The 57,671-nt window shown below is 62.2% G+C and carries 53 protein-coding genes and 2 tRNA genes (1 of these 55 running past the window's edge); 22 read left to right on the top strand and 33 right to left on the bottom strand.

Features of this window, described 5'->3' with window-relative positions; all coding sequences use genetic code 11:
• Positions 1-6: 6 nt before the first annotated feature.
• A complete protein-coding gene (thiE, locus tag IEW81_RS08645) occupies positions 7-648 on the bottom strand; it encodes a thiamine phosphate synthase (RefSeq protein WP_097059522.1) in 642 nt (213 codons plus the stop codon).
• 70 nt (positions 649-718) lie between these two features.
• Between thiE and thiO the strand changes: the two genes are divergently transcribed.
• The 4 genes from thiO to moeB are packed head-to-tail and all read left to right on the top strand — an operon-like array spanning position 719 to position 4,165.
• Positions 719-1,954: a glycine oxidase ThiO gene (gene thiO, locus IEW81_RS08640; protein ID WP_097059521.1), complete on the top strand. Its 1,236-nt coding sequence runs from the start codon at positions 719-721 to the stop codon at positions 1,952-1,954.
• Positions 1,951-2,208 (top strand): sulfur carrier protein ThiS, encoded by a 258-nt coding sequence (thiS, locus tag IEW81_RS08635; RefSeq protein ID WP_229671314.1) that lies wholly within the window; start codon positions 1,951-1,953, stop codon positions 2,206-2,208. Before thiO ends, thiS begins: the two co-directional genes overlap by 4 nt.
• Positions 2,209-2,210: 2 nt before the next feature.
• Positions 2,211-3,002, top strand: coding sequence for a thiazole synthase (locus tag IEW81_RS08630; protein WP_282432083.1), 792 nt, complete (start codon positions 2,211-2,213; stop codon positions 3,000-3,002).
• On the top strand, positions 3,002-4,165 hold the full coding sequence (gene moeB / locus IEW81_RS08625; RefSeq protein WP_097059818.1) for a molybdopterin-synthase adenylyltransferase MoeB: 1,164 nt from the start codon (positions 3,002-3,004) through the stop codon (positions 4,163-4,165). Before IEW81_RS08630 ends, moeB begins: the two co-directional genes overlap by 1 nt.
• A 704-nt stretch (positions 4,166-4,869) precedes the next feature.
• Here moeB and IEW81_RS08620 read toward each other — a convergent pair.
• The 6 genes from IEW81_RS08620 to IEW81_RS08595 form a co-directional block, all read right to left on the bottom strand.
• Positions 4,870-6,402 (bottom strand): glycoside hydrolase family 5 protein, encoded by a 1,533-nt coding sequence (locus IEW81_RS08620; RefSeq protein WP_218839953.1) that lies wholly within the window; start codon positions 6,400-6,402, stop codon positions 4,870-4,872.
• Between the two features lie 5 nt (positions 6,403-6,407).
• A complete protein-coding gene (locus tag IEW81_RS08615; RefSeq protein WP_097059518.1) occupies positions 6,408-7,247 on the bottom strand; it encodes a carbohydrate ABC transporter permease in 840 nt (279 codons plus the stop codon).
• Positions 7,237-8,115: a carbohydrate ABC transporter permease gene (locus IEW81_RS08610; protein ID WP_097059517.1), complete on the bottom strand. Its 879-nt coding sequence runs from the start codon at positions 8,113-8,115 to the stop codon at positions 7,237-7,239. Before IEW81_RS08610 ends, IEW81_RS08615 begins: the two co-directional genes overlap by 11 nt.
• A gap of 101 nt (positions 8,116-8,216) precedes the next feature.
• Entirely contained in the window at positions 8,217-9,458 is a 1,242-nt protein-coding gene (locus IEW81_RS08605) for an extracellular solute-binding protein (protein ID WP_097059516.1), read from the bottom strand.
• Positions 9,459-9,504: 46 nt separating this feature from the next.
• Positions 9,505-10,914, bottom strand: coding sequence for a GH1 family beta-glucosidase (locus tag IEW81_RS08600; protein ID WP_097059515.1), 1,410 nt, complete (start codon positions 10,912-10,914; stop codon positions 9,505-9,507).
• On the bottom strand, positions 10,911-12,134 hold the full coding sequence (locus IEW81_RS08595; protein WP_097059514.1) for an ROK family transcriptional regulator: 1,224 nt from the start codon (positions 12,132-12,134) through the stop codon (positions 10,911-10,913). The genes IEW81_RS08600 and IEW81_RS08595 overlap by 4 nt, the downstream gene beginning before the upstream one ends.
• Positions 12,135-12,797: 663 nt before the next feature.
• Here IEW81_RS08595 and IEW81_RS08590 point away from each other — a divergent pair.
• The 3 genes from IEW81_RS08590 to IEW81_RS08580 all read left to right on the top strand — a co-directional run bounded on the left by IEW81_RS08590 (position 12,798) and on the right by IEW81_RS08580 (position 15,463).
• Positions 12,798-13,148 carry a hypothetical protein gene (locus tag IEW81_RS08590; protein WP_179691743.1) on the top strand — a complete coding sequence of 117 codons (351 nt, stop codon included), beginning with the start codon at positions 12,798-12,800 and terminating at the stop codon, positions 13,146-13,148.
• Between the two features lie 1,021 nt (positions 13,149-14,169).
• Entirely contained in the window at positions 14,170-14,781 is a 612-nt protein-coding gene (locus IEW81_RS08585) for a hypothetical protein (protein WP_097059512.1), read from the top strand.
• On the top strand, positions 14,774-15,463 hold the full coding sequence (locus IEW81_RS08580) for a hypothetical protein (RefSeq protein WP_097059511.1): 690 nt from the start codon (positions 14,774-14,776) through the stop codon (positions 15,461-15,463). The genes IEW81_RS08585 and IEW81_RS08580 overlap by 8 nt, the downstream gene beginning before the upstream one ends.
• 512 nt (positions 15,464-15,975) lie before the next feature.
• On the opposite strand, the gene IEW81_RS08575 is transcribed toward IEW81_RS08580, so the two are convergent.
• On the bottom strand, positions 15,976-16,875 hold the full coding sequence (locus IEW81_RS08575; RefSeq protein WP_097059510.1) for a homocysteine S-methyltransferase family protein: 900 nt from the start codon (positions 16,873-16,875) through the stop codon (positions 15,976-15,978).
• A 246-nt stretch (positions 16,876-17,121) separates the two neighbouring features.
• Between IEW81_RS08575 and IEW81_RS08570 the strand changes: the two genes are divergently transcribed.
• Positions 17,122-17,382, top strand: coding sequence for a Txe/YoeB family addiction module toxin (locus tag IEW81_RS08570; protein WP_102017054.1), 261 nt, complete (start codon positions 17,122-17,124; stop codon positions 17,380-17,382).
• Between the two features lie 372 nt (positions 17,383-17,754).
• Here the strand turns inward: IEW81_RS08570 and IEW81_RS08565 are convergent, their stop codons facing one another.
• The 5 genes from IEW81_RS08565 to IEW81_RS08545 form a co-directional block, all read right to left on the bottom strand.
• Entirely contained in the window at positions 17,755-19,167 is a 1,413-nt protein-coding gene (locus IEW81_RS08565; protein ID WP_097059508.1) for an FAD-binding oxidoreductase, read from the bottom strand.
• A 400-nt stretch (positions 19,168-19,567) separates the two neighbouring features.
• The gene (locus tag IEW81_RS08560) at positions 19,568-20,065 is read right to left on the bottom strand and encodes a mycothiol transferase (protein WP_097059507.1); all 498 of its coding nucleotides are present in this window, start codon (positions 20,063-20,065) and stop codon (positions 19,568-19,570) included.
• A gap of 777 nt (positions 20,066-20,842) precedes the next feature.
• Complete coding sequence (locus IEW81_RS08555; RefSeq protein WP_229671313.1) at positions 20,843-22,951, bottom strand: ATP-dependent DNA helicase; 2,109 nt, start codon at positions 22,949-22,951, stop codon at positions 20,843-20,845.
• Between the two features lie 593 nt (positions 22,952-23,544).
• The gene (locus tag IEW81_RS08550; protein WP_097059505.1) at positions 23,545-25,500 is read right to left on the bottom strand and encodes an AAA family ATPase; all 1,956 of its coding nucleotides are present in this window, start codon (positions 25,498-25,500) and stop codon (positions 23,545-23,547) included.
• Positions 25,497-25,892 carry a hypothetical protein gene (locus tag IEW81_RS08545; protein ID WP_097059504.1) on the bottom strand — a complete coding sequence of 132 codons (396 nt, stop codon included), beginning with the start codon at positions 25,890-25,892 and terminating at the stop codon, positions 25,497-25,499. Before IEW81_RS08545 ends, IEW81_RS08550 begins: the two co-directional genes overlap by 4 nt.
• A 412-nt stretch (positions 25,893-26,304) precedes the next feature.
• Here IEW81_RS08545 and IEW81_RS08540 point away from each other — a divergent pair, with 412 nt between their 5' ends.
• Positions 26,305-27,519, top strand: a complete 1,215-nt coding sequence (locus IEW81_RS08540) for a hypothetical protein (RefSeq protein WP_097059503.1) — start codon at positions 26,305-26,307, stop codon at positions 27,517-27,519.
• 141 nt (positions 27,520-27,660) lie between these two features.
• Here IEW81_RS08540 and IEW81_RS14645 read toward each other — a convergent pair whose 3' ends face one another.
• The 4 genes from IEW81_RS14645 to IEW81_RS08525 form a co-directional block, all read right to left on the bottom strand.
• Positions 27,661-27,795, bottom strand: coding sequence for a hypothetical protein (locus tag IEW81_RS14645; RefSeq protein WP_268236646.1), 135 nt, complete (start codon positions 27,793-27,795; stop codon positions 27,661-27,663).
• A 349-nt stretch (positions 27,796-28,144) separates the two neighbouring features.
• Positions 28,145-29,383: a hypothetical protein gene (locus tag IEW81_RS08535; RefSeq protein ID WP_229671312.1), complete on the bottom strand. Its 1,239-nt coding sequence runs from the start codon at positions 29,381-29,383 to the stop codon at positions 28,145-28,147.
• Between the two features lie 97 nt (positions 29,384-29,480).
• Positions 29,481-30,611: a hypothetical protein gene (locus tag IEW81_RS08530; protein ID WP_097059502.1), complete on the bottom strand. Its 1,131-nt coding sequence runs from the start codon at positions 30,609-30,611 to the stop codon at positions 29,481-29,483.
• Positions 30,612-30,613: 2 nt separating this feature from the next.
• The gene (locus IEW81_RS08525) at positions 30,614-33,412 is read right to left on the bottom strand and encodes a class I SAM-dependent DNA methyltransferase (protein WP_229671311.1); all 2,799 of its coding nucleotides are present in this window, start codon (positions 33,410-33,412) and stop codon (positions 30,614-30,616) included.
• Between the two features lie 353 nt (positions 33,413-33,765).
• On the opposite strand from IEW81_RS08525, the gene IEW81_RS08520 reads away from it, so the two are divergent.
• The gene (locus tag IEW81_RS08520; RefSeq protein ID WP_097059500.1) at positions 33,766-34,893 is read left to right on the top strand and encodes a site-specific integrase; all 1,128 of its coding nucleotides are present in this window, start codon (positions 33,766-33,768) and stop codon (positions 34,891-34,893) included.
• Positions 34,894-34,941: 48 nt separating this feature from the next.
• Here the strand turns inward: IEW81_RS08520 and IEW81_RS08515 are convergent.
• From IEW81_RS08515 to IEW81_RS08495, 5 genes are all read right to left on the bottom strand, one after another.
• Positions 34,942-35,013, bottom strand: a tRNA-Arg gene (locus IEW81_RS08515).
• Between the two features lie 13 nt (positions 35,014-35,026).
• Positions 35,027-36,157 (bottom strand): CHAP domain-containing protein, encoded by a 1,131-nt coding sequence (locus tag IEW81_RS08510; protein ID WP_218839952.1) that lies wholly within the window; start codon positions 36,155-36,157, stop codon positions 35,027-35,029.
• A 98-nt stretch (positions 36,158-36,255) separates the two neighbouring features.
• Positions 36,256-37,101: a CHAP domain-containing protein gene (locus tag IEW81_RS08505; RefSeq protein ID WP_097059499.1), complete on the bottom strand. Its 846-nt coding sequence runs from the start codon at positions 37,099-37,101 to the stop codon at positions 36,256-36,258.
• Between the two features lie 99 nt (positions 37,102-37,200).
• Positions 37,201-37,698: an HNH endonuclease gene (locus IEW81_RS08500; protein ID WP_097059815.1), complete on the bottom strand. Its 498-nt coding sequence runs from the start codon at positions 37,696-37,698 to the stop codon at positions 37,201-37,203.
• A 299-nt stretch (positions 37,699-37,997) separates the two neighbouring features.
• Positions 37,998-38,690, bottom strand: a complete 693-nt coding sequence (locus IEW81_RS08495; protein WP_097059498.1) for an iron-dependent transcriptional repressor DtxR — start codon at positions 38,688-38,690, stop codon at positions 37,998-38,000.
• 40 nt (positions 38,691-38,730) lie between these two features.
• On the opposite strand from IEW81_RS08495, the gene serC reads away from it, so the two are divergent.
• Entirely contained in the window at positions 38,731-39,840 is a 1,110-nt protein-coding gene (serC, locus tag IEW81_RS08490; RefSeq protein WP_097059497.1) for a phosphoserine transaminase, read from the top strand.
• 147 nt (positions 39,841-39,987) lie between these two features.
• On the opposite strand, the gene IEW81_RS08485 is transcribed toward serC, so the two are convergent.
• Together IEW81_RS08485 and IEW81_RS08480 are read right to left on the bottom strand one after the other, a co-directional pair.
• On the bottom strand, positions 39,988-40,554 hold the full coding sequence (locus IEW81_RS08485; RefSeq protein ID WP_097059496.1) for a DUF3027 domain-containing protein: 567 nt from the start codon (positions 40,552-40,554) through the stop codon (positions 39,988-39,990).
• Positions 40,547-40,930, bottom strand: a complete 384-nt coding sequence (locus IEW81_RS08480; RefSeq protein WP_097059495.1) for a cold-shock protein — start codon at positions 40,928-40,930, stop codon at positions 40,547-40,549. Before IEW81_RS08480 ends, IEW81_RS08485 begins: the two co-directional genes overlap by 8 nt.
• Before the next feature lie 67 nt (positions 40,931-40,997).
• Here IEW81_RS08480 and IEW81_RS08475 point away from each other — a divergent pair, with 67 nt between their 5' ends.
• From IEW81_RS08475 to IEW81_RS08465, 3 genes are read left to right on the top strand one after another with little or no spacing between them, the layout of a single operon-like run.
• The gene (locus tag IEW81_RS08475) at positions 40,998-41,264 is read left to right on the top strand and encodes a hypothetical protein (RefSeq protein WP_097059494.1); all 267 of its coding nucleotides are present in this window, start codon (positions 40,998-41,000) and stop codon (positions 41,262-41,264) included.
• Positions 41,251-43,101 (top strand): helicase-associated domain-containing protein, encoded by a 1,851-nt coding sequence (locus IEW81_RS08470; RefSeq protein ID WP_097059493.1) that lies wholly within the window; start codon positions 41,251-41,253, stop codon positions 43,099-43,101. The genes IEW81_RS08475 and IEW81_RS08470 overlap by 14 nt, the downstream gene beginning before the upstream one ends.
• Before the next feature lie 46 nt (positions 43,102-43,147).
• Positions 43,148-44,803: a DNA repair helicase XPB gene (locus IEW81_RS08465; protein WP_097059492.1), complete on the top strand. Its 1,656-nt coding sequence runs from the start codon at positions 43,148-43,150 to the stop codon at positions 44,801-44,803.
• Between the two features lie 4 nt (positions 44,804-44,807).
• Here the strand turns inward: IEW81_RS08465 and IEW81_RS08460 are convergent, their stop codons facing one another.
• Positions 44,808-45,536: a pyrimidine reductase family protein gene (locus IEW81_RS08460; protein WP_097059491.1), complete on the bottom strand. Its 729-nt coding sequence runs from the start codon at positions 45,534-45,536 to the stop codon at positions 44,808-44,810.
• On the bottom strand, positions 45,533-46,429 hold the full coding sequence (folP, locus tag IEW81_RS08455; RefSeq protein WP_097059490.1) for a dihydropteroate synthase: 897 nt from the start codon (positions 46,427-46,429) through the stop codon (positions 45,533-45,535). Before folP ends, IEW81_RS08460 begins: the two co-directional genes overlap by 4 nt.
• Before the next feature lie 121 nt (positions 46,430-46,550).
• Between folP and IEW81_RS08450 the strand changes: the two genes are divergently transcribed.
• From IEW81_RS08450 to IEW81_RS08440, 3 genes are read left to right on the top strand one after another with little or no spacing between them, the layout of a single operon-like run.
• Complete coding sequence (locus IEW81_RS08450; protein WP_097059489.1) at positions 46,551-47,243, top strand: response regulator transcription factor; 693 nt, start codon at positions 46,551-46,553, stop codon at positions 47,241-47,243.
• Positions 47,244-47,273: 30 nt separating this feature from the next.
• The gene (locus tag IEW81_RS08445) at positions 47,274-48,959 is read left to right on the top strand and encodes a sensor histidine kinase (RefSeq protein ID WP_097059488.1); all 1,686 of its coding nucleotides are present in this window, start codon (positions 47,274-47,276) and stop codon (positions 48,957-48,959) included.
• Positions 48,960-48,994: 35 nt separating this feature from the next.
• Positions 48,995-49,285: a WXG100 family type VII secretion target gene (locus IEW81_RS08440; RefSeq protein ID WP_097059487.1), complete on the top strand. Its 291-nt coding sequence runs from the start codon at positions 48,995-48,997 to the stop codon at positions 49,283-49,285.
• A gap of 66 nt (positions 49,286-49,351) precedes the next feature.
• On the opposite strand, the gene groL is transcribed toward IEW81_RS08440, so the two are convergent.
• The 4 genes from groL to IEW81_RS08420 all read right to left on the bottom strand — a co-directional run bounded on the left by groL (position 49,352) and on the right by IEW81_RS08420 (position 52,922).
• Entirely contained in the window at positions 49,352-50,980 is a 1,629-nt protein-coding gene (groL, locus tag IEW81_RS08435) for a chaperonin GroEL (protein WP_097059486.1), read from the bottom strand.
• Positions 50,981-51,460: 480 nt separating this feature from the next.
• Positions 51,461-52,048 carry a LytR C-terminal domain-containing protein gene (locus IEW81_RS08430; protein WP_097059485.1) on the bottom strand — a complete coding sequence of 196 codons (588 nt, stop codon included), beginning with the start codon at positions 52,046-52,048 and terminating at the stop codon, positions 51,461-51,463.
• A 3-nt stretch (positions 52,049-52,051) separates the two neighbouring features.
• Complete coding sequence (locus IEW81_RS08425; RefSeq protein WP_097059484.1) at positions 52,052-52,378, bottom strand: DUF3263 domain-containing protein; 327 nt, start codon at positions 52,376-52,378, stop codon at positions 52,052-52,054.
• A gap of 76 nt (positions 52,379-52,454) precedes the next feature.
• Positions 52,455-52,922, bottom strand: a complete 468-nt coding sequence (locus tag IEW81_RS08420; protein ID WP_097059483.1) for a GNAT family N-acetyltransferase — start codon at positions 52,920-52,922, stop codon at positions 52,455-52,457.
• A 54-nt stretch (positions 52,923-52,976) separates the two neighbouring features.
• Here IEW81_RS08420 and msrB point away from each other — a divergent pair, with 54 nt between their 5' ends.
• The gene (gene msrB / locus IEW81_RS08415) at positions 52,977-53,372 is read left to right on the top strand and encodes a peptide-methionine (R)-S-oxide reductase MsrB (RefSeq protein ID WP_097059482.1); all 396 of its coding nucleotides are present in this window, start codon (positions 52,977-52,979) and stop codon (positions 53,370-53,372) included.
• On the top strand, positions 53,373-53,891 hold the full coding sequence (locus tag IEW81_RS08410) for a nitroreductase family protein (RefSeq protein ID WP_373285386.1): 519 nt from the start codon (positions 53,373-53,375) through the stop codon (positions 53,889-53,891).
• Here IEW81_RS08410 and IEW81_RS08405 read toward each other — a convergent pair.
• Positions 53,860-54,843 (bottom strand): DMT family transporter, encoded by a 984-nt coding sequence (locus tag IEW81_RS08405; protein WP_229671310.1) that lies wholly within the window; start codon positions 54,841-54,843, stop codon positions 53,860-53,862. The genes IEW81_RS08410 and IEW81_RS08405 overlap by 32 nt on opposite strands.
• Before the next feature lie 51 nt (positions 54,844-54,894).
• Between IEW81_RS08405 and IEW81_RS08400 the strand changes: the two genes are divergently transcribed.
• Positions 54,895-54,971: transfer RNA gene (locus IEW81_RS08400), tRNA-Thr, on the top strand.
• Positions 54,972-55,088: 117 nt separating this feature from the next.
• Here the strand turns inward: IEW81_RS08400 and IEW81_RS08395 are convergent.
• Both IEW81_RS08395 and IEW81_RS08390 read right to left on the bottom strand, forming a co-directional pair.
• Positions 55,089-55,547, bottom strand: a complete 459-nt coding sequence (locus IEW81_RS08395) for a nitroreductase/quinone reductase family protein (protein WP_097059480.1) — start codon at positions 55,545-55,547, stop codon at positions 55,089-55,091.
• A 150-nt stretch (positions 55,548-55,697) separates the two neighbouring features.
• On the bottom strand, positions 55,698-56,699 hold the full coding sequence (locus tag IEW81_RS08390) for a diacylglycerol/lipid kinase family protein (protein ID WP_097059479.1): 1,002 nt from the start codon (positions 56,697-56,699) through the stop codon (positions 55,698-55,700).
• Between the two features lie 294 nt (positions 56,700-56,993).
• Here IEW81_RS08390 and IEW81_RS08385 point away from each other — a divergent pair, with 294 nt between their 5' ends.
• Together IEW81_RS08385 and IEW81_RS08380 are read left to right on the top strand one after the other, a co-directional pair.
• On the top strand, positions 56,994-57,668 hold the full coding sequence (locus tag IEW81_RS08385) for a class I SAM-dependent methyltransferase (protein WP_229671309.1): 675 nt from the start codon (positions 56,994-56,996) through the stop codon (positions 57,666-57,668).
• A protein-coding gene (locus IEW81_RS08380) for a hypothetical protein (protein ID WP_218839951.1) crosses the window boundary here: on the top strand, positions 57,665-57,671 show its beginning. It continues 1,316 nt past the right edge of the window; the window shows 7 of its 1,323 coding nt (coding positions 1-7); its start codon is at positions 57,665-57,667; its stop codon lies off the right edge, out of view. The genes IEW81_RS08385 and IEW81_RS08380 overlap by 4 nt, the downstream gene beginning before the upstream one ends.

Here is a 57,671-nt window from a genome sequence, read left to right as displayed (position 1 = left end):
GCGCACCTAGTGGGGCGGCAGGCAGGCGAGCAGCCGCTGGGCGGCATCGGTCGGGTCATCCGCGTCGGTTATCGCTCGAACGACGACAACGCGGCTGGCTCCGGCCTCGACCACCTGCTCGATGGTCCCCTGGTCGACACCCCCGATAGCGAACCACGGCCGGAGGATTCCGCTCGCGCTGGTGTGCTCGGCCGCGTAACGCACAAGCTCGATTCCCACCGCCGCACGCCCCGGCTTGGTTGGCGTAGCCCAGACCGGCCCGACGCAAAAGTAGTCAAGCCCATCGACTACCGCTGCGGCATCGATCTGCTCCCTCGAGTGAGTGGAAAGACCGATCCGCGGTGTGTCGCCGACAACCCGTCGAGCGGCCGGCAGCGGCAGGTCTTTTTGACCGAGGTGCAGGACCGGAGTCGCCGCCAGCAGGGCGATGTCGGCCCGATCGTTCACGGCCCAGAGCCGACCATGGCGCTCCGCGACCGCTCGAAGAATCTCGAGAAGTTCCAGCTCCTCAGCGGCTTCGATGGTCTTGTCTCGCAGTTGGATGATGTCTACTCCGCCCGCGAACGCCGCTTCGAGAAATTGCGCGAAGTCGCCGCTTTTTTTTCTGGCATCGGTGCACAGGTAGAGCCGGGCAGTCATGTGGTCCATTCAGCCAACTCTAAAGGCCATTCCCGCATGCGTGAAGCACCAGCAACAGCACACCTCGTGAGGCCGGATCATGGCTGACCGCGCGGTGGATGTTGCGGTGATCGGCGGCGGGATCGTCGGGCTTGGAATCGCCTGGGCCGTCGCCCAGTCGGGCCGAAGCGTCGCTGTGATCGACCCCATGCCCGCCGCCGGGGCAACGTATGCCGCAGCCGGAATGCTTGCCCCGGTAAGCGAACTGCACTACCAGGAAGAGCACCTGCTCGAGCTGATGCTCGCCTCCGCCTCGCTCTACCCCGCGTTCGTGCAATCCCTGGGAACGGATGTCGATGCGACCGGCTACCAAACGACCAGGACCCTGAGCGTCGGTGCGGATGCTGCCGACCGGCAGTCGCTTGCCGACCTGCGCGAGGTGCAATTGGCCAATGGGCTTTCGGTACAGCCGCTGACTATTCGCGAGGCGCGCGCACTCGAACCGCTCCTCAGCCCGCAGCTGTCCAGTGCGTTCCTCATTGAGCGCGATCATCAGGTCGACCCCCGAAAACTGGCCGAACGGCTGCAGTCTGCAATCGCCGCGAGCGCTCGCGATCACGGATGGTCTGAGGACCATTCCGTCAGGCACAACGCGGTCGGATTGCTGCATGAGCACCGAGGGGATTCGTCCTCTCGCGTCACGGGAGTGACACTCGAGGATGGCTCCGCGGTGATGGCGGGTGAGGTGGTCGTGGCCAATGGGATTGCGGCCGCATCGCTTGACGGCTTGCCGGCCACGCTGTCCCTCCCGCTCCGCCCGGTTTACGGCGACATTTTGCGCCTGCGCGTTCCCGAGCATCTTCGGCCGCTCCTCACCGCCACCGTCCGTGGCCTCGTCCGCGGCGTGCCGGTCTACCTCGTTCCCCGCTCCGACGGAACTGTGGTGATCGGGGCCACTCAACGTGAAGACGGTTCTGCCGAGGTATCGGCTGGCGGCGTGTACCAACTGCTGCGCGACGCCCAGGCGCTGGTGCCGGCGGTCGCCGAGCTTGAACTCCTGGAGGTGACCGCCCGTGCCCGACCGGGCACGCCGGACAACGCACCACTGCTCGGACGGGTTGCCCGTGCCACCGGCGAGAACTCCCCCGACATCGCCGGGCTCATCATCGCCACCGGATTCTTCCGCCACGGCGTGCTGCTCACCCCGATAGCCGCGCAATACTGTCTCCGCATGATCGAGGGAATCACCGATGATCGGTGGATTCGTTTTCGCCCGGACCGCTTTTCCACCCCATCCCCAGAATTTTCACCCATAGACGAAGGAGTTCACTCGTGACCGAAGAATTGCTACTCCCCGACATCACGGTAAACGGTGCCGAACGCTCCCTGGCATCGGGGGCGTCGGTTGCCGACCTTGTTTCGGAGATGACCGGACGATCGATCGCCTCCGATGGCAACGCGACGGACGGCACACGGCTCGGCGTTGCGGTCGCATGCAACGCGGCAGTGGTGCCGAGAAGCCGGTGGTCGTCCACCCTGATCGCGCCGGGTGATGACATCGAAATTGTCACCGCAGTGCAGGGAGGTTAGCTGTGAACACCGTTCCGACCGCGGGCGACGATCAACTGGTGATCGACGGCATTCCACTAACCTCCCGCCTCATCATGGGCACGGGAGGTGCTCCCAGTCTCGACGGTCTCGGGGCGGCGTTACTGGCATCCGGAACCGAGCTCACCACCGTCGCCATGCGGCGCCACAGCGCGAATAACACCGGATCCCTGTTCGGCCTGCTGCTCACGCACAAAATCCGCGTGTTGCCCAATACCGCCGGCTGCTTTACCGCGCGTGAGGCCGTGATGACCGCAGAACTGGCGAGGGAGGCTCTCGAGACCGACTGGGTCAAGCTCGAGGTCATCGCTGACGAGCAGACGCTCCTGCCCGATGCGGTCGAACTTGTGGATGCGACGGAGCAGCTCGTCGCCCGCGGCTTCAAGGTGTTTGCGTACACCAATGACGACCCGGTGCTCGCCCTTCGGCTTGAGCATCTCGGTGCGGTCGCCGTCATGCCCCTTGGCTCACCGATCGGCACCGGGCTCGGCATCCTCAATCCACACAACATCGAACTCATCGTTGCGCGCGCGGGCGTGCCGGTCGTACTCGACGCGGGGATCGGTACGGCGTCAGACGCCGCATTGGCGATGGAACTCGGCTGCGATGCCGTGCTGTTGGCTACCGCGGTGACCAGGGCGCAGGATCCGATTCGCATGGCAGAGGCGTTCAAACACGCCGTCATCGCCGGCCGACTCGCGTCCCAGGCCGGCCGCATTCCTAAACGGGAACACGCCCTTGCATCCTCCGATATGGCCGGGCGGCCCGACCTGTGATCGCGTTGGCGCCCCTCGTCGAAGCCGGGACAGAGCTGACTACCGCGGAACTGGAACGGTACTCCCGGCACGTCATCATTCCCGAGATCGGCATCATCGGCCAGCGGAGGCTGAAGAATGCCCGGGTGCTCGTGGTGGGTGCCGGCGGTCTCGGTGCCCCGGTGCTGCTCTATCTTGCCGCTGCCGGGGTTGGCACGCTTGGCATCATCGATGACGACATCGTGGATCTCAGTAACCTCCAACGCCAGGTCATCCACGGCGTCGCCGATGTCGGCGTTTCGAAGCTGGAATCGGCGCGCGCCGCCGTGACGGCGCTGAACCCGCTGGTGTCGATACGCCTTCATCCCGTGCGACTCGACTCGACGAACGCACTCGCCCTGTTCGCGGACTACGACCTGATCGTCGACGGCTCTGACAACTTCGCGACCCGCTACCTGGTCAGCGACGCGGCAGCACTCCTCGCCAAACCCTGCGTCTGGGGATCGATCTATCGCTTCGACGGGCAGGTCAGCGTCTTCTGGGCGAAGCACGGCCCCACCTACCGCGACCTGTATCCCGAGGCACCTCCCGCCGGTTCCTCGCCGTCGTGCGGAGAAGGCGGTGTATTCGGGATGCTGTGCGGCGTGATCGGCTCAATGATGGTGGCCGAGTCGGTGAAGCTCATCACTGGCGTCGGACGCACCCTCCTTGGCCGGGTGGCGCTCTTCAATGCGCTGGAAGGTTCCTGGCGGGAGATCGGGCTCACACCGGACCGCGCTGCAGCAACCATCACCGAACTCGTCGATTACGACCTCTTCTGCGGCACATCAGCGCGATCGGAGGTGGCAGAAGAGGGGATCTCCGTTCGCGAACTCGCGGCCATGCTCGACGAGCGGGAACGGGGAACGCGCGACTTCGATCTCATCGATGTGCGAGAACCGGGAGAGTACGAGATTGTGCATATCCGCGGCGCCCGCCTCGTCCCGCAGGGCAGCATCCTGACAGGGGTGGCGTTGCCAACCCTGTCTCGAGACCGGGACATCGTGCTGCACTGCAAAGCGGGACCCCGGTCTGCCGACGTGCTCGCCGAGTTGCGCCGATTGGGCTATTCCCGGGTCAAGCAGCTGGAGGGCGGAGTTCTCGCATGGGTGCAGGAGATCGACCCCTCGCTTCCGGTGTACTAGGTACTTCGGAGGCGCTCGTGCCCGATATTCACCCTTTGAACACGCGGCATCGACTCAACATCCTCGGAAACTCAATGATTATTGGTGACTACGACCATGCTCGTTCTGATTCGTTTGCTCACAGATGTGTGCAAGACGGCGCCCGATTGAATCCATAAAAACACGGATGCTCGCCTCCATATTTAAATAGATGCTCGCCTCCATATTTAAATAACAGCCGCGAGCATGCAGCGACGACAAATAACAAGATAATCTGGCGCGCTTTGACCGACGCCGCGCTCGAAGATCAGCGCGATTCGCACAGTATCAGCGACATCGCTGATACTCCGTCGGTCGCACCGTCGGCGACTCACCAAGCGCGCGGGCGACTTGTCAACATCGGTGCTGTCCGCCCGAACCCCGCCGCGGGTACACAGTCGTCTCGCCCGAGAAGCTCCTCGAAGCCTTCGCCGCCCACCGCAACCTGCGCGCCGACACCATCGTCTCGACACCCTTGCCCGCCGCCCAAGAACTTCTTATTGAGGATGAGGTTGATCGTGCGCTCAGCGGCGGCACCACCGCAGTGCACTACCTCGCGGACGAAACACCGTCCTCGATCTGGATCGGCGAATCGACAGGTTGGAAGATTTAACTTTTGTCGCCAAGGCCTTCGGGCTAGTCCGTCGACCCAACGACAAGAGCGAAGTACTCGCGGCATGCTCTTATTACGTCATGTTCAGATCTGTCTGCTGTTGATCGATCCTCAGGCGCGCCACGGTGACGGCAGACAGTGCGGTCACGCGAAAGCCGCGTTCGCTCGGCTCGATCATGACGCTCGGCGGCGCGTCATCGACGGTGACACGCGTGACGTCGACCGGGCGGCTGAGCTCGAACTCAAGCCAGTCCCCTTCGACGAGATCGACGACCATGCGTTCGCTCTCGCTGTAGTCGCGGCCGTCGGTGTGCTCGAACCAGTGGCCGTCACGGGTCGCCGGCTCGGCGTAGCGGATGGTGACGGCCTCGGTGTCTCGCATCGCTGCGAGGGGTGTCGCTCGCGAGGTTTCGAACGACTCGCCTCGACCGCGAAACCCGAAACCCCACGCCGGGATCTCGTGCGGCTCGACCGCAGTGATGGCCTGAATCACCTCCGGTTGCCACTGGCAGTTCTCGAGCTTCATGTTCTCGAGCAGCTCATCGAAGATCGACTGCGCATTGATGGGAGCAGGCCCGCCCGCAACGTGCTCGACCAGTTGGTGCCAGCGCGCGGGCAGCCGGATCGACGTGGGCGAGGTGGCGGTGTCGATTTTCTTCCACGGCCAGAAGTTCCAGCCGATGTTGTTGCCTTCGTAGAGGCGCCAGGCGGTGTAAAGCCACTCGAGGTTGTTCTCTCCGCCCTCGCCCATGTAGATGGGCAGGCCGAGGGCCTCACGCGAGTCGAGAAACTTTTGAATCGTTGCGGTGTCAGGCGGCGACCAGTACTTGTGAAACTGCAGGCACGAGTTGTCGTCCCACACCTCATCAAAGATCTGCCAGTTGGTGGCCCAGTGCGATCCCTCGTACATGATGAGGTGGTTCCGATCGACCTCGCGGATGACGCGGGTCAGCTCTTGGTACAGCAGCACGAGATCAGGGTTGTACAGCTCCGTCCACTCGTTGGGGATCGGCTCGTTGAGCAGGTCGTAGCCCATGACGACGGTTTCGTCGGCATAGCGGCGCGCGATCTCGCCCCAGAGCGTAAGGGTGAGGTGGCGGTATCGCGCATCCATGAAAAGCTCTGGCTTGTTGTTGGGAGAGTCGTCGATGTTCGTGCCGGTCTGGCCGCCGGGCGCCCCGTGCAGATCGAGCAGCACCCAAAGGCGGTGGGTGCGGCACCAGCGGATCACGTCATCGATCATCGCGAACCCGGCCTCGAGCGGTGTGCCCGCGTCGTCGATCAGCAGCCGGGAGTTGATCGGCAGCCGAACGTGGTCAAACCCGCTCTCTGCAATGCGCTGCACGTCGGACTCATTGAAGAAGTTCGCGCGAAAGCCCGCCCAGAAATTGGCCGAGTTCTCGCCGAGAAGCCGCTGGGTCAGCGCCTCGATCTCGCGGGGCGACTCGGCACCGGGGCCGAATTTCCACATGTAGCCCTCTGGCAGCGTCCAGTTGCCGATGCCCATGCCGCGCAGCAGCAGGGCGGTGCCGTGTCCGTCAACGAGGTCGGTGCCGGAGCGGTGGATGAAACCAGCGAAGTCGGCTGGGCGGGCGGGAAATTGCATGGAACTCATTTCAATCCGGACAGAGCGAAGCCCTGGATGACATAGCGCTGGAAGATGATGAAGACGATGAGAATCGGCAGCACCATCACCGAGGCGCCAGCCATTTGCAGCGAAGGGTTGACCGCGAGTTGCTGGTTGAGCAGGTTGAGGCCGACGGAGAGTGTGTAAAGCTTCTGATCGCTGGAGAGGATGAGCGGCCAAAGAAAACTGTTCCATCCGGTGATGAAGGTCAGCACGACCTGCACCGCGAGGATCGGCTTGGACATCGGAAGCACTATCTGCCAGAACGTGCGCAACTCCCCGGCGCCATCCAAGCGCGCCGCTTCGAGCATCTCGGTGGGGATCGTTGTCATGAATTGTCGGAACAAGAAGATGCTGAACCCGCTCACGAGCGTTGGCAGCGCTATCCCCACGAGGGTATTGGTGAGATTCAGCCCGTTGATGATGAGGTAGGTCGGAATCATCGTGACCTGAACCGGGATCATCAGGGTCGCCAACACGAGGAAGAACAGCCCCTTCTTGCCCTTGAACTCGAACTTCGCAAAGGCATAGCCCGCCATCGCCATGAGCATGAGACCGACGTAGCTGATTAGTACAACGATGAGCGTGTTGACCAGGTAGCGTCCGAAATCGAGCTCGGTGAACAGGATCTGGTAGTACTCAAGGGTCGGTGCCTGCGGCAGGATGGTCGGCGGATAGTCAATCGACTCGCTCTGCGGTTTGAGAGACGAGGTGAGCATCCAGATGAACGGGAATGCTGTGATGACCGCGCCGATTGCCAGGCCGACGCCAATCGTGATGGTCAGAGAACGCGAGCGGCTGCGAGCACGAGAGTCAGTACTCATCGTCGGCCCTCCTCAGTCTTAGCTGAATGACCGTTATTACGGCGATGATCGCGAAGAGTACGAGGCTTCCCGCAGAGGCGTAGCCGAACTGGTTGAGCCGAAAGCCCTCTTTGTACAAGAAGATCGACACGGACGTCGTCGCGCCGAGTGGACCGCCGTCGGTGAGCACGAACGGCTCGTCGAAAAACTGCAGCCACGAGATTGTCGTTGTGACGCTGACGAAGAAGATCGCGAAGCGCAGCAACGGAAGCGTGATCATGAACGTCTTTCGCCACTCACCCGCGCCGTCGATGGATGCGGCTTCGAGATATTCCTTCGGGACGCCCTGAAGGGCGGCGAGAAAAATGATGGTGTTGAGCCCCATCCCCCGCCAGACGGCAACAAAACCGACAGAAAACTTCGAGAGGATCGGGTCGCTGAGCCACTGGACCTCGGGAATCCCGACGAGCGAGAGCACGTAGTTGAAGAAGCCGAACTGGGTGTTGTACAGATAGCCCCAGATAAGCGAGACGGCGACGATCGCCGTGATCGCCGGGATGAAGTAGAAGCTGCGCAGCGTCTGGAAGAAACCGTTGCCGCTGCGGTTGAGAAGCAGTGCGACCGCGAGCGAGAGCACAACGATGGCCGGAACACCGAGCACGGCGAAGCCGCCGGTGTTCCACAGGGCCTGCCAGAACTTCGGGTCGTTGAACAGCGTCACATAGTTTTCGAGGCCAATGAACTTGATGTTCTGCGGCCTGACGAAGCCAGAGATGTTCATATCCGTCGTGCTGATGACCGCAGCGACGAGAATCGGGAAGATGCCGAAAGCGACGAGCAAGAGCATCGCTGGTGAGACGAAGAGGTACGGGGTGAGTGTGCGTTTCATCGGCGTGCTCCCTTCCTGTGCAGCGTTCGTGTCTTCGTGGTTCGGGGGCCGCCGCCAGCGCTGTAGACGCCTGGCGACGACCCCCGAGTTATCGGTTCTGTCTAGTTGGTCGGCGCACCCTTCGTGGCGTCGAAGAACGCCTTGAGGGTGCTGTCCTTGTCAGCGCCGGTGAGGGCGACGGCGTTGAGGGCGGCGAGCAGGTCTGCGCCAGTTCCACCGTCCCAGTTGGCGACGAGCGGCAGCGACTTCGAGCTTGCAAGCTGCTCCGTGTAGATCGCGACGAGCTTGTCGCTCGTGAGCGAGCTATCCTCGAGCGCCGCGGAGAGAGCCGGCAGCTCGCCATTGATCGAGTACCAGCTGAGCTGGGCCTCGACCGAGGACAGGTACTCGAGCAGGTCGAGCGACGCGGTCTTCTGGTCGGTGTTGAACCAGACGCCGAGGTTGGATCCGGCGAACAGGGAGGTTGCTTCGCCGTCGACACCGGCAGGAATCGTCGTGATGTCCCACTTGCCCTCGAGCTCCGGCGCAGCGCTGGCGATGCCGCCGGCCAGGTACGGGCCGCTCATGAGCATCGGGGTGATCCCGCTGATGAAGCCCTGGGTCTGGTCGAAGTCGCCGTTGACCGGAACACTTCCGTCTGCGTAGAGACCGAGGTAGGTGTCGACTGCAGCGTTGAAGGCCTGCGTGTCGAAGTCAATGTTGCCATCGCCGTCGACGACGTCGCCGCCGTAGCTCCAGGTGATCTCGAGCGGCAGGGGGCTGTCCCACTGTGGGATGTAGTAGCCGTACTGGCCTTCGCCGCGACTGGCCAGAACCTTCGCGTCTTTACGAAGCTGGTCCCACGTGGTGGGAGGAGCGTCGATTCCTGCCTCAGCGAGGATATCGGTGCGGTAGAACAGCACGCGGGTGTCGGCCACCCACGGCACGGTCACCTGGCTGTCACCGACCGAACTCGCAACCCCGGAAGGGAAGTTCGCGGGGTCGAGGCCCGGGTGGTCGGCAATTTCGTCGTTGAGTGGCATCAGCGCGCCGGCATCCGCAAAGGTGCGCAGCTTGCTCAGGCCGACCTGAATGAGGTCGGGTCCATCACCCGATGCGACGGCGGTCGTGAGCTTCTCGTCGATCGAGTCCCACGGGATTGCGACGACCTCGACTTCCTGGCCGGATTCTTTGACGTAGGGGGCCACGAGCGACTCGAAGTTGGTACCTGAGTCACCCATTATCCAGACGGTGAGTGGACCGGTTACCTCTGCTGCCGGCGCTCCGGTGCTGCAGCCGGCCAGGCCAACGGCCAGCCCGACGATAGCCAGTGGCGCGACGGCCCTGACGAGTATCCTCTTCATTGAGTTTCCTATTCTTGATGCATTGCGGACGGGGATTGGAGCGGAGTCACTGTTCGCGCAGGGGCTCCCGCATTTTTTGTTGGATAGCTGCGACGGCTGATGCTGTCGCATCCTCGTGATCGGCGATGAGCTGCCGATACCAGAGAGCGCTCTGCTTGGGGATTCGCTTCTGGGTCGGATAATCGACGTAGACGAGACCGAATCGCTTGCTATAGCCCTCGGCCCACTCGAAGTTGTCGAGAAAGGACCAGGCGTAGTAACCCTGAAGGTTCACCCCCTCACGGATTGCCTCTGCGGCAGCGGCGAGGTAGCCGCTGAAGTATTCGACGCGGGGCCAGTCGTTGACTGATCCGTTTGGGTCCGCGTAGTCGTCGTAACTCGCGCCGTTCTCTGTCACATAGATAGGCAAAGTGGTGAACTCGCTCGAGATACGCCTAAGCACCGAGCGCAGCGAGTCAGGCTCAACACTCCACCCGAAGGATGTCGTGGCTGGCTCCGCTGGCGTCTCGGTGAGTTTCAGATACCCGCCATCCTCGCTCGCACTCACCACGACGCGCTGGTAATGGTTGAGCCCCATGAAGTCGACCGGGGCGCCGATCAACTCGAGATCGCCGTCGTGGATCAGCTCTGCAAGCCCGTACTCATCAAAGAGCTCGTGCACGGCGGCCGAGTACGAGCCGTGGTAGACGGGGTCGAGAAAGATGCGATTGTTCATCGCGTCGAGGCGCAGCACCGCGGCGGCGTCGTCGTCAGAGTCAGTCGCGGGCACTATGTCGGTTACGAGGTTTGAGTTGCTGACCCGCAGCGCTGGATTGATCAGGCGGATTGCCGCGAGCGCGAGCCCGTGCGCCAGGTTGACGTGATGCGCAGCAGCAACCGCCAGCCGCGTGTTTCTCTTGCCGGGGGCGTGCACACCGTAGCCGTAGCCGAGAAAGGAAATACACCACGGCTCGTTGATGGTGATCCAGTCGGTGGCGAGCAATCCGAGCTCTGCGATGACGCGGGAGGCGTACTCGGCAAAGCGATAGGCGGTGTCGCGGTTCGCCCAGCCGCCCTCGTCTTCCAGTGCCTGCGGAAGATCCCAGTGATAGAGCGTTACAAGAGGCTCGATGCCGCGCGCTCGCATCCCGTCGAGCAGGTCGCGGTAGAACGCGACACCTTCAGGGTTGAGCTCGCCGGCGCCGGTCGGCTGCAGTCGAGGCCACGAGAGCGAGAGTCGGTAGTGCTTGATGCCGAGTTCGACCATGAGGTCCAGGTCGGCAGGCCATCGGTGGTAGTGGTCGACGGCAATGTCCCCGTTGTCTCCGTTGAGCACAAGTCCGGGTGTGTGCGAGAAGGTGTCCCAGATACTCGCGCCTCTGCCGCCTTCGCCTGCCCCACCCTCGATCTGGTAGGCGGCGGTCGCGGCGCCCCAGCGGAATCCAGCCGGAAAAGCAGTGAGGTCGTGGATCGTCATTCTGATGCCGCCAGTATCTTGACGAGGGGCGTCTCGACGAGCTTCTCTACCGCCAACAGGGCCGCACCGAGAGCAATGCCGTCACGGCCGATCTTGGATGGAACGAGGTCGAACTGGGCCGCAGGGCGCTTGAGCGAGAACCCTCGCGTCGCATCGGCAATCTCGGCTAAGTGCGTACTGGCCAGCTGTAGGCCCGCCCAACCCCCGAGCACAATGCGCTCTGGGTTCATGAGGTTGACGAGGTTGCTCAAGCCGAGCCCAAGGATCTCAACACTCTCGTCGAGCACTCGTGTCGCTACGGCGTCACCTCGTGAAACCGCGGCCAGCAGCTCGGTCAGTGCGAGTTCCTCGTTTGCTGACGGGTCGGCTCCGGCTTCGCGCCAGCGGCGCGCGATGCCGCCACCACCGACGTAAGCCTCGAGGCAGCCGCGGCTGCCGCAGTTGCACAAGGGGCCGCCGAGAGTGACCTTGGTGTGTCCCCACTCCCCCGCGCTGCTCGCCGTGCCCTGCAAAAGTCGGCCGTCGCTGATGATGCCAAGGCCAATGCCACGGCCAAGCAATGCGACGACGCCATCGGTGACATCCTTCGCCGCACCGAACCAGGCCTCGGCCGTGGCAAGGGTTTTCGCCCCGTTGTCAGCGAAGATGGGAATGTCAGCACGGCCGTAGATGGCGTCGAGGCGCGTCGGCGGCCAGTTGAGGCTCTGCGCGTAGATCGTGATCGTGCGCGCCTCGTCGAGCTCTGTACTGGACTCGACGATGCCCGGCATGCCGAGGCCCACCCCGTAGATGTTGGCTGGAGAACCCGCGGCGAGCACCGCTTCGTCGATGGCCGCGTAGAGCGCCTCAGACAGTTCGGTGGGGCCGACGCTACGCGAAGACACATCGCGGAAGACCTTTGAGCGCTGCATGAGAGCAAGGTCGAGCACCTCGACGGTCACTCCTTGTTCTCCGACATCGGCGCCGATGAAGAACGCGCCCTCTGGGCGAATCGAAAGGGTAGTTGTCGGGCGACCGCCATCAGAGGGCAGACTGCCTGTCTCGTGGGCGAGTCCCTCGGCCATCAGGTCGGCTATGACGTTAGTCACCGTCGCGGGTGACAACGAGAGTGCACCGGCGAGCTGGCCGCGCGTGGTCTCGCCGTTGCGAAGCAACTCTCGCAGCACTGCGGAGCGGTTGCGTCTGCGCAGGTTTCTTGTCGTCGAGTCGGTGGTAGCCATTGTCCAGATCCGTTAGTGGGCTTCACCCTTCACTATCGCAAGGGTTAATTTACGACTTACCGTAACTCGTAATCTAAGTTGCCGCAAGTGTCGGTATCGGTGATTCCTATTCGCGGCCATCGCTTCCCACTCCCCGACGTTGTCGTGGTGCCACGTCGACCATTCGACCAGGTGGCGGCAACACCATCACGAACCTTGGCCGTCGTATTGCCTACACAACCTGCGTGCTCTCTCAGGCTGACTTACAAGACGAAGACGAGGTCATTTTCCTCCGGGAAGATCCGGCGGCTGCACGCACCTGAAAGTCCCGATTTTCCAGCCTCGCGCAGACCGATGCAGATCTGCGGGCGAGCCCAGGCTGGTAGGCAGCCGAGCTCATGCGCGCATTTAAGGCGAAACTGTTCGCGGACAGGGATTGGGAGCAGCGGACCACTGTCTATCCTCCACGAAGACGGGAGCGGAATTATCCGTGCTCTCGTCGACTGACTCGCACACGACCTCTAGTTGTCGGTCCTTCTCGGTGGGTGCGCGACGTTCGTGCGTATTGTGGGGAAATTTGCCTCGACATCGACCTCATCACTGCCCAGAGAGTCGCCACAAGCCCGACCAACTGATGACTGACCTCTTTCCCAGCAACAACCACAGGGCCGGAAGTTGCGGGCGATGATCGACGACGTGCACCTCGACATCTACCTGTCTTTCGAGTCCCAACTCGGCAGCAACCCTCGCCTCAGGATCGAGGTGCTCGCGGAATATCCCGACGAACTTTCGTTCGAGAAGTGGACGCTCATGCGGCTCGAGGCGCATATTGCCACCACGATGGCGGCTCTGCTTGACCGCCACTTCTCCGAGAAAGGCAAAAGGATGCCCGCGAGATTCTCGCTCTACTCAACCTTGACGGCGTCGAAGACCTCGCCGTTCCTCGGTAGCCAGCTGGCACCGTTGATGGGACTGCGCTCAAATATGATCGGCAAGCCCCGAGCGGTCTCCCACGCAGTTGAGTCCGTGACTTGAAGATGCACATGAGTCTCCGTGCTGTTCCCCGAGTTTCCGCAGGATCCAATCGCCCGGCCCGCGTCTACCCGCGTCTACCCGCGAACCGACCGCGACGCACACCGATCCGCGTTGAAGGTGAGCGATGAGCACAAATGGTCCTGCCGGCCCCATTGCAATGACCACATAATTGCCTGCGATCGCGCGCGCACCCTCACGCACCCGCCGAGCTTGAGAGAAGGCGTAGGCAATGAGCGACAGCTGCGAGCGGCGGGCCTCGTGATCCAATTCGCCGTCGACTACGGAAACAACTTTGCCCGATGCCGGCGCGAGGATTGGTGCGCCGAACCCGACAAACGACTGCGGGGGCTCCGTCGAGAACACCGAACGCCAGCCTCGCTTTGCCGAAAGCCCGCGTCTGTCGACAGCGACGAAGTCAATCGCGTAGGTCGTTCCGAACAGGTGAGTGCCATGGCTAGGAATGCGGTTCGCGGGGCTGTTCTGCACAATCCACCGACCTCGGAAGGGCAATCGCAGCACAATCGGAAGGGCATCCAACGCTCGATCACCTCCAGCCGCACCAAGGGATGTGGCCCATCCGCGCGCCACGCCGATTCTAGCGACCCGCCCTTATTGGCCGCTCCTCCAGTCACAGACCCACGAGCCTCAGACGCGAATCTTCGGGGGATAGGGGCAAACCATGGTCAAGGACCTCGAAAATTCGGCGATGTGCGTTTTGTTGTGGGCAAGCTGACTTCATTGTCCGCCGCATCCCGCGAAAGTGCCCACTGTTCATGACAGGATTTTGCCAGGGATTCGAAATGCCCCTGGAGGGACTCTAACCCCATTCGCAGCGCTTTGATCACGCGGAACTGGCTCAACATCCCCGGAAATCCGGCGTTGTTCGTTGAATGCGGCGGCGTTCGTTCTGGTTGGTTTGCCCACAGTTGTGGGCAAACGGTGGGCAAGCCACGTTCCCTTCTATCCATATAAATACGGATACCTGTTTCCATATTTATATGAAATCTGCGAGCATGGTGCGATGAAGAACGTGGAGATAGTCTGGCGCACTTTGGCAGACGCCGCACTAAAAGGACAGCGCGACTGGAACAGCATCGGCGACATCGCGGATGCTGCATCGGTTGCGCCCTCCACCACCCACCAGGCTCTCGGGCGACTCGTCGACATTGGTGCCGTCCGCCCGAACTCGCGCCGCGGCTACACAGTCGTCTCGCCCGAGAAGCTCCTCGAAGCCTTCGCGGCCCACCGCAACCTCCGCGCCGACACCATGGTCTCCACAACCTTGCCCGCCGCCCAAGAACTTCTCGATGACGATGAGGTCGACTATGCGCTCAGTGGCACCACTGCCGCCGTGCACTACCTCGGCGGACGAAACACCGTCGCCGACCTCGGCCGGCGGATCGTCTACACGAGCCGTGCCCTGTCGCAGAATGACTTCCCCACGGGAGACGAGGTCATCATCCTGGCCGAAGATCCGCTGGCGGCGCGCACCTGGAAGTCCGGATACGCCAGCCTCGCACAAACCTACGCCGACCTGTGGGCGAGCCCCGGATGGCAGGCAGCCGAGTTCACCCGCGCCCTCAAGGCAAAGCTATTCGCCGACGCCGACTGGGAACAGCGAACCAGTGCCTAACCTCTACGAGGACGAGAGCGGAGTCATCCGTGCTTTGGTCGACCGGCTCGGTCACGACCTCGAACCATCGATCCTCATCGGCGGATGGGCGACCTTCGTGCGCGTCGGCGGCGAGATCAGTCTCGACATCGACTTGATCACTTCGCAGGAGAGCCGCCACAAACTCGAGCAGCTGATGACTGACCTCTCCCCCAGCAACAACCATCAGGGGCGAAAACTGCGGGCGACGATCGACGACGTGCACCTCGATATTTACCTGCCGTATGAATCCCAGCTCGGCGGCAAACTGCGATTGAAGGTCGAGGTGCTCGCCGAATACCCCGACGAGCTCTCGTTCGAAAAGTGGACACTCCTGCGGCTCGAAGCCCACATCGCCACCAAGATGGCGGCGCTCCTTGACCGACACTTCTCGGAGAAGGGCCAGAAGGATGCCCGCGAGATTCTCGCGCTGTTGAAGCTTGAGGGTGTCGACCCCGCGGCTGCTGCGGAGGTTCTCGATCGGGCCTCCACGGTCGACATTCAGCAGCTGCCCGTCATGATCGGCGAGGCATTCGACCTGATCGGAACCATCGTCAAGCTGTCGAAAGCGGACCAGAAGCTCATCTCCTCAGTGAAGAAATCGTGGGTGAGCGAACTACAGCGCCGAGGAACTAAACCGCAAACCGAACGACCTCAGTTGTAGGTTGCTTCCGCCACGATTCGATCCCGCACGTTTGGCAGTTCCCTCGCACAGCCCAGATCACGCCAAGACGGGCTTCGCCGCGAGCGCTGTGCTCAAGGTGCTCAGTCGGGTGGGAGTGAGGACACGCTGACAAACAGCGAATGGTGGGGGTGCGGAGAAGACCGGATGCTAGCGACGACGAGCCAGCACGGCCTCGCGGAACGTCGTAAATGCGTTTACTTCGGCGACAAGCCAATCCGGACCTTGTGGAGCCGAACCGTCTGTTCCCGGTGCAGCGTGACCTGTCATTTAACGAGAGGCGACCGTCATTCCGAGTTCAACGGACGCGATTTCTGCGTTCGTTAGGTCTGTCAGCTTGGAGAGGCGTTGCGTCTGCACGTTCCGCTGAGCTTCGCGCTTGGTTCGTTTTTGCTTCGGCAAACCCGCGAAAAATGTGAACGACGTCTCGCCCCACCACACGGGCTGTCGTGACCGACCGAGTGCAGGTCTCACCGATCGCAGTCGTCGCCACCTCACCAGGCGTCGATGATCTCAGCGACGTGGCGAGCATCCGTGCCGCAGCACCCACCGAGCACCTGCACTCGCGGAAGCATAATCTTCAGCGCTGCGTTGTCGATACCCAGCGCAACAGGATCGCCCTCATCGAGCTCCTCTGCCTCATCGAGCTCCGCGTGAGACCGTTTGGATGCGTTTACTCTGAGGGCGCCGATCCGATCCGCCGTCGCCGGGTTGTCGAGAGCGTGGCTGATGTGAGTCGGGTGTGCGCAGTTGACCATGAAGTAGGCGGCCGCTGCATCGGTGGCGGCATCGACGAGCTCAATCGCCTCGCCGAGACTTGTTCCGTCGGGAAGGCTTCCGTCGACCTCCACCGTGAATGACGGCACGACCGGCACTCCGAGCGCCCGAGCGGCACGAACCACGCCGATTGCTTCCTCCGCGTAGGTCATCGTGAGGGCTGAAATTCGATCGACACCTGCGTTAACGAGCGAGGCGATCTGCTCGGAGTGATAGGCCTCGGCCTCATCAACGGTCATGCGATTGGTGACCACGTAGCCGTCGCCGCGTGGGCCTAAAACCCCTTCGACGACAATCTCCACGGCGGGGTGGCTCGCAGCAACCTCACGCACGAAAGCCACAGCTTCCGCGTTCGCCCGCGCCAGTGCATCCGGGGTATATCCAAGGCGCTCGCCCCACTCCCGGTTTGCCCGCCAAGTCGGGGTTCCCATGACAAACGGCACCCCACGCTGCTGCGCGATGCTCAAGAAGGTCTCGAAGTATCGGCGCATTGCGACGCGCCCTGTCTCGTCGTAGAGAAGCGGAAACGCTGCGAAGTCGGGCAGGTCGATTCCTTCGTGAAAAACCAAAACGGTCTCGATGCCGCCGTCGGTCATGGAAATGTCGGATGTCTTCATGCGAATCCCCTCGGGTCGGGAGAAACTATCGTCCTTTTCGGCGCGTGATGTCAAGGCCGGTGTTGGCGCCTACTGTGACGCATCGTCGTCCATCGCCATCGCACGGCCCAGCGGTTGCTGGATTCCCCGATGCTGCCGAACGGAGACGGCCTACCTGCTGCGGAACCCCGCAAACGCAGAGCGGTTACTCGCGGCGATCGATCGAGCCCGGCGAGGCGAGTTCCAGCAGCACGACCTCCTGGACGCGTGACGCGCACGATCGCCTTCGACCCGAACGGGTGCGAGGACTACGTCTACTGGCAGACCCAGGACCGCAAGACCCTCAAGCGCATCAATCAACTGATCACCGACTCGCTGCGCGATCCGTTCGCTGGTATCGGCAAACCGGAACCCCTCAAACACATCCTCTCCGGCGCGTGGTCGCGCCGCATCGACGACGCGAACCGCTTGGTCTACTACGTCACCGACGACCGCATCGTCGTCCTGCAGGCCCGCGAACACTACTGATCTGAGGTCCGCGCTTCCCTCAGCGATCGCGTCTGATGGCTCCGAGTAGATTAGTGAACTGTGCGTGGTGTCGAAGGGGTCTGCTGCAGAAGAACGTCCTCGACCGCCGCTCTTAAGCCACCCGCGAGGACCTCAGGATCGCAATTCGAGGCCATCATGAACACGCCAGCCGCACTGGCTGCGTGACTAGAAACTGTCACCTAACCGTGCAGCAGACCCACTTTTCCGAGGCGGTGTCTCGCCGTATCCCGAAGAGAATATTCGCGGCATAGACCTCGTCCACGAAGCCATCTTTACCGTCTGGTGTAGTCAGCGAGTCCACGTCGAACTGATTGTGTCCGTCCGGCTACAGATAGCCAAGACGGCTCGCGGTCAGATGGTGCCCCGAGACTCAGCCGGTTTAATGTTGATGTTGCGGTGGAAAAAATTGTCTGGGTCGTACTCGGATTTTATACGCGCCAGCCGCGCGAGCTTGTCGGTGCCATAGGTGGCGCGCAGGAGCTCGTTGTCATACTCGGCCATGCTGTTGACATAGGAACCGGCTCCAAGGGCGGCGGGCTGGAGCGCTTCCCAGAACGATCTGGCCCACTCTCGGTCGGGTCCGAGCGACTGCTTGTCTGGTGCAACGGCGATGATGAAGACTGAGTACTGAGGCGTTCGTTTCCCCCCGAACGCGGTGTCGTTCTCGGCGACGTCACAGTACGCCTCGTCAAGCCTGTAGATCAGGGTCACCGACATCGGTGAGGCCTTTCGCGGTACGTGGTCGGTGATCACATCGACAGCGTCGTCGGACAGGTCAGTGAGATACGTCGATTTTTCATAGTTGAAATGTCCCCACGCGTTCGGCTCGTCGAGCAGTTGCTGGACAGCCAGGTATGGCATGGGATTGACCATCTCAAAGAGTGGTGGCTCAAACGCACGGATCCGCGCAGCAACAGCGGCATGTTGTTCGGTGCCACCGAAACCGGTGAGAAGCAACGCGTAACCGGGCTGAAAATGGTACCTCTCGGGCACGAATGGCGCGGGCGGCGCGTTGAGGGCCGCGAACACAATGTTGAGGTCGCGAGGCAACGTGGCCATCAGGTCTGTGAAGAAGCGCAGCAGCTGGGTACCTTGATCGAGGCTCCAGAAAAATAGTCCGAAATCCACTATCGGGCCGACCTCCAGCAACTGGAACTCGAACTCGGTAACAACGCCGAAGTTCCCGCCTCCGCCACGCAGCGCCCAGAAAAGTTCAGGATGCTCCTGGTCGGAGGTCCTTTGGATATGTCCGTCTGCGAGCACAATCTCGGCCGAAAGCAGATTGTCGATCGTCAGTCCTGCCTTCCGGGTCAGCCAGCCCATCCCGCCACCGAGCGTGAGACCCCCTACGCCGGTGTGGGAAATCATTCCAGCTGGCACCGCCAGTCCATGTGCCTGACATGCAGCGTCCAGGTCCCCGAGCAGAGCACCACCTCCGACGCGAGCCCGCTTGGCCACCGGATCCACAATCACGCTCCGCATCGCACTGAGGTCGATCACCAAGCCGCCGTCGACGCTGGAGGCACCAGACATGCTGTGCGCGCCACCGCGGACCGCGATCTCGACAGCATGCTCGCGCGCCCAACCCACGGCCGAGGCGACGTCAGACGATGACGCACACCGGGCGATCAGCGCAGGCCGTCGGTCGATGTCAGCGTTCCAAACCCTGCGTGCTTCGTCATATTCGGGATCCTCACCTGCGATCAGGGAACCCTCCATGGTTGCTCTCAAAGCCTGTACGTCGTACGGAGTGGTAAGTGTCATGGGGCGCCTTCTTCGTTGAGTCAGCTGTTCCGTTGTGCTCGTCTTACACTCCCCGGCTAAAGTCTGTCAAGATTTTGACGAGACTTCTCTCACCTGCCCGAAGTGGCGCGCGTGACGCATCAATGAAACGCTCGCGAAACCTGGGTTCTGGCATGGGCGCTGCGGTCTGCTTGGGGATACTTCCGCGGTAACGACCGTGGCGGTGGTCTGGGTCTCTACGTGGGTTCGCACGCCGGTCCACTCGTGGGCATCTCAGAAGTTGAAAAGCACCCTTGATTCGATCTCTGAAAGTGCTCTCAAATTCGGCCCGAGATCGTCCCTTTTTTGCTTCGGGGTGGGGTGAGTCGTTATCCATGGGCGACCGATGCGGGCCTCGGACGGCGGCCTGGCGGTGCTCTTTCTATGTGCGGTCAAGCATTCCGCGGGCGTATGACGCCTGCCCGGCGTGTTGCAGGCAGTCGTTGATGACACTCACGAGCCGAGCGCCGCGTGTGACAGGTGGGTTCCAGTTCGGGTCGATGACCTCGTCCAAATTTACTGCGGAGAGCTCGCCGAGGTACGCGATCGATGCCTCGGTCCCCGCGGTGAGGTACCCGTTCACCAGCGCTTCGGTGGCGATCACCCGGGTGACTTCGCCTTGACTCATCCCGTATCCCATTTCGTCCGGCCCGAACGGTAGTGCGAAGCGGCCATACCAGCCTGATACCGTCCAGATTTGCTCGGTGGTGTCGGCAAGGTCGGCGATCTGAACATCCTGCCCGCGCGCGGAGTGCCAGGCGAGCCAAGCGATCGTGTTCGTTCCAGATGCCGGCCTGTAAGCGAATTGCTCGGAGCTGAGGTCCGCGATGGCTTTGCCGATGATCGGTGGGATGCGGGTGAACGAATGGGTCAGACGCACGGTTAGGTGACATGGTCACACCCCTGAGAATGGTCTAATTTCCGGCTGGTGAGAGTCGCATTGTGGACCCGAGAAGCCATCGTGCGATCATCCGTGTCGTGGCAAACTCGGACCCCGAACGTAACGTCGCAAGATCCACTTCCGCCGTCAGAAATTTTTCAAATGTGGGCAAACGGTGGGCAAAAGCCCGGAATCACAGAATGACGCTCCACAATTGTGGGCAAATGGGATTCTAAATCCACATCTTTGCAAGACAATAACCGCTCTGACCAGTATTTTACCGAAGTGCCCCTGGAGGGACTCGACGCCCCACCCGAGCCGCCGACACATCACGCGGTTACGCGCATCCTGAAGTCCGCGTCAGGCGCGATGCGACGGACTGCGCGGGCGGGGACCCCCGTTGTCGGAGGGGCCACCCATGGGCACGAATGCGAAGCAGCCCAGTTGTTCGAACGAGAAAGCCCCACGCTAGGTGGGGCTACTTCTCATTCGTGCCCCTGGAGGGACTCGAACCCGATATCCGCCCTTTTGGTGGCGCGGGCGAGGGTCAACAACCCAGTGTTTTACTGGGATTTTTGACCCCACGCGATCACCATGATCAGGCTGTTTTGATTCAAGTGCAGTCAAAATGCAGTCAAAAATGGATTCCACTAACGCCTGCTGGATGTGATCCATCAGGACATCTCTGACGAAACCGAAGCAGACCCACTTGAGCTCGTGGAATCGCCACACAGATTGTTCAGTTAGTGGCTTTGTCAGGTATGAGCAATGAACTCATCATCGGACTACAGGAGTCAAAGCACGGCGACCCGACAACAGCGCCACGTCCCTCGCGCTCGATTTCCGCTCCAGACTTTCGATCACTGATTGCTGCGTCTCGGGAGTCCAGAACACTCGAAGATTTTGGCGCGCCCTTGTCAAGGCCGTATAGAAAATACTATGCGAGATCTCATCCTCATTCGCATCAGTAACGACCACCTTAACTGACTCGTACTCGAGACCTTGAGCTCGATGGATTGAGACAGCGTAGGCAACTTGGAATGGGACCGAGGTATTTAGGGCCGCATCGTCATCGTCGCTGTTGGCCAACTCGAACACGTCGAAAGCTACCACCGAGCCCCTCACCCAAGTGAGCTCGGTATCCGAGACTGAAAGCTCGGTGACGTCTCTCGCGAGATCGATCTCGAATCGGACTCGGCCGGGCACTCGGTCGATCCTGACGATCACACCCTTGAGGTTGTTGTAGATAAGCGGCTTGAACCGCTCGCTGTCGTTGAAAACGACTGGGTCGCCGACCTTGTAAGTCGCCGGTCCCCACTCAACTGAAGCACTTGGGTTACTGCTCTGTAAGAACCGGTTGATGTTGTTGATGCCATAGAGCCCGTCGTAGTTGAGGCACAGGATAATCTCGTCTTCGCGCTGCGGCTCGAAAAGGGTCTCGTTCAGAATCGTCGAGTAGCCACCCCTGGTCATCGCCTCGGTGATGTCGTCTTCGACGTTGCGCACCTTCTGCCAGAGCCCGAGGAGCGCTGTGTTTGTTGTGCGGTATGGAGTCTCCAGCTCGAAGACCGACGCTTGTGGTAAGAACGACCGCATCATCCCGAACCAGTTCCCGAACTGAATCGACTCGATCTGGTACACGTCGCCGACAAGGACGAGCAACTTGAACCGAGTCCCTTGGAGAACCTTCAGCAGTGCTTCGTTGCTCACCGTGCTGCACTCGTCGATGACGACGACTTCGAACTCCGGGTCGGACTGGTTCCGCCAGTTGTGGCTTGAGATTGTCCGGAACTGTGCGTGCTGCGATTGAACGCGACGACGAAGATTGTCGACTGCTGGATGGGTGTTAGCGAGGAAGAGCGTCGGCGACTCGTTGAAATAGTTCGCGATGTAGTTCACCATCGTCGTCTTGCCAGTCCCGGCCGCCCCGTAGACGAGTGCAACTCGCGACTCCCCAAAGAGTGATCGGAGGGCGCCGGCCTTGCTTGGATCGTCGATCAATTGAGCACGGTCGTCCAACCATTGGTCGATTGCGTTCCCCCAACCTCCGACGCCCGCAACCCCGAGGGCTTGGATCTTCTCTACGATCTCTACAATCTCATTCTCGTAACCCCGGATGAAGACGTGACCCCGATCCACCTCCAGTCTTCGCGCCTGGTGGCGCGCGTTCCCGTAGAGCGCGTCGTTATGCTGTCGGATCAGTATCGATACATCGCCAAACCCTTCGAGGTCGCCGATGGGCGTGTAGAGCATCCCGTATCGATCCACGTTGTTCTTCACTCGCCGGGCAAGCAGCTCATGGGTTCGACCGGTCGAGTCGATGGCTTCTATGAGATCTCGGAAGCGGGGGTTGTGGCCCATCGGCGATGCACAAAAGGGCATCTGATCAAACGGGATGCAGCCCCACTGAAGGTTGAGCCCGGACAGCCGCGCACATCCGTCGGAGTTGTACTGCTGACGGACGACGACGTTCTTCATCTGGAGCAACAGATAACGCAGCACGATGTAACCGCGCCTCTTCCCTCTGATGATCTCCCGGGCCCTGTCCAGGCCAGGGAAGATTCTCGGGTCTCGGGAACGCTCGGTGACCTTGGCTTTGACGCGTTCGTATCGCTGATCGGGCAGGTCCATGAGATCGACCAACGTCGACTCGGTCGAAGTGAGGTACTTCATGAGGGCGCGATACTCCGGGCCGCCAGAGTTGATGTTCGTAGACGGACCGACGAGACGCGCGAAGTTCTCAAGCTCACACGGGCGGATCGACACAGCCCACTTGCGGATAACCGTGATGGGCATCATCTGCCCGAGCACGTTGATTGATTCAGGGCGAAGCGTCAGGTACGCGGCGTACTTGTCACCGACATCCTGATCGGTGAAAGCGATCACCCGATCGAACTTATTGTTGCGGTCGACCGGATTCGTGAAGGTCACCTCGTAGTAGATCCGACCGTTCACGAAGAACGGACGAGTCTTGAGGACGTAAAACCGCGAAGACGAATCTCCGACATCCGGGAGGCTCCGCACTGCGACAATACGCGCAGCAATCTTCTCGTGGTACTCCAGAAGTGACGGATCGAGGTCGACGGGGAAGGATTCCAGATTGGCGAGCACCTCGAGCTCGAATGTGTCGCTGAGGAACGCGCGGACTCGCAAGAGATACTCGTAGTACTTGAGCATCAAACGCTCAGAGTTGTCACCGTCGAACGTATAGTGCGAGGTGCTCGGCTGAAGAAGCGTGTAGAAGCGGTTTAAGAACGCGAGTTTCCCACGCGACTTGATGTGAGCGATTGCGGCCGTGATAGCACGGTAGTCATGCTCGGTGTCGACGTCGTTCGTGTGGATGAGAACCGCGACGCCCTCGACGAGGTTTCGGAGCTGCAGCAGCATGTTCTGAGACAGAAGCCCGCGGTCGTCACTAAGTGCAACAATGTTGCTGCAGACCGCCCCGTCAATGCTGCGAATGTGCTCGCCTACGCTGCTCAAGTCGACCCGCGCTTCAACACTCCACGCAGATCAGCGTGCAACTGGCGCAACATCGGAGCCCCGAAATCGCTGGGCCGAGCTTGAGCTTCCTCAATCAATCGGCTTGCGACGACTCGCTTACCGGGCATCTTCAGGTCGTTTGCCTTCGCCCACTTGTCGAGGAACGGAGGCCATACTTCTTCTCCCGGGGACGGCAATGTAGGCAGCTCAGGAACCGCACTTCCTGGATTGCACTCCTGGAGCAAGGTACGGGTGACTTCGAGGTAAGCCTCGGGCTCAAGCAGGTTCTCGAGCGTGAGCGCTCCGAGGGTGATGATCCGGTCCTCTGGAACACCACCCTTAATTAGCTCCACGCGGCGCTTGAGTCCCCCCTTGTCACCGTCAACGAGGTAGGCCACTCGAGCTCCGGCCAAGTCCAGTTCCGGGTACATCTCGGGAGGCACTTCTGACAGACCGGGCGCTACCTGGTACTCGAGGTCAGGAACGTCGATCGATCGCTTGATCAGTGTGGGCAGCAAGAGCATCTCAGATGCGCCCTCCGCTAGTACGACGTACCGCGCCGTGGAGAAGGCAGTGGCACCTGCTCCCATCGCCAACATCAACGGCGAGAATCCTGCAGATCCCTCCCAAAAGCTGCCCTTTAGAAGGCTGCGGTATTCGTGGCTCGGATCAGGAATGACGGCACGAATGTTGGAGCCGAGGTCCGGGGGAAGACACGCTGGCGAGTGCGTCGTGTAAATGATCTTCGCCGCTTGCTGCTGCGTCATGAAGGTGTTGACCAAGTCGGCTTGCGCATCAATGTGTAGATGCGTCTCAGCCTCATCGATCAGGAGGATTGGCGGAACCGTCTCCTGGCGCACCGCAAGGAAAGCAACGAGCGCCACGAACATCTTGAGGCCGGCACTTCGCTCATCAAACTGGGTGATTCGTTTTCCATCCTGCTTGATGCGGATGGAGAGAATCGTTTGCTCTGTCTTCAAAATCGCAGTGATGTTTGACTGTTTCCAGGCCGCAGCGAACTTTGTAGCGAGCGTCTGGTTCGCTTCATCGATGAGGGTTTCACGCTCGCCCTCATCCCCAGAGACGAATGTCGCCCAAAAAGCAGCCGCGTCGAGTTCAGCCATCCCGAGCAGGTTTCGAAGAGACGCCGGTGGAGCAGCAAAAAACTCTTCGCTAAGCGCGTGAGACGATCCAAGCGTCCGGTCCTCGTCGCCGAATAGAAGGATGTTCGGTGAGAGCGCCCAGAGCGCATTGGCCACCGCCTCGGTTGGGTCCTCTCGGTCGCACCAAGCCAAAACAACACCGATGGCGGCGCTGAGACTTGCGGCGAGTGCGTATGCATTGAGTTCAGCTTGGATCTGGCGAAGAGAGTCTGCGTGTTGCGCCATGGCAGCTGGCAAGTCAGCTGATTCTTGTTCTTCGAAGATCTTGGCGAGGAGCGTCTCAGAACGGTCACGAAGTGTCGCTCGTATTTCATCGGCCGGAGGCGTCTCTCCGGCATCGTTGGGTCCAGGAACTTCGTAGTCGAGTTCAGCGAACGCCATCTTGATTGCTGCTGCCCGGAGTTCCTTTACGGCCCTCGCGAGCGGCGCAACAGCCTTGCGCGGCGCGGGCTCAACAGCCAAACGCGGCTCCGCGCCATCCATCGCGGTGCGTGAGAGCCAAAGCGATTTCGGCTGCTCTTCAAGATCGAATCCCGCCAGGCTCTTTTGCTCTTCCTTCGTGAGCAAGTACTGCACGCGAACGACTGTGCGATCGTCGGGGACGTTCAGACCCCGCGAGCGCTCAGATGGGGACAGAGTTGCCTTGTTGTCCACAAAAGCCAGTGCCCGCAGGAGCGTGGTCTTCCCTGCTTCGTTAGGTCCGACGACCGCGATGACCTTGCTGTCGAGATTCACCTTCCCTTCAGCGAGTCGTCCGAACCCTTGAATCTCAGCCTTTACTAGCCTCATGAGACCTCCCCAACTTGCATTTCGATCCGGACGCCATCACGATCCGTCGTGCTCGTGTAATCGGCGGGGCCATTCTTCAAGAGCTTGAGCGCCTGCAGGTTGTCACCTTGGGTGAGACCATTCCTTGTCGTGTCCCAGTCAAGCAAGGCAGCCGCATCCGGCACGAGCGGTGAGGTCGTCGCACCGCGGGCTTCGGTGCGTGCCATGTCGATTGACGACCACGAAAGAGTTAAGGCGGGTGCTATGTCCTCGTCACCGGGACCAACCGGGGAGAGCAACGCTGCGCGATCAAGGACTCCTGCGTCAGCGAACGCGGTTGGGACGAGATCTGGAAGCTGGGCAAGCAGTGCTGCCTGCGCGTCCACCGTTTCACCCGGCACGAATTCAGTCATATGTATTGCTCCTCGCCCAGGCGCGCTTAGTTGGTTTTTTGGCCAGTAACTGACGTGAAGTCACACTATCGGCGGGGTCAGACTCTGAACCCTGACCGAGACCGGCACGGCCTACATTCGGGAGCTCTGTCGAACCGAGAGCAGGGTCCTCAATCTGCTTAAACACGTTAGCGACGCACTGTGAAGAAATGATGTCATTATCGGCTCAGGTACCCGGGGCTCGCCGGAATCCATTCCGTGCTCGCAGTGCCACGTCTGGCGCACCACATCAAAGAAGCCCAGTGGTCGTAGTCTTAGCGCCAGCCACTGGGAGCCGAGACGGCGTCAAGCCCCGTTGAGACGTGGCATACCACGGTGAGTCTCGCTTAGCCGACGGCCGGTACGCTTGCCGCAGGATGTGAAGGGTCAGGCAATGGCAGACCAGATCGAACTAGTGAGCGATGACGAGGGTGCCATCGTCGTGGGCGAACGAGCCGCTGTCGAACGAATCCTCACGCGCCTGGGTCTGCTGGCGCAGGCGAAGCCGTTTGACCCAGACAAACTCCACACTGCGGCGAGTGCGGGTGCGGAAATCGCTAGCACTCTCTCCCACGTTGCCGAACAGTCGGCGATGTACCTCAAGCTCACGCCCGAGTCCGCCAAGCGACTCAAGGATGCCGGCGGTCTGATGCCCACAAAGATCAAAGGCATCTCTCACATGATGCTCGGCGAACCAGGCAAGCAGTCGCTCAAGTGGCTACAAGCCGAAGATGGTGCGGTATCGCTGCTGAGCAATCCAGCGGTGCTATCGGGAGCGGGCGGGCTTCTCAGCCAGTTCGCCCAACAGGCCGAGGCGCAGGAGCTCAAAGAACTGCTCGTACGAATCGGTGAAAAGCTCGACGACGTGCGTCGCGCTCAGCGAGACAACGTGCTCGCCCGAATGAAAGGTGCTGGCGCATCGATCGTTGAAGCGGAGACGATCCGCGACCACGGGGGCGACCCGAAGACGTGGTGGGACAAAGTGAACGGCGTGTCCGAGACGCTCTTCACGGTGCAGGAAGATGCGCTGCTCGCGCTACGTGCGCTTGCTGACAAGGTCGAAGGCAAGAGCAGCACTGGCGACCTGAAAAAGGCGACGAAGCAGATCGAGCAAGACGTCGCGATGCAGCTCGCGGTGCTCGCACGTTGCTTCGAACTACAAGACGGGTTCCGCGTGATCGAACTCGATTATGTGCGCGCCACCGCCCCCGACCACCTCGACGGGCACCGGCTCGGGGTAGCGGATGCGCGCGCCAGTCGGCGCGCCAGTGTGCTTGAGATCACATCCCGACTGATGACGCAGATGGATTCAGCCGGCGGCATCGCCAACGAGAACATCCTTCTTCACGCGAGAGCCGCACAATCCATAGTCAACTCACTCAACGCCACGGCTTCCGTCGTTGATGACTTCCACAGCCCCCTTGGCATCGACTCCACCCGCGATTCACTCAGCGTCACACCGTGGCGCGAGGCGCTGAAAGATCCGCAGCAGCGAAATAGAGCTGGTAAAGAAGCAGCGCAGAATGCCGCGATTGGCTTGGCTGTGGCCGGAGCCGCTGTGCCGGTGGTCATATCTTTCTTGAAAAGCGGTTCCAAACCCAGTGCCTAGGACGAAGTAGTACCGTCTCCGTGTCGCGGCCGAGAAGTGATGTCGCCAGCTAGGGATTGGATCGCACCAACCTGCTTACGCTCCGTCGAGCCGAACGCGGTGGACACTGCGATACCTCACTCCGCGATGAACGACCCACGGTTATCGCTCATCGCTAAGGGGATCTATGCCCTCCCGCTCACCTACTAAGGCCAGCCAATCGATCCCCATGAGGATGCGATCGAGGAAGAAGCCGAGATCCGGGCGGGCATCGACGAGCTCATCGTGTACGGGCATGTGATCTGTCGCAGATTTTCGGACGGCTTCTTCACGTTGTTCATGCCGCGATTTCGGTCGCGGTGTGAAGGGTTTCGAACCCGATATCCGGCCCCTTGATCGTGCGGGCGAGGGTCAACAACCCAGTTTTATCTGCGATTTGTAGCCTCGCAAGATCATGGTGGTCAGGCTGTTTTGTTTCAAGTGCAGTCAAAATGCGGGCAAAAATGACTTCGGCTGAGTCTTAGTAGAGACTCGCCATGTTTGCAGTTCGGTCCCCAGGCGCAAATACGGAGTCGCGGCGAAATCACTCAGAAAGCGTGTAGCTCTCCTCCATAGACGTCAAGCGTGAGCAACTTCGGGCGGGGACTCACCTCTTACTTTCCCTCGGCAGCACGGCAAAAAGGACAGCCAACTGGATCTCGCGTTCCGAGTCGTCTGGATGTCCGAGTACGAAGTTTCGTCGCTTCATCGGATCGACGCTTTTCTTGCCCGCGCGCTTGAAGGACAGATGCGACTTGACAGCGGTCTCCGCCTTCTCAAATACCGCCGAAGCATCTTTCCGGTCGATAAAAACGATGAGAGCCGCCTTCTCGTCTCGCCACGGCAAATAGCTCAGGAGCTGGTCGACTGCCTCACCCAGTCCCTTCTCACCACTCCACCACTTGCACTCGCCGACGAATACATGGCGATCTTCGACACGGACGAGTATGTCTGTCTTGCCTGCCTGTATGAATGTCTCCCCCGTCGCACTGCCTTGGAAAGTACCGTTGAGCTGGACCAGGATCTGGTCGCGCAGTTCTTCCTCGTCCTTACCCGAGGCGACAGAAGGTGTGCGCTCCATCGCAAGGAGTGTCGACTCAACTACGGCGATCGCGTCTTCGTACTGCGCCTCAGTCAGAGCCGGCTCGTCACGATATGGCGTTCGTCCCTTTGCCACCGATGCATTGCGCTGTGTACCGATGTCGCGACGCTGGAGGGGGACTTTCGAGGGTGCGTCAGTGCGCCTCTTCATAGGGAACCCGAGCGCGCCAGCAAGATCTCGGCGCTGCTGCAGTAACTCCTTGCGACGCTCGACGGCAGGGCGGAGCAGAGACTCGACATTATTATTGAAACCCGCGACATCCCGGGCGGAGTGAGCAGCATTGGTGCGGATCATCCCGATCTCATCCTCAAAGGCGCGTCGAGCCTCGGCACCGGTGTTGGCCCGGCTGGCCGAGATCGTGGCATGAACAGTCAAGGTTCCTCGCCCGACATCTGCCTGGATGGTCGTGAACGCGATGCTGGTCGAGGGTTGGTAGTAGAGCAAGTCCTCGTCGCCGCTGAATTCATAGACCGCACGCACGTTGAATACTGGCTGGCGAACTGCGCGGTCGAAGTGATCGCGGACTTGAACACTTCCCTCGGCGACACCACCATCGATCGGATCGTCCGAAATGCTTAGTGGCTCCAGTCGAGCACGCTCAGTGAGTTCTTGCATCAGGTCTTCCGTCGAACGGCTCAGTACTTCGTCTTCGCTCAGACTCTCGAAACTGCTCCGAATCAACGACAGGCGCTTGCCGAAGTAGTCGCGGAGGTACCCGCGTTCGAAAAGCTCTGTCACTGTCATTTCCCATCTCAATCCCGTGCGCTACTGCCGTTCGTCAATAAATCTCTCTTCAGCCAGCAGGAAGCCGTCTTCCCCCGAGTGTCGGCCCTAGGGGATTCTAGAAGAGGAGTCCGTAGCGTCGGCCGTGAGACATTGACAGCTCCACGTTGTTCGCAGCAGCTGCTCGACGGTCAGCCAGTCCTGCTTGGTCGGTGACAGTCAGAGTAAATCGAGCGTGAGTAGGGTCACGAGTGAAGATCAGGATGGTGTCTTGATAGGTGCCGACGCCGTACCGCTCTGGAATAGGCAGCCCGATGATGTCCATGCCGTTGTCGGCGAACCGGATCGATCGTTTTTTCACATAGTCATGCCCACTGATCCGTATCTCGACATACCCCAAGGTTGTATTTTTTGACACGTTTCGCGAATCGAAGCCAAAAAAGACCCTAGTTCCGCGGGGAGTGTTTAGCTGATTTCCGGGCCTAGGTTTTCGGTTCCGAATGATGGATGAGCCGTCGACCCATAGCGACTTTGCAGCCGCGAGTTGCACAGGAAGAATGCCTGTAATTACATGTTCAGTAGGCGACGCGAGGAAGACGCGTGTGGTCCGGGTTGTTTCCTCGGGAGGTATGCGCGGCTTGGGCAAGGCTCGGTAGCGCTGCCTGTACTCGTCGAGCACATCGGCAAGCAGGTCGGCACTATCCCAGGTATCTTCGAACCAGTCCACGACCGGTTTGGCCCTCTTCAAGTGCTCCCAAGCCACTGTGCGTGAGGAGTTGTTGCGCCAAATCTGCTTGGTGACTACCTCAGCACCAGTCGAGAGCGCACTCGCGGTGACATTAGCCGATCCCACGATCAGCGCTCTTAGATCCTTCCATTCCTCCCCGCCGAACATAAAAATTTTCGCGTGGAATGCAGATGGCGGACGGAGGACGGACGAGTCCAGAACTGCGCGTGCGTTCGGGATTCTCACCTCCGAGTTGTCGAGCTCGCTCAGGGCTTTGAGCGCGTTGGGTTGCGTGAAACCAAAGTCGATACTCACCAGAAATCTTTTGGTGGATGCAGTCCAAGCCCCGCTGGACAACCTCTCCTTCAAGAGACGAACGCCCTTCGTCGACGCATACGCTACGGCAATATCAACGTGCTCGTAGTCGCCAGACTCCTTGGATGCGTGAGCTATCGCATCGAGCACCACCCCAACTCTTCCGACTTTGGGATCTTGTGCGTGCACCGACATCTCGTAGGCCATTTTTAGGCTTGCTTTCGCTTTGGTGACTGACGTGACTCGACTGCCAGTTGATCCGCTGTTGTCAATTCCGCATAGCTCGCAAAGAGAGCACTCAGCCGAGCGTCATCGCTGACCGTTCCACGCAGACCAAAAACCCTGTCAACCGCGCCATCGAGCTCGCGATGTGCGCGCAAAAGCTCTGGGGACATGGCTCGCGGGTTGTAGTGATCCGCGAGCGACCTCTGCGGCTGCAGGTGTCTTGCATTCAGCACGGCACTTCCCCCTGCTATGACCGCTGCTCGCTGCGAGGCCGTGAGCAGCGGTAGCGGGAACGTATTCCAAGTCAGGGTGTTCGAGAAGCGCAGATCTGACTTAATGCGACCTCCGACGGCACGCTGCCATGCGATGAATGCTGACGACGAAATCACGGCAAACGCGATTCTGTCCGGGTCATTGGCCTCGAAGTTTGCGTCGCCGCAGATCACGTCGGGGCCAAACTGCCCTGCCGGAAAAAATCGTCGTGTTTCGCTGACATGACGGGGAACGCACACGTACGCGGTATCAGGCTGAGACCGTTGTCCGAACAGATGCGGGGTTGCCGCCATCTGCCGGGTTGACTTTGCAGCGGACGCCTCACGAAACTCCCTAACGGCGTCGAGACGCCGTCGAAGAATTGCTGAACGGGCGATGTCGCTCGGGTCAAGATCAATCAGCCACAGGCACCATCGCGGTTCGTTGTGAATTAGTTGGCGCGCGCCGACGAAGGGACGAATGTACTTTGCGGCTACCGGGTCTGCCGCAACTTCGTCGAAATCGTCGGGCTCGATGAGCAGGTTACCGTCGTCGCGGGCCATGTTGCCGAAGACCATTGGAGGAAGATTCGAGGCGAGTGGAGTGCGCCGCTGTTCGACGAGGACATTCGGGCCGTCGACTAGGTATCCGTTCAGTTGATTAACGACTGGGAGTTCCACTGGCTCACCCCGGAGGTTGCCGGAGTAGTCAAATAATCGAGCCCGCTTTTTCGTGAAGTGGTCAAATCCAATAACGGAGCAATACACCGCAGCGGCACCAGGAGCTTCGCTTGTCCATGCAAATGTGCGGTGCGCGAATTTCACTCGCCATCCAGCGCTGAACACCGGTCCGAAAAGCGCGGGCACCGGCTCGCCTTGGGAAATCGAGTTCGTGGAGACAAATGCGAACTCTCCGGCGTAGCCAGGGCGACTCAAGAGATCCAGCGACTTCGCGTACCAACCAGTCACATAATCGAGCCTGCCGATATCATCTCTACCCCAAGCATCGCGGAGTTCTTGCGCCTGCTCGGTCGATCTGGTCGCGTGACCTAGGAATGGTGGGTTTCCCATGATGTAGAGGTGATCGCTAGGCTCCACGATGCTGGCCCAATCAACGAGCAACGCGTTTGCCACTTGAATGCTGCGAATCTTGTTCAGAGGGAGCGTGTCCGGGGCGTCACCTAGCGCCAGTTCCATGGCTTGGTTGGCCTGGTGTTCAACTAAGTGAAGCGCAGTGGCCGCGATTTGCGCCGGCCATTCTTCTAGCTCAATGCCGTGGAAGCTCGAGACGCGCACTGCAAGATTGTCCTCAGTGAAGAACATAGTTCGAGCCGTGTCCCCCGAAAGCTCCTGAATCCGTTGCAAGACTTCGAGATCGAGGGCTCGCATGTGCCGGTACCCGACTACGAGGAAGTTGCCACAGCCGCACGCAGGGTCTAAAAAGCGCATCTCCCCCATGTCTGCCCTAAGTTTCTTCAACGCCCTTACGTCGTGGAATCCGTCGGTGAAACGCTGTCGTAGGCCATCTAGAAACATCGGCCCGATTACCTTCATTATGTTGGTCTCGGTGGTGTAGTGCTCGCCCAGCTCCCGCCTAGCGGCCTTGTCCTTGACAGCTTGGAACAGGCTTCCAAAAATTGCCGGCGAAATTGCGGACCAGTTAAAAGTCGCCGCCTCGATCAGTTGACGACGCATCGCTGAGTCGAAGGAGGGGATCGACAGCGGATCCTCGAAGACACCACCGTTCACGTACGGGAACTGAGCTACAAGTTCGTCCAGATTAGATTGTCGGCGGGATGGCTCGCGTCCCATGACTTGGTAGAGGAGTGAAAGTTGGGGGCCCAGGTCTGAGCCGTCTTCGACTGTGCGCGTCTCCAAGAACTCGAGGAACAGATCGCGATCCCAGACACCCGCATCATCGGCGTAAAGTGCGAACAAGGTTCGCACAAGAAAAATCGATGCTTCGTGGTCATCGTCATATCCGGACCGCTCGAGAGACTCATAAAGCGAAGCCATAAGCTTCGCTGCTTTGATCGAAGCCGCCTCTTGCACCTTTGATCCGAAGGCGCGCTCTCCGTAGCCGGCGAAGAATGCCAGCCTCTCGGCGTTGCCTCTCAGGTCGTTGAGTGAGAACTCGATCACGTCCGTGCCGGCATCCTCCCGTAAATCTAGAAGCCGAAAATTATGGAAGTCACTTGTGAGTATCCACCTCGGCACCTCGGCATCCGGCAAGTCGTCAACATAGTCGAGCGCCTGCCGCTCAGCAGCCGCAAGGTCCTTGCCTGTGGATTTCATTTCGATCAGCGCGAGTCCAGGGATAAGTGCGTCGATGTAACCTCGCGCGCCGGTGGAGGACCGCTTGACCCTCTTTTCGTAGAACGCTGCCCGGGTCTGAGTGATCCCATATACGCCGAGCAAATCTCTGACGAACGATTGTGCCTGCTGTCGTTCATCCCCGGGCTCACGCTGCCAATCGCGACTGAAACGCGCAGCTCGAGTCCGGATCTCATTCATCGACAATGACTTCGGCACAGGCCCACGCTACTGCCTCCTTCTGCCATCTCTCGGTCCCCTCCTTCCTTCCTCGTCTTTCCACGTCCTACTTTCAATCACTACTTTCCCTGTCCCACCGCCACTCCTTTACTTCCCAACCTCCCATGCACAACTTGTTGGGTGTGGGAGGTTGGGAAGCTGGCTCCGCCAGGGATTGGCGGTGGGACAGGGAAAATACGCCCACTTTCGTTCGTTTGGGTGGTCGCGTGGGGTGTCTACCCAAACGACCACCCTCCTGCTTTCTCCCAGAGGGTGACTGCCCGGACAAATATCGCTGCGTCGGACGTCCGTCGTACTGTCGAAATGAGATCTCAGTCGAGCGGGGGTTAGTCATGGGGAGTATCAAGCCGTATGAGACGGCAAAGGGTCGGCGCTACGTCGTGCAGTTTCGGAGACCGGATCGGACGTCGACGAGCAAGCGCGGGTTCCGCACGAAGCGCGAGGCCGAACTCTTCCTCGCGTCGACCGAGGTGCGCAAAGCAACCGGCGAGTGGATCGACGCGTCCGCCTCGCGCATCACCATCGACGAACTCGGCGAAGCCTGGCTGCGAGCCCAGACGCATCTAAAGCCATCGTCCTTCCACGTGCTCAACACCGCATGGCGCATTCACGTTCAGCCCGTATGGGGCCATCGTCGCGTCGGTGAGATCCAACACAGCGAGGTTCAGGACTGGGTGAGCCTCCTGTCGTCGCGCAAGGGCGCGACGGTAGTCATCCGCGCCTTCGGCGTTCTCGCCGGAATCATCGACCGGGCCGTCAAAGACAGACGGCTCCCGCTCAATGTCGCCCGCGGCGTCAACCTCCCGCGCAAGGGTAAGAAGCCGCGCAGCTACCTCACCCATGATCAGGTTCAGAACCTCGCGCACGAGGCCGGCCCGCGCCGCACGCTCGTGCTGACCCTCGCCTACACCGGCATCCGCTGGGGCGAAGCGGTCGGACTCCGAGCGAACAGTCTCGACCTTGTGCGCCGTCGCCTGCTCGTGCGAGAGAACGCAGTGAACGTCGCAGGCAAGATCATCCCCGGCACACCCAAGAGCCACGAGTCTCGCAGCGTGCCCTTCCCCGATTTCCTTACTGAACTATTACTCGAGCAGTGCGAGGGTAAGGCAATCGACGCCCTCGTGTTCGGAGACGGCGTGACGCACTTACCGACGCCCACTCACGGCGATGGCTGGTTCGCCGGCGCACGTAATCGCGCTCACGACACCGATCCGTCTTTCCCGCGCGCGCTCACACTCCACGATCTCCGCCACACGGCAGCAAGCTTGGCGATTTCGGCCGGAGCGAACGTGAAAGCAGTCCAGCGGATGCTCGGTCACGCGTCAGCAGCGATGACGCTGGATACCTATGCCGACCTGTTCGACGACGATCTGGATGCCGTTGCAGTAGCGCTCAATGACGCAAGAAGCGCGTCAATTGCAGTCAAAATGCAGTCAAAAACGTTTGACGACGAGTTCTAGAGGCCCAACTTCCGCCTATTTACTGGGAAGTTTGGGTGTAGACGAGGGTGCCCCTGGAGGGACTCGAACCCCCAACCGTTTCCTTAGGACGGAACTGCTCTTCCATTGAGCTACAGAGGCTGGTTTGTGAAGTTTAGCCGACTGGGGCTCCCAGGAACGCCTCTACCGAGGACGCCAGGATCGTGCGCTGGTTGTAGACGCTCTTCTTGCCGTAGTTGTATTCCTCGATCACGATGAAGCCGTTGTCGAGCACCTGCTTGACGTAGGCGACGTGGTTGATCGAGCCGAACCAGGCGACGTCGCCGACGGTCGGGGTGTTGGTGACGGGCCACCCCTTCTTCTCCCAAGCATACTTCCACTGACTCGCGTTGCCGCCGGTGGGGGTCATGTTCGACCAGACCCATTTATACGGGGCCTTGTATGAGCCGGCGTCGCGGTTGATGCGCCATGCGACGAAGTCTGTGCACTGGCGGTAGTAGTAGTTCAGCACCGAAAGGCCGCCGCCCTGCTCCTCACCGAGCTCGTACGGCCACGGATAATCGTCACCGAGCTCGCGTGCACCGGATGCAAGATACTTGGCGTTGTTGCCCGCACGCACGTCGTCGCGAGTCGCCGCAGCGATCTCCTCAGCGGTCGTCGCTTCGTAGCCGTCACGCACCGCAGCGACGGTGGCGGCCTGGTCGCTGACCGTCACCGACTGGCTGGCGGAACTCAACTTGGCCCCGTCTGACTGGGTGTCGGTCAGGGCGTATGCAGGGAGCCCGGCAACGGCGAACAGGCCGCCGACGACAGCCATGGTCGCCAGCACGCTCGCGGGATGCCTGCGGGATGCCTGGGGGGTCGTAGCACCGGCGTGGATGCGGCGCACCTCAGCGCGGCGCAACTTGCGGGCCGCGCCGACACGGCTGCCAGTGCGGCGGCGAGGCGCATCCTGGATCGAGGCAGCGGAGATCTGGATGCCGCCAGCCGAGAAATCCATGAGCGACAGGGTAAGCGCGCCAGTGTCAACGGCAGCAGTGGACACCACCACCGGAGTCACGTCGGCCAGGGCGACAGCCACCGCCTCGACGGCTGCTGCCTCGACCGCCACCGCTTCGACAGCAGCGACAGCAGCTGCGGCTTCGGCAGCGCGCAGCTCACGGCGGGTGACGAACTTGGGTGCCGCATCGGGTGCCGCGGTGGGTGTATCGGCGGGCACAGCGCCAGCCGGTGCAGCTGTGCCGAACCGGTCATCCAGATTGCCGGATGGCATGACATCGACCACGTTTAGATATTTCCTTCAGGTATTTCGAACCTCAGCGAGGCCAGGTGAATCACCGCGACATGTCTCACCGTCACAGCAAAGTTGCAGTCAGGTCGGGGTTAGCCGGGGGGGTAGAGATAGGTGGCGCTACCGGCCGGGATGACGCGGGAGCCGTACTGGTGGTAGTTGCCGTAGTTGTATTCCTCGATGAGCACTGAGCCATCTCCCAGCACCTCTTTGACGTAGGCAACGTGCATGTATTCGGTCACGGCGACAGCTCCGGCGACCGGAACCCCGCTGACCGGCCAGCCGTGGTTGTTCCACGCGCTCGTCCACGAGCTTGCGTTGCCGCCGCCGGGGGTCAGGTTTCCCCATGCCCACGCGAACGGTGCGCCCGTGGAGCCGGCGTCACGGTTGAGGCGCCAGGCGACGAAGTCGGTGCACTCCCCCATGTAGTAGCCGAGCACTGAGAGGCCGGTGCCCATCCCCCCGAAGGGGTAGTCGTCGCCAGCCTGGCGCGGACCCGGATCGGAGTAGACATAGCTCGTGATCCGCGCGGCGGCCGACGCGGCGGCTGTTGCTGCCTGCTCGGTGGCGAGCTTCTGCGCTTCCAATTCCTCGGGCGTGGTGGCGGTGAAACCATCGCGAGCGGATGCCGCGGCCGCCGTGGACGCGCTGGACACAACGCTCTGGGCGGGAAGGCTGCTGGCGTCCGCCGAGGTGGAGGCGTCTGTCGGGTTCATCGCGTAAGCGGGGAGCCCCATCACACCGAACATCCCGCCGACGGCAAGCATCGTGACCAGGACGGCAGCAGGGTGCTTCTTGTCTTTGCGAGCGGCTCGGGCCGCGAGTGCGCTGGCGGCCTCTGTTTTGCGTGCGGTCGAACGGGAACCTCGAGAAACTGCTTCACCTGGGGCGGAAGATTCTGGGTTGACCGAAAGATCCAGTTCACTGGATTTCGTCAATTTTACCAAAGTTGCGTATACCTTCCGGGCTGCCGGGACCTGTATGAGGTTACCCGAGGTGATGCCTCGTGTCCACTTTTTATCACAAAGAGGTAACGGCTAGGCGGCCGGGGCGAGATATTCCTCCCAGTCGGGAAGGGCCCTCTCGACCCCGCGGATCAGCCAACCGTGGCCGTGCGGAGGGCGCGGCGTCATCCTCAGATTCCAACCCATCTCGGCCGGTGTGCGGTCGCCCTTGAGGTTATTGCACCGAAGACAGCAGGCCATCAGGTTCTCCCAACTGTCTTTACCTCCACGCGATCGCGGCATCACATGGTCGATCGTGTTGGCCGTGCCCCCGCAGTATCCGCAGCGGTTGTTGTCGCGTCGCAGCACCCCGCGACGCGACACGGGCACGTGACGGCCACTCGGAATGCGCACGTACGTTCTCAGGATGATGACCGACGGGCGATCCCACGCCCCCGCGGCAGCCCACACGGGGTGATCGGCATCCGCCGCGATGATCGTCGCCTTCTGGTTCATCACGAGCACGAGGGCTCGCTTGAACGACACGATGGCGAGCGGCTCGTAGCCGGCATTAAGGACAAGGGTACGCATGATCATCCTCTCGAAAGTGCCTGCACGGCTTGCAGGCAATAACGCTCCCGGAATTCACGCGTGGAGAGGGCAGAAAACACAAAAGGCACTGTCGAAAGACAGTGCCTAAAGGAAACGGACGCGAGTTACCTCACACCGCATACTGCTGTGTCGTATGTAGAAGTTGGCACAGGCATCCACGGTTTGGATGCTGTACACATTCGACATTCGACTCTCCGGTTCACTCGTGAACTCCAAGGTTTTTAGGGTACCCCGAAAATCCCTGGCAAATGACCGTATGAAGCGCCGTGCCGCGCCGATCAGATCGCGACGAAAATGTGCACGGCGACCTCGTTGGGCAACTCCAGCCCGTCACCGAAACCGTCGACCTGCACAGAGACGTACGAGTCGGCGGACGAGATGGATGCCGTGGCCCCGGGCAGCACTCCCGCGACCTGCAACTGCTGCAGCAATTCGGGCTCGAACTGCACCGGCTCGCCGAGACGTCGGATGACGGCGGTGATGGGCCCGCGGGCGGCGGCGACGGCATCCACGAGGTTGATCACGCCGTCCATGAACGCGGGAGCCGCCGGGTCTCCGAGTTCTTCGAGGCCGGGGATCGGGTTGCCATACGGGCTCTCCGTGGGGTGGCCGAGCATGACGAGCAGGCGACGCTCCACCTGCTCGCTCATCACGTGCTCCCAGCGGCAGGCCTCGTCGTGCACGAATGCCCAGTCGAGCCCGATGACGTCGGCGAGCAGCCGTTCTGCAAGGCGATGCTTACGCATGACATGGATGGCACGGCGCCGGCCTTCGAGCGTCAACTCCAGGTGGCGGTCGCCCTCCACGACGACGAGGCCGTCTCGTTCCATGCGACCGACGGTCTGCGACACTGTCGGGCCGGAGTGGCCGAGTCGCTCCGAGATTCGGGCACGAAGGGGCACGATGTGCTCTTCTTCGAGGTCAAGGATGGTGCGTAGATACATCTCGGTCGTGTCCACGAGATCTGTCATGCTCCAAGACTAACTGGATGCCGACAATAAGATTGGACCCATGCCCACGCTGACGATTCCCTCTGACCTCCTGCCCGCCGACGGTCGTTTCGGCTGCGGGCCATCCCGGGTTCGTCAGGAACAGCTCGACTATCTCGCCGGCGCGGGGGCCGCGATCATGGGAACGTCACACCGCCAGGCTCCCGTCAAAGACCTCGTCGGACGCGTGCGCGACGGGCTTGGCGAACTGTTCCGCATCCCGGATGGCTACGAGGTCGTCATGGGCAACGGCGGATCGACGGCCTTCTGGGATGCCGCGGCTTTCTCGTTGATCGAGAAGCGCAGCCAGAACCTCACGTTCGGGGAGTTCGGCTCGAAGTTCGCTTCGGCGGCCGCCGCCCCGTTCCTCGAGGCGCCGATGGTCATCAACGCTGTGGCGGGCTCGCGAGCCGAGTTCGAGATCGTCGACGGAGTCGATGTGTATGCGTGGCCCCAGAACGAGACATCCACCGGTGTAATGGCCCCGGTCACCAGGGTTGCAGCGCCCGGCGCCCTGACCGTGATCGATGCCACCTCGGCGGCGGGCGGCATCGATTTCGATTCCAGCCAGGCTGACGTGTACTACTTCGCGCCCCAGAAGAACTTCGCATCGGATGGTGGGCTGTGGTTCGCACTGTTCTCTCCCGCCGCCATCGAGCGGGTCGAGCAGATCGCGGCCTCGGGTCGCTACATCCCCGAATTCCTGTCGATCAAGAACGCCGTCGACAATTCGCGGCTCAACCAGACGCTGAACACCCCTGCCCTGGCTACGCTGCTCATGCTCGAGAACCAGGTGGACTGGATCAACGGCAACGGCGGTCTCGCCTGGGCCTCCTCGCGCACCCTCGAGTCGTCGGGCGCGCTCTATGACTGGGCTGAATCCGCGTCATACGCAACCCCGTTCGTGACCGAGGTCTCGCACCGCTCGCAGGTCGTGGTCACCATCGACTTCGACGACGCAGTGGATGCCGCGGCCATCGCCACGACCCTGCGGGCCAACGGAATCGTCGACACAGAGCCGTACCGCAAGCTCGGTCGCAACCAGTTGCGCGTCGCCACCTTCGTGGCCACAGACCCGGCGGATGTGCGCCAGCTCATCGCCTCGATTGAGTACGTGGTCGAAAACTCCTAGGCACTGCGGCGGGGGCCACCCATCCCGTGACGGGATCGGTGCGCTGCCAGGTGTCGCGGCGGTATGACCGTCGGTCACGCACCGAGAGCGCGACTACTGACGCTGTGCCGGAGCGGTAGAAGGCGCACGCTCTACGAGGGCGGGCAGTTAGTAGGACTTGTCCTGCTCGTCGTCGTCGTCGTCGTCATCGTCGTCGTCGTCGTCTGATTCGTCAAGCGAGTCGATGTCGACGCCGTCGAGGTCGCCGCCATGCAGCACGTCGTTGTTGGGCTCGTCGTCATCCGACTCGTCATCGTCATCGTCGTCCGAGTCGTCGTCGTCGTCCGACTCGTCATCGTCGTCATCGTCATCGTCGTCGTCGTCCGAGTCATCGCCCGAGTCATCGTCGTTGTCCGAGTCGTCATCGGACTCGTCCGCACCCTGGGCTGCCTCGTACTCGGCGAGCCGGTCAGACCACGGAACCCACTCCGGAGACAGCAGCGCGCCCTCGCCGGGCATCAGCTCGGCCTCGAGCACCGTCGGCTCTTCGCCATCGACCTGTGCGATCGACACTGTCCACTTCCAGTCCGGGTAACCGGGCATCGCCGAATCGAAGAGCACGGACACGACGCCGTCCCCTTCGTCGACCTCACTGAAGTAGGCACCGACGTTCTCGGCCGGAGTGATCTCGACCAGGGAGTTGCGTGCGAGGCTCTCGAAAGCCGACTCAGGCATCCAGCTCGTCCGCGACCTTGCGCAGCATCGCCGCGATCTTGGTGCTGTGCGACTTGTCTGGGTAGCGTCCGCGCTTCAGGTTGGTGCCGATGCCATCCATCAGCTTGACGAGATCTTCGATGATGATCGCCATGTCGTCTGCCGGCTTACGGTTCAGCTTTGCCAGCGATGGCGGGGATTCGAGCACGCGCACCGAGAGCGCCTGGGCGCCCTTCTTGCCGTCGGCGATGCCGAACTCTAGCTTCGTGCCAGCCTTGACACCCGCGGTGCCTGCGGGCAGGGCAGACGCGTGAAGGAATACCTCCTGGCCGTCATCCGAGGTGATGAAGCCGAAGCCCTTCTCCTCGTCGTAGAACTTAACCTTGCCGGTGGGCATCGTGGTACTCCTTTATTGCTGGTTGCTACAAGACTAGAGGACTCGCGGCAACCCGTATCCTTGATCTGTGGCACAAGACACTTCCATCAGCGGCAACCGAGGCGAACGCATCCTCGCCTATATGGTCGCAGCATCCGTCGGGCTATCGATCCTCGCCTTCCTCTCGATCATCATCGGTACCGCGTCTGGCATAAGAAACTTCGGCGAAGGATTCTGGCCCGTCGCGTTCGTACTACCCCTCATCGGGTTGCCGATCGGTCTGATCCTCATCATCGTGCTCATCGTCGCCAGCAGTCTTCGTCGGGGTCGTGAAACAAGAAATGCCGGCAACTGACGAGTCGGCACTCGCGCTGGCTGCACAACTGCGTGCGCTGAGCGACGCCGAACTCAGTGCGCTGCTCGGCGCACGGGAAGTTCGAGGAGCGTCGATCAAAGACTTCTTCGACCTCGCAGACGCCCTGCTCGACCCTGACTCGATCCAGCTGGCGCTCGGCCGGCTCGACCGGTCTGCCCTGGTCACGCTCGCAACCCTCAGTGACTCCGACATCCCAGTCACCGCCCAGGATGCCGCGGCGCTGGTCACGGCGCGCGGCGCAGCCTCCGCGGCCGTCGCCGCCCACCTTGCCGCCGCAGCGCGCATGGCCCTCGTCACGCGTGCCGACGACCGCTACGCCGTACCCACCGCGGTTGCGCAGCAACTGAAAGGCTGGCCGGCCCTCGGGCTTCCCACTCTCGACGAACTACAGGCGACGCCGGCGTCGGCCGCCCTCGTCCCAGTCAGCCAGACCGAGGTGCGGGTCACTGACGCCGGCTCCGCCGAGCATGCCTTCGCCACCTCGACCTCGATCGTCGAACTCATCTCGGAGCTGCAGCATGAGTCGGCGCGGGAACTCGCGCGGGGGGGCGTCGCCCTTCCTGACAGCAAACGGCTCGCGGCATCCATGGGCGTCGACATCGAGCGCGTGCCTGAACTTCTCGACATCGCAAACCGGGCAGGGCTCGTCGCCCTCGACTCGGGTCGCTGGATGCCGACCTCCGCGAGCGCCGACTGGCTCTCCGGCTCATCCGGCCAGCGCTGGGCGCGACTCGCTTCGGCGTGGCTGGAGCGGCTGCCGGCCGATATCCGCGTGATCCTCGGCCATCGGGCACACGCGGTCTGGGGCGACCAGCTGCAGGAGTATGTCGACTGGCTGTTCCCGGCGGGCGGCGAGCACATGCGCGAACGGGTGCTCATCTATACGCGCGATGCGCAGCTGCTCGGCATCACCTCCGACCATGTTCCGAGCACCCCCGGCACGGCCCTCATCACCGAGGGGCCGGAGACCGCTGCCGCGGCGATGGTCGCCCTGTTCCCGCCCGAGGTGACGCAGGTCTACCTCCAGCACGACCTCTCGATCGTCTCCCCCGGGCCGCTGGCTCCGGCAGTGGATGCCCGTCTCCGCACCATGGCCGACGTGGAGGGCCGCGCCCTCGCCTCGACCTACCGGGTGTCGACCTCGAGCATCTATCGAGCGATGGCGGTGGGCGAGACTGTGCAGTCGATCAGGAAATTCCTCTCCGGGATCTCGCTCACGGGCATCCCGCAGCCGCTCGAATACCTCATCGCCGAAGCCGGTAACCGGTACGGGCTCGTGCGCGTGGCCGCAATGGACGGCGGTCGGGCATCGGTGCGCTCGACCGAGGAGTCGATGATGCGCACGCTGCTCGTGGATCATGGCATCTCGAGTCTCGGCCTCACACGCGTCGGTGACAGGCTCATCAGCCGGTTCGACCAGGAGCTGGTCTTCTGGTCGCTCAGCGAAGCCAGGTACCCGGTCACCGCCGAAAATGCGAACGGCGATGTCATCGTACTGAAACGGCCTACCGCGGCAAGGGCGGCTCCAGCCGAGACCGTCGACACGACAGCGAGCCTCATCGAGAGACTGCGGCTGGGCAGCTCGTCAGATCCCGACGTGACCGGCGCCGCCTGGTTGCTTCGCCAGCTGGATGTCGCGATCAAAGGCAAGGTCACCATCACGGTGACGGTACAGCTGAACGATGGCTCGACCACAGACTTCCAGCTGGAACCTGCCAGTGTGGCTGGCGGCCGGCTTCGGGCGCTCGACCGCAAGGCCGACATCGAACGCACGCTGCCCCTGTCGAAGATCGTTTCCGTCAGCTCCGCGCGATAGTCGATTGCTGGCAGAGACTCCCAGCGAGGCAAACTAAGCTAACGGGGTGAATCCGGCCCCGAACGGTCCCCTTATAGTCCAGTCCGACCGCACCGTGCTGCTGGAGGTGGCCCACCCCGACGCGGAAGACGCCAGGCACGATCTTGCCGTCTTCGCCGAACTCGAGCGCGCACCCGAGCACATCCACACCTACCGCATCACCCGCCTCGGGCTGTGGAATGCGCGCGCGGCCGGCCACGATGCCGAGAGCATGATCACGACGCTCGAGAAGTATTCCAAATTCGCCATACCGCAGTCGGTGACGGTCGACATCACCGAGACCGTGGGTCGCTATGGCCGCCTGGTCATCGAGCGAGCGGATGACGGTGCGCTCACGCTGACCGCCACCGACGCCGCCGTGCTAGCGGAGATCACCCGGGCCCGCAAGGTCGCGGCGCTGCTGTTCGAGAAGCGCGGACCCAACACTTACGTCGTGCAGGCATGGGCGCGCGGCCAGCTCAAACAGGAGCTGTTGAAGCTCGGATGGCCAGCAGAAGACCTCGCCGGGTACACCCCGGGCACCCCGCACGAGATCGAGCTGAACTCCGAGGGCGGCTGGCACCTGCGTCCATACCAGAACCAGGCGATCGATAATTTCTACGCGCACGGCTCCGGAGTCGTGGTGCTCCCGTGTGGCGCTGGCAAGACGCTGGTCGGGCTCGGCGCGATGGCCGCGGGCAAGACGACCACGCTCATACTCGTCACCAACACCGTGTCTGCGCGGCAGTGGAAAGCCGAACTGCTCAAGCGCACCTCGCTGACGGAGGAAGAAATCGGTGAATACTCGGGGCAGGTCAAGCAGGTACGACCCGTCACGATCGCGACGTACCAGATCCTGACGGCACGCCGGAAAGGCGAATACGCCCATCTTGCACTGCTGGATGCGCTCGACTGGGGTCTCGTCATCTATGACGAGGTACACCTGCTGCCCGCCCCCGTGTTCAAGCTCACGGCAGACCTGCAGGCTCGCCGCCGACTCGGGCTCACCGCCACGCTGGTGCGCGAAGACGGTCGCGAGGGCGATGTGTTCAGCCTCATCGGTCCCAAGCGATTCGATGCCCCGTGGAAGGAGATCGAGGCGCAGGGCTTCATCTCGCCAGCCTCGTGTTACGAGGTGCGCATCGACCTGCCCGAGAGCGATCGGCTGCAGTATGCGGCATCCGCCGATGACGAGCGCTACAGGCTGGCCGCCACGGCTCCCGCGAAACTCGGGGTCGTGCGAGAGCTCGTGAAGAAGCATGCCGGTGAGCGCATATTGGTGATCGGGCAGTACCTCGACCAGATAGACCAGTTGGCCGACGCCCTGGATGCCCCGCAGCTGACCGGCTCCACGCCGATCGACGAGCGTGAGCGGCTGTACCAGGCGTTCCGCGAAGGCTCGATCACGGTGCTCGTCGTCTCGAAGGTCGCCAACTTCTCGGTCGACCTTCCTGAGGCCACGGTCGCCATCCAGGTCAGCGGATCGTTCGGCTCACGCCAGGAGGAAGCCCAGCGGCTCGGTCGCCTGCTGCGTCCGAAAGAGAGCGGGCTCCCCGCGAACTTCTACACGCTCGTGGCCCGCGATACCGTCGACCAGGATTTCGCGCAGAACCGCCAGCGATTCCTCGCCGAGCAGGGCTACAGCTACACGATCCTGGATGCCGACTCGCTCGAGGCCGCCTAGTTCCTCAGCGCATGTAGCGCAGCAGCAGGGTGTCACCGCTGCGCAGCACATGACCCAGCCGCATGCCCTGGGCTTCGTCGATGGGTCCGCGTGCGATGCGGGGCCCGTCGCCCGCTTCGAGGGTCGGTTCTACCGTGAGGCAGAGTTCGTCGACCAGCCCGTCGGCAATGAGGGAACCGAACAGCGACGGTCCCCCCTCGCAGAGCACCTGCGGGTGACCGTGCTCCCGGATGACCCGCAGCGCCTCGGCCAGGTCGACGTGGTCCTCCCCCGCGACCACCACGTCCGCGACGGCGGCGATCTCGGCGAGCCCGGATGCCCGTGCCGACGTCACCACGATCGGGCGCACCGGCGCCTCACTGAAGATTCGCGAGTGCGGGTCGAGCTGCAGCGAACCGCTAACGATCGCGAACACGGGGTGCTCGGGCATCCCGTGCCTAACTCGCCAGCGTACAGAGGCGTCGCTGACCAGCATTGGGCCATATCCCTCGGATCTCACCGTGCCGGCACCGACCAGCACGACGTCGCACGCGCGGCGCAGTAATTCGAAGTGCCTCTTGTCGGCCGGGCCGGACAGCCCCCCCGACAGGCCGTCGTGGGAAGAGGATCCGTCGACGCTGCTGACGAAGTTGAGCCTGACGGTCGGCGAGGCCGTCGCCAGCCCCGCAACGATGTCGTCGTCGCTGAGGTTGTCGGCCGGATCCGGCCATAGTCGATCGATGCGGGCTGTCATACGTTCAGCTCGGGATGCATGTTGTGGATGAGCTGCACCGGCTGCCGCATCCCGAGGATCGCCTCCGTCATGCGCACGGCGTCGACGCTCGCGCGCACGTCGTGCATCCGGATGATCCGAGCCCCGTTCAGGATGCATACCGTCGCGGCGGCGAGGGATCCCGCGAGCCGCTGCCCCTGCTCCCGGCCGATGCTCTCGCCGATGAAGTCCTTATTGGAGACAGCCGCGAGCGCCGGCAGGCCGATCGCCGCGATCTCGTCGAATCGCCGCGTGATCTCGAGGGAATGCAGGGTGTTCTTGTTCAGGTCGTGCCCCGGGTCGATGACCAGTCGTTCGAGCGGGATCCCGCCCGCCAGAGCCGCATCGACCTTGCCGCGCAGGTACGCGATCACCTCACCCACCACGTCGTCGTAGACCGGCTTCGACTTCTCGGCACGCGGCTCGCCCTTGCTGTGGGTCAGTACGAGGGTGGCGCCACTGGCTGCGACGACGCCGAGCATCGCGGGGTCCCACAGTCCACTCGTATCATTGATCACCCCGGCACCAGCGGCGATCGCACGCTCGGCGACTGCGGCGACGGTCGTGTCGACCGAGATGACGACGTCGGATGCCGCGGCAATCGCTTCGACGACCGGGATCACCCGCTCGATCTCGTCATCCACCGTCACGACCGGGCCGCGACCGAACGGGACGCCGCCGATGTCGATCCAGTCAGCGCCTTCCGCGACCGCTGCCAGGGCCGCGGCCACAGCCCTGTCGAGCTCGAACGTGGCTCCCTTGTCGTAGAAGGAATCGGGCGTGCGGTTGATCACCGCCATCACGGCGACCTGGCGGTTGAAATCGAAGGTTCGGCGGCCGATGGAGCGCACCATCGTCGGGGCGATATCCGTCATCTGCCCAGACTACGCGGGTGCGGCCCGGCTATCCATCGCTCTAGCGATCCATCAGCACGCGCTGAGTAGTAGGACATAGGACTCCCAGTTTACTTTCAGGTGACTCGCAGATACTTTCCTCATGGCTGACGGACCGAAAATTCTCATTGTCGACGACGAACCCAACATTCGCGACCTTCTCACCACGAGCCTGCGCTTCGCTGGTTTCGCCGTGCGAGCGGTCGGCAACGGGGCACAGGCGATCTCTGCCGTGCTCGAAGAAGAACCCGATCTCATCATCCTCGACGTGATGCTGCCGGACATGAACGGGTTCGGCGTGACCAAGAGGCTGCGCGCGTCCGGTTACACGGCGCCCATCCTCTTCCTCACCGCCAAAGATGACACCGAAGACAAGATCACCGGTCTCACCGTGGGCGGCGACGACTACGTGACCAAGCCGTTTAGCCTCGATGAAATCGTGGCCCGCATCAAGGCGATCCTGCGTCGCACCATGCAGGACGACGAAGAGGCTGTGATCCGTGCTGGCGAGCTCACCATGGACCAGGACACTCATGAGGTGACCATCGGTGCCGAGCAGATCGAACTGAGCCCCACCGAGTTCAAGCTGCTGCGCTACCTGATGCTGAACCCGAACCGGGTGCTGTCGAAAGCGCAGATCCTCGATCATGTCTGGGAGTACGACTTCAACGGCGACGCCGGAATCGTCGAGAGCTACATCTCCTATCTGCGCCGCAAGCTCGACCAGTTCTCTGACGAGCCGGTCATCCAGACCAAACGGGGCTTCGGTTACATGCTGAAAGCTGCCAGGGTCTAGTCAACATCGGGGGCATAAACTAGCGACCTTATGCATGCTCTCACCGAGTGGTGGAACCGGATCTCGCTCCGCACCAAAATTACTGGCGTGACGGTTCTGCTACTGACGATGGGCCTGCTTGTGGCAGGCGTCGGTACCATGACGGTCCTGCGCAACTACCTGCTCGACGAGGTCGATAAGAAGATCGACGGTGTCGCCCTGATCCTCATCGATCGGCAGGTCTTCGAGCTCACCACAGACACCGCCGGTGGCATGGTCTGCCGCGTCTACCCTTTCCCCACCGACTACTACCTCGCGATGGTGGACAACAGCGGCAAGGTGCTGTGCAGCAACCGTTCCGGCGAGAGCAGCCAGCCGACCAACGCCGGCGCGATAATCGGCCAGAAGAGCGCCATCACGGTGGCGGGGGAATCCATCGGCGGACAGTGGCGGGTCGGTGGCTATCCGCTCAAGACGTCGGCCTCCACAGAGCCGCTCACCGTAGTCATCGGCCTCGATCTCGGGGCTTCCAACGCGACGATATCCCGGCTGGCCGCCATCTTCCTGTTCTTCGGGCTGACGGTGGTGATCTTTGGCGGTGCGCTCACACGGCTGCTCGTGACATCCACCTTCACACCGCTGAGGGAAGTGGAAGCCACCGCCGCCCGGTTCGCTGATGGCGACTTCAACCAGCGCATCGCTGGCGCCACCCCGAACACCGAAGTCGGGCGGCTGAATCGCTCCCTGAACTCCATGCTCGGCACCATCGACAGCGCGTTCGCCGACCGGGCCCGCATCATCGACCACATGCGTCGCTTCGTGGGTGACGCGAGCCACGAGCTTCGCACTCCGCTCGTTTCGGTGCGTGGTTACGCCGAGCTGTACAGGATGGGCGCGCTCACGAAACCCGAGGATGTCGCGCAGGCCATGGAGCGTATCGAGAAAGAAGCGATCCGCATGGGTGAGTTGGTCGAAGACCTGCTCGAACTCGCCAGGCTCGACGAGGCGAAACCTCTTCAGCTCACCGAAATCGACCTGGTGCCTCTCGCCCGGGATGCCGCGCTCGATGCGATGGCGTCAGCTCCGGATCGGGTGGTGACGGTCGTGGGTACCGACATCGCTCCAGCCAAACCGGTCGAGGTGAACCCGCCGACGCAAGAGCTCCTCCTTCCCGAGCCAGAGGAAGAATCGGCCCGGGCCGCGTCGATCCAGGTCACCGGCCCCATTGCCTTTGCCGGGGCGACCCTTGCACGGCTGGTTGCGCGCCGCTCGCGCGCGCGGGAAGAGGACGGCCCCATCATGGCCGCCGTCGAGCCCCCGGATGCGACCCTCCGCGCCGCCGTGATGGCCGAGGAGAACAAGATCCGCCAGGTGGTCGCCAACCTCATCGGCAACGCCATGCGCTTCACCGTGCCCGGCAGCCCGCTCGAGATCGGCGTTGGCGTCGACTCGACCCGCCGTCGTGCTGTCATCTCCGTGATCGATCACGGTGAGGGCATCCCGCCGCAGATTCGTGGGCGCATCTTCGAGCGCTTCTACCGCGCAGACAGTTCGCGCCAGCGAGCGACGGGTGGCAGCGGGCTGGGGCTGGCGATCGTTGCGGCGATCGTCGAGTCACACCACGGCGAGGTCGAGGTGCTCGAGACTCCGGGCGGTGGTGCGACCTTCCGGGTCAGCCTTCCCCTCCTTCACAGTGCGCAGGATGCCCCGGCTCTCCCCGTCGCTCCGAACCAGTAGACCGGCGCGCGTCGTCGCGGCGTACCGTCTCGCCCATGACCCGATACCAAGTAGACAGTGAAGCCGTTATCAGCGCCACAGGCGCGGTACGGTCGTCCATCACCCGCATCCAATCGGAAGTCGCAGGCCTCCACGGCCAGCTGACAAACCTGCAATCGTCGTGGACCGGCCAGGCCGCCTCGGCATTCACCGGTGTCGTCACCGAGTGGAAGACAACCCAGCAGCGGGTCGAGGAAAACCTCGCGGCGATCAACCAGGCCCTGACGCATGCTGGCCAGCAGTATGCCGAGATCGAGGCCGCGAACGCCCGGCTGTTCTCGCGCTAGACAGCCGCGAACAACGAAACGGCCGGCCTCCCGAAGGAGACCGGCCGTTTTGTGTGTTTCGGAGACCTAGAAGTCCATGCCGCCCGACGGGTCACCCATCGGCGCTGAATTCTTCTCAGGCTTCTCAGCGACAACAGCTTCGGTCGTGAGGAACAGACCAGCGATCGACGAAGCGTTCAGCAGTGCTGAGCGAGTCACCTTCACCGGGTCGTTGATTCCTGCAGCGAGCATGTCGACGTACTCACCGGTCGCGGCGTTGAGGCCCTGGCCAACCGGGAGGTGGCGAACCTTGTCAGCCACAACGCCGGGCTCGAGGCCCGCGTTGAGTGCGATCTGCTTGAGCGGAGCGTCGATGGCTACGCGCACGATGTTCGCGCCCGTTGCCTCGTCGCCGACCAGGTTCTTGATTGCGTCAGACTCGAACGCGATCTTGCCGGCCTGGATGAGTGCGACGCCACCACCGGCGACGATGCCCTCTTCGACAGCTGCCTTGGCGTTGCGCACTGCATCTTCGATACGGTGCTTGCGCTCCTTGAGCTCGACCTCGGTTGCGGCTCCGGCCTTGATCACGGCGACGCCACCAGCGAGCTTCGCGAGGCGCTCCTGGAGCTTCTCACGGTCGTAGTCGCTGTCGGTGTTCTCGATCTCGGCACGGATCTGCTTGACGCGGCCAGCGATGGCCTCTTCTTCGCCCGATCCTTCGATGATGGTGGTCTCATCCTTGGTGATGATGACCTTGCGCGCACGGCCCAGCAGGTCGAGGGTCGCGTTCTCAAGCTTGAGGCCGACCTCCTCGGAGATGACCTGTCCGCCCGTGAGGATGGCGATGTCGGCGAGCTGCGCCTTGCGACGGTCTCCGAAACCGGGGGCCTTGACGGCAACCGACTTGAAGATGCCACGGATCTTGTTGACTACCAGGGTTGCGAGAGCTTCCCCGTCCACGTCTTCCGCGATGATGAGAAGCTGCTTGCCGCTCTGGATCACCTTGTCAACGATGGGCAGCAGGTCTTTGATGTTCGAGACCTTGCTGTTGACGATGAGGATGTAGGGGTCTTCGAAGACCACTTCCTGGCGCTCAGGGTCGGTGACGAAGTATGCCGACAGGTAACCCTTGTCGAAGCGCATTCCCTCGGTGAGCTCGAGCTCGGTGCCGAACGTGTTCGACTCCTCGACCGTGACAACGCCTTCCTTGCCGACCTTGTCGATGGCCTCGGCGATCAGCGCGCCGATCTCGGGGTCACCAGCAGAGATCGATGCCGTGGCAGCGATCTCTTCCTTGGTCTCGATCTCTTTGGCGCTGGCGATGAGGGCCGCGATGACGGCGGCCGTGGCCTTCTCGATTCCGCGCTTCAGGCTGATCGGGTCTGCACCGGCCGCGACGTTGCGCAGGCCTTCGCGAACGAGCGCCTGGGCGAGAACGACCGAGGTGGTCGTTCCATCGCCAGCAACGTCATCGGTCTTCTTGGCGACCTCTTTGACGAGCTCGGCACCGATCTTCTCGTATGGGTCGTCGAGTTCGATCTCCTTGGCGATCGACACACCATCGTTCGTGATGGTGGGAGCGCCCCACTTCTTCTCGAGTACGACGTTGCGGCCACGTGGGCCGAGGGTGACCTTGACTGCGTCGGCGAGAATGTTCAGGCCGCGCTCGAGGCCGCGACGGGCCTCTTCGTTGAAAGCAATGATCTTTGCCATGTGTGTTTCTCGTCCCTCCCGGACGTCGTACGAGCGAATTCGTTAGCACTCGAAACATGCGAGTGCCAATGGTTAAATTAGCACTCGATGGTGTCGAGTGCAAGACAATGACGGGGTGCGGATGCCCCATAACGCAGGCGCGACCGCCCACCGAAGCGGGCGGCGCCTGCCGCAGTCGAGTCGGGTGACCGGGCGGATCGGGCCGCGTCGGCCCGCGGTCGCCTGGCGCCCGTCCCGCGTCGAAGATCACGCGCTGTCCTCTTCGAGAACTTTGCAGGCACCCATCTCGATGGACGGGTAAATGAACGACGAGATCCTGGTCCCATCATCGACGGCGATGAAACCGCAGCCCTTTACGAGGTTGACCCATCCCACGGTCCCGTTGGCCAGTTCCGTTTTCCTGACCTGAGCTGTTGCAGTCCGGACGGGGGCTGGATGTCGAGCGTCGCCCACCCGCGGCATGGCTCGTGCCGGTCGGCCCTATCCTGCGGGGGTTGCGCCCGGATAGTCGGCGCCGATGACGATATTCAGCGGGTTGCCGGGGAAGGTCTCGGCGGGAATCAGGGAGATCTCCCCGATTCCGAGCGCGACGACCAGGCCGCGAGCAACATCCTCATTCGCCGGATCGCTGTAGTAGACGGTTGTCACCGCAACGTCGCTGGTCGAGGCGCGGGCGCGGGCGTCGATAGTCCAGCCTGCGGCAGCGAGAGCGTCACCCACGGTGTTCTGCAGCTCAGCCGCGGTGGTGCCGTTGTAGATCGAGGTCGTGATCGCACGGGCAGGATCGATACTGGATGGGTCGAGCACAGGCTCAGCGGTGGGCGACGATGTCGGCGCCGGCGCTGGCGACGATGTCGGCGCCGGTGCCGCCGACAGGAACGGAATGTCGACCTCGATGCCCATGAACGTCCTGAGCCCGATGATGCCGCCCAGGATCAACACGAGCGAGGCGAGCGCTGCCCACGCGAATGCGATCCATCCACGCCCTCGACGCGCCGGGCCACGGTGCGCGCCGATGCGCTGCAGGTCGTCGGGGAGTTCATCGAACCGGTCTTTGGGGTAGGCCATGGGTCAGGAGGTCGATTCTTCGTCGGGGGGCGAACCAGCGCCGCGTTCCGGGCTTCGAAATGCTCGGGCCGCTCTCGAGTAGGTTCGTGCGTCGCGAGCGCGCTGCAACCGTCCTACGAGCATCGGATCGTGTCGCACAGCTGCGGGCAGGTCGATCACTGCATTCAGGACCTGATAATAACGGGCGGTAGACAGCGAAAACTGCGAACGAATCGCTTCTTCCTTCGCTCCGACGTGCCGCCACCACTCGCGCTCGAAGTCGAGGATGGAGGTGTCGCGAGCAGACAGGCCCGATTCATGGCCGTCCGCGGGCTGCGGCTGCGAACTCATCCACACCTCCAAAGCGCGGTGCCATCATAGGCCGCAACGACCCCGAAACCGGGAGGCTGGGGGCTCGCCACGAAGCTCAACGCTCCGTCGAGCCGGCGCGATACATGGAGATATGCATGATGCTCGCTTCGTCGTACGGCTCGCCGAAGGCTACGAAACCGAACTTCGCGTACAGCGGGGCGACGTAGTGCTGAGCGTGCAGCAGCATCGGGACGCCGGAGAACTCCTCGAGGGCGCGGGCCATCAGCTGCTGCGCGAGACCTTCACCGCGGCGATCCTCACGCACGACGACCCGACCGATGATGTGGTGGGCGTCGAGGTGGTCAGGCGACTCATTCACGAGCACGCGCAGGTAGGCCACGGTTCCCGTGGAGTCGGCGATCCAGTAGTGGCGCGTACCCGGCTCCTGGTCGCGGTTGTCGAGTTCTTCTTCGTCGACCTTCTGCTCGACGAAGAACACATCCGTTCTCAATTTCAGCGCGGCGTACAGTTCGTTAGTTGTGAGTTCGCTCCATGAGCGGGAGACGACGGAACATTCGGGCACGATCGCGAGTTTAATACAGGAGGAACATCGCTTTCCCGTATTGAGGAGAAACACATGACGTACAAGGTAGAGAAGACCGAGCAGGAGTGGCGCAACGACTTAGGCGATCGCTACTCGATTTTGCGTGAGGCAGCGACAGAGCGCCCCTGGTCTGGAGCGCTACTCGACGAGAAGCGCGAGGGCACGTACACCTGTGGTGCATGCAACGCCGAGCTGTTCACGAGCGGTTCGAAGTTCGACTCAGGATCCGGCTGGCCAAGCTTCTTCGAATCGGTGAACCCTGACGCGGTCGAGTTGAAAACCGACAAGTCGCTGGGCATGGTTCGTACCGAGGTCGTGTGCGGAACGTGCGGCTCGCACCTCGGACACCTGTTCGATGACGCGTCCCAGACCCCGACCGGCGACCGGTTCTGCATGAACTCGCTCTCCCTCGGCTTCAAGGAAGACTGATTGTCTGCTCTGCAGGCGGTCATGCGTCGGCATTCCTACCCCCAGGTCACCGCTGACGCACCCACCCACGAACAACTTCACCCGTTCGTTGAGGCTGCCGCAACGATCGCCGACCACGGCTCATTGAAGCCGTGGCGGCTGATCGAGTTGCGCGGTGACGACAGGGTGAAGCTCGGCAAGGCCTTTGCGAAGGAGGGTGGTTCGGCAGATAAACCGCTGCGCGCATCACTGCTGATCGCCGTGGTGGCCATTCACCGGTCGAAGAGCAAGCCCGAATGGGAGCAGGAGGTCGTGGCATCCGGTGTCGCCTACATGATGAGCCTCCTGCTCGACGAGGCGGGATGGGGCGTTTTCTGGCGCACCGGCGATCTCACCCGCAACAAGCGCGTCGCGAAGGTGCACAAACTCGCGAAGAACGAGAAGCTCATGGGCTGGCTGTATGTCGGTGGCAAACCCGCGAAGTCGAAGTCGCAGTCGCGCCCGAAGATTACGGTCTCGCAGCACCTCTCGACGCCCTGAACCGCAGCGCTGGCGTCGCGGCGATGACCAGTGCAACGAGGGTGATCGCCGTGCCGGCGACGGTAGTCCAAGCGAGTGGATGTCCGTCGGCCGGGACCACGATGTCGAGTAGCAGCGCCACGACCAGTTGCCCCGAGATCGTTCCGAGGGCCAGCAGCAGCACGCCGATACGCGGCGCCAAGATCGCACCGAGGCCGATGAATCCGGCTCCGATCGCGCCACCGAGGTAGAGCACGGGGTTCGTCGGATACGCCGTCGGCAGACCGACGAATGCGGCATGCACAGCGGCGGCAAGCACGAGCAGCGTCGTACCGACGACGAAGTTCACCACCGTCGCGGTCACGGGTGAGCCCGACAGCATTCTCACCTCGCCATTGGCGGCCTGCTGCCACGGGATGGCGAGGCCCGCGATGAACGGCAGCAGCACGAGCCACAGCGGCACGCTGCCGATGAACTGCGTCGAGACGACCAGCACGACGGCGGCAAGCATGAGGGCCGATCCCACGATGCGGGCCGGGGTGATCGAGCGCGGCGGGGTGGAGCCCATACCGCGCCGGTCGACGACGAGCCCGCTGAGGGTCTGGCCGAACACGACGGCGACGGTGAACACGGCGATGCCGAGCAGTCCCGCCGCGAGCCCCTGGGACAGCACGAACAGCGCACCCGAAGCGCCGCCCATCACCAGCCACCACGGGATCTCCCGAGTTCGCAGTGCCGTGTGGATGATGCGGAATCCGGCACGTCCCGGCTTCGACAGCGCCAAGATCACAAGCATGAGCACCAGCCCGGAGCCGAACGAGATCACCGAGGCGATGTATCCATCACCCAGTTCGGTACCCAGCTCCCCGTTGATGCGGGCCTGGCACGCGATGCCAGCACCGACCAGCAAGGCGCCGAGCACTCCCGGCACGAGCACTCTGGTTTCCGGATGCTTCGGCGCAGGTATCGACACGGGACAACGCTAGTCGTACCGCGCGTCCCTTATTATGGGGAAGGTTCGTTTGCCCCCTTAGCTCAGTTGGCCAGAGCACCGCTCTTGTAAAGCGGGGGTCGTCGGTTCGAATCCGACAGGGGGCCCCACAGAAGTAGCCAGGAATTGTGCTCTTTTATAGGGGCCCGCATGGCCAAGGCTTCTGCCTATTGGGCAGGTCGGGCCCCGCGCGACACACTGGGCCCGCGTTGCCAGCGCTCAGTCTGCTACCCGCGCAGGCTGAGCACCACGATCGCGGTTTCGGCGGAGCGCAGCTTCGCATAGCCGTCGACGTCGTCGCCCATGTCGCGCCATCGGCCCCACAGACGATCACGTTCGGTGCCGTGTGCCGCGGTCGCCGTCACAGCGCGCCGACCGTTCGCCAGCACAACTGTCGCATCCGGATTCGCCAGAAGGTTGAGCCACCATGCTGGTTCGCCTTCGCCCCAACCGTTCATGGCCAAGGTCACGAGGTTCGGCCCGTCGTCGTAGTAACCGAGGATGACGCTGCGCTTCTCGCCGGTGCGTCGCCCGATGGTGGTGAGCCGCATAGCGCCCCACTTGTTCGGTTTCGGCAGCCAGAGCCCCCGACGACCTCGGGTGACCCGGTAGATGGCGCGGTGCACCACCCATGCGGCTCGCACAAACCATCGAGGTGGCAGGGTCGGCGGTGTCTTCTCGTTCATGACTCTCCTCGGCGGGCCAGCGCCCAGATCGCTATCTCGACACGATTGCGCACGCCGAGCCTGGTCATGAGGTTACAAACTTTCGGGCCGAAAGGCGTGGGTCGACCGGAGCCGAGGTCCACCACCTACCGTGCCACCTACTCCGGCCGACTACGCCGCCGGTACCCTGACGGTGAGGGCTCCGGGTTCGACGGTGATGCGGAATCCTGTCATCTCGCCGAACGGATCTCCGTCGAGCTGCACCTCCCCGGGCCGGTTCAGCCGCACGGTCAGCGTCTTGCACTGGCGCATATCGACGGAGTCTGTGGAGAGTTCACGCACGCCCCTGCCAAGCTTCGTTCGCTTGACGACGCCGTTCTCCCAGAGGATTTTGACCGCCACCGCGATCCAGCCCCTAATCGATTCCGGCTTGACCACGATCACATCGAGCAGGCCATCGTCGACGGCGGCATCCGGAAGAAGCAGGATGTTGGCGGGCAGTGACCCACAGTTTCCTACGATGATGGCCTGCACCCGGGCCACGCGATTCCTACCACTGTCGATCTTGTACTCGAGCCGCAGCTGGGTCTTGTCGCGCATGACCTTCACCATCGCCTGCGCATAGGCCAGCCAGCCCAGCTTCTTCTTCAGGTCGTCGTCGGTGTTCGACATGATCTTCGCATCGAGACCGGTGCCCGCCATCACGAGGAACGCGTGCTTGTCAACGGAGCGGTCTGCTCGCCTGATCTCGATCGACGCCACATCGATATTGCGATCAACACCAGAGAACGCTGTCTCAAGGGAGTGGGCGGTGTCATCCAGCGTCAACGAGAGGTTGCGGGCGAGCAGGTTGCCGGTGCCCGAGGGAAGAAGCGCGAGCGTCGTGCCAGAGCCGCGCACCACCTCGGCGACGGCGCGCACCGTGCCGTCGCCTCCCGCTGCGATGATCATGGATGCCCCGGCCTCGATCGCCTCGCGCGCCGGACCCTGCCCCGGGTCGTCGGCCGACGTGGGAAACCACAGGGTCGTCCACTCGGACGCTCCGGATGTGCCACCCACCGCCGCTTTCAGCGCGTCGAGATCTACCTTGATGGGGTTGTAGACCACCGCCGCGGTGAGGGTCTTGGGTATGGCGTGTGCCTGTCGTCCATTGTCTGTCTCGGCGTCGACCATCCGATTATGGTAGCCACGAGAAAAATCTCGGAACAGGGGTTGCGCCCACGTCCCGAGACGCCGAGCGTTACCCCCTGAGGCAGCGCGAAAGGCACCGCCCTATGAGGGGCGTCTTGTGAGCGGCTTCTTGCGGCACGCTGCCCCTTCTGTTGGAGCCCGACGCGTCGAACAGGGTGAAGCCCAGCGGTGCGCGCGATAGATCAAACGGCCCGCATACCCCACTCGACTCCGATTTGTAAGGGATTGCCGGGCAGTTCGGATGTGAGGTTGCCTAAAGTCAGAAGGGTGACAACTGTGACTACCATCGAGCCCGACAGGGCGTTCGGGGGCGGAGATCTCGAGCCGTACGACCGGGCTCTCGTCGACCCCGATCGCGCACTGTACCTTGTCGACTCCGACGGTACTCGCGACACTATCGATGTGGCTAAATTTCTGGCATCAGCCGATGTGCATGACGGGCAGGCCCTCTCGAGGGCACGAGGCCCGGTGATCGATCTTGGCTGCGGCCCGGGTCGCCTGGTGCATGCCGCCATTCTCCGCGGACATGTCGCACTCGGAATCGACGCCTCGGTGGTCGCCGTGCGCATCGCACAGGAACAGGGTCTGCCCGTGCTGCGCCGGTCTATCTTCCAGGGACTACCGGGCGAGGGAACCTGGGGCACCGCGATGCTCATCGACGGCAACATCGGCATCGGGGGCGACCCCGTAGAACTGCTGAAGCGGTGCGCAGAACTGGTGCTTGGCCATGGCCATGGTCGCGTGCTTGCCGAAACGCACCCCGACTCCTCCCGCAACCGCGTGTTCGAGGCGACCGTCATCGATGACCTCGGTCGCTCGAGCCTCCCGTTTCCCTGGGCGGAGGTAGGAATCCACGCCTTGAACGAGCATGCCGCAGCCGCTGGCCTCGTGTTCATCCAGACGTGGGTGCAGGGCGACCGCACCTTCGTCGAGTATGCGAGCGTGTCGTGAAAT

Origin of the sequence: Salinibacterium xinjiangense (assembly GCF_014645015.1) — a bacterium.
GTDB lineage: Bacteria > Actinomycetota > Actinomycetes > Actinomycetales > Microbacteriaceae > Rhodoglobus > Rhodoglobus xinjiangensis.
The sequence above is the reverse complement of the archived record's forward strand: the minus strand, read 5'-3'. Positions and strand labels throughout refer to the sequence as shown.

Bases quoted from the DNA above. Each gene is read 5' to 3' on its own strand.
- thiE (WP_097059522.1), bottom strand. From the start codon at position 648: ATGGACCACATGACTGCCCGGCTCTACCTGTGCACCGATGCCAGAAAA.
- thiO (WP_097059521.1), top strand. From the start codon at position 719: ATGGCTGACCGCGCGGTGGATGTTGCGGTGATCGGCGGCGGGATCGTC.
- IEW81_RS08620 (WP_218839953.1), bottom strand. From the start codon at position 6,402: ATGCAATTTCCCGCCCGCCCAGCCGACTTCGCTGGTTTCATCCACCGC.
- IEW81_RS08615 (WP_097059518.1), bottom strand. From the start codon at position 7,247: ATGAGTACTGACTCTCGTGCTCGCAGCCGCTCGCGTTCTCTGACCATC.
- IEW81_RS08610 (WP_097059517.1), bottom strand. From the start codon at position 8,115: ATGAAACGCACACTCACCCCGTACCTCTTCGTCTCACCAGCGATGCTC.
- IEW81_RS08605 (WP_097059516.1), bottom strand. From the start codon at position 9,458: ATGAAGAGGATACTCGTCAGGGCCGTCGCGCCACTGGCTATCGTCGGG.
- IEW81_RS08600 (WP_097059515.1), bottom strand. From the start codon at position 10,914: ATGACGATCCACGACCTCACTGCTTTTCCGGCTGGATTCCGCTGGGGC.
- IEW81_RS08595 (WP_097059514.1), bottom strand. From the start codon at position 12,134: ATGGCTACCACCGACTCGACGACAAGAAACCTGCGCAGACGCAACCGC.
- IEW81_RS08590 (WP_179691743.1), top strand. From the start codon at position 12,798: ATGATCGACGACGTGCACCTCGACATCTACCTGTCTTTCGAGTCCCAA.
- IEW81_RS08585 (WP_097059512.1), top strand. From the start codon at position 14,170: ATGAAGAACGTGGAGATAGTCTGGCGCACTTTGGCAGACGCCGCACTA.
- IEW81_RS08575 (WP_097059510.1), bottom strand. From the start codon at position 16,875: ATGAAGACATCCGACATTTCCATGACCGACGGCGGCATCGAGACCGTT.
- IEW81_RS08565 (WP_097059508.1), bottom strand. From the start codon at position 19,167: ATGACACTTACCACTCCGTACGACGTACAGGCTTTGAGAGCAACCATG.
- IEW81_RS08550 (WP_097059505.1), bottom strand. From the start codon at position 25,500: ATGAGGCTAGTAAAGGCTGAGATTCAAGGGTTCGGACGACTCGCTGAA.
- IEW81_RS08545 (WP_097059504.1), bottom strand. From the start codon at position 25,892: ATGACTGAATTCGTGCCGGGTGAAACGGTGGACGCGCAGGCAGCACTG.
- IEW81_RS08540 (WP_097059503.1), top strand. From the start codon at position 26,305: ATGGCAGACCAGATCGAACTAGTGAGCGATGACGAGGGTGCCATCGTC.
- IEW81_RS14645 (WP_268236646.1), bottom strand. From the start codon at position 27,795: ATGCCCGTACACGATGAGCTCGTCGATGCCCGCCCGGATCTCGGCTTC.
- IEW81_RS08535 (WP_229671312.1), bottom strand. From the start codon at position 29,383: ATGACAGTGACAGAGCTTTTCGAACGCGGGTACCTCCGCGACTACTTC.
- IEW81_RS08530 (WP_097059502.1), bottom strand. From the start codon at position 30,611: ATGGCCTACGAGATGTCGGTGCACGCACAAGATCCCAAAGTCGGAAGA.
- IEW81_RS08520 (WP_097059500.1), top strand. From the start codon at position 33,766: ATGGGGAGTATCAAGCCGTATGAGACGGCAAAGGGTCGGCGCTACGTC.
- IEW81_RS08500 (WP_097059815.1), bottom strand. From the start codon at position 37,698: ATGCGTACCCTTGTCCTTAATGCCGGCTACGAGCCGCTCGCCATCGTG.
- IEW81_RS08495 (WP_097059498.1), bottom strand. From the start codon at position 38,690: ATGACAGATCTCGTGGACACGACCGAGATGTATCTACGCACCATCCTT.
- serC (WP_097059497.1), top strand. From the start codon at position 38,731: ATGCCCACGCTGACGATTCCCTCTGACCTCCTGCCCGCCGACGGTCGT.
- IEW81_RS08485 (WP_097059496.1), bottom strand. From the start codon at position 40,554: ATGCCTGAGTCGGCTTTCGAGAGCCTCGCACGCAACTCCCTGGTCGAG.
- IEW81_RS08480 (WP_097059495.1), bottom strand. From the start codon at position 40,930: ATGCCCACCGGCAAGGTTAAGTTCTACGACGAGGAGAAGGGCTTCGGC.
- IEW81_RS08470 (WP_097059493.1), top strand. From the start codon at position 41,251: ATGCCGGCAACTGACGAGTCGGCACTCGCGCTGGCTGCACAACTGCGT.
- IEW81_RS08460 (WP_097059491.1), bottom strand. From the start codon at position 45,536: ATGACAGCCCGCATCGATCGACTATGGCCGGATCCGGCCGACAACCTC.
- folP (WP_097059490.1), bottom strand. From the start codon at position 46,429: ATGACGGATATCGCCCCGACGATGGTGCGCTCCATCGGCCGCCGAACC.
- IEW81_RS08450 (WP_097059489.1), top strand. From the start codon at position 46,551: ATGGCTGACGGACCGAAAATTCTCATTGTCGACGACGAACCCAACATT.
- IEW81_RS08445 (WP_097059488.1), top strand. From the start codon at position 47,274: ATGCATGCTCTCACCGAGTGGTGGAACCGGATCTCGCTCCGCACCAAA.
- IEW81_RS08440 (WP_097059487.1), top strand. From the start codon at position 48,995: ATGACCCGATACCAAGTAGACAGTGAAGCCGTTATCAGCGCCACAGGC.
- groL (WP_097059486.1), bottom strand. From the start codon at position 50,980: ATGGCAAAGATCATTGCTTTCAACGAAGAGGCCCGTCGCGGCCTCGAG.
- IEW81_RS08430 (WP_097059485.1), bottom strand. From the start codon at position 52,048: ATGGCCTACCCCAAAGACCGGTTCGATGAACTCCCCGACGACCTGCAG.
- IEW81_RS08425 (WP_097059484.1), bottom strand. From the start codon at position 52,378: ATGAGTTCGCAGCCGCAGCCCGCGGACGGCCATGAATCGGGCCTGTCT.
- msrB (WP_097059482.1), top strand. From the start codon at position 52,977: ATGACGTACAAGGTAGAGAAGACCGAGCAGGAGTGGCGCAACGACTTA.
- IEW81_RS08395 (WP_097059480.1), bottom strand. From the start codon at position 55,547: ATGAACGAGAAGACACCGCCGACCCTGCCACCTCGATGGTTTGTGCGA.
- IEW81_RS08390 (WP_097059479.1), bottom strand. From the start codon at position 56,699: ATGGTCGACGCCGAGACAGACAATGGACGACAGGCACACGCCATACCC.